At 59.7% G+C, this 40786-nt stretch carries 29 protein-coding genes, 1 tRNA gene and 1 pseudogene; 19 read left to right on the top strand and 12 right to left on the bottom strand.

Annotation, left to right across the window (positions count from 1 at the left end; all coding sequences use genetic code 11):
• The 3 genes from VGB22_00965 to VGB22_00955 form a co-directional block, all read right to left on the bottom strand.
• Positions 1-2579, bottom strand: a 2579-nt coding sequence (locus VGB22_00965; GenBank protein HEX9749846.1) for a dockerin type I repeat-containing protein, incomplete at its 3' end; no start/stop codon positions are given.
• A 305-nt stretch (positions 2580-2884) separates the two neighbouring features.
• On the bottom strand, positions 2885-3904 hold the full coding sequence (locus VGB22_00960; GenBank protein HEX9749845.1) for a fatty acid desaturase: 1020 nt from the start codon (positions 3902-3904) through the stop codon (positions 2885-2887).
• A gap of 78 nt (positions 3905-3982) precedes the next feature.
• Positions 3983-5365 carry a DEAD/DEAH box helicase gene (locus tag VGB22_00955; protein ID HEX9749844.1) on the bottom strand — a complete coding sequence of 461 codons (1383 nt, stop codon included), beginning with the start codon at positions 5363-5365 and terminating at the stop codon, positions 3983-3985.
• A 770-nt stretch (positions 5366-6135) separates the two neighbouring features.
• Here VGB22_00955 and VGB22_00950 point away from each other — a divergent pair.
• The 6 genes from VGB22_00950 to VGB22_00925 all read left to right on the top strand — a co-directional run bounded on the left by VGB22_00950 (position 6136) and on the right by VGB22_00925 (position 15172).
• A complete protein-coding gene (locus VGB22_00950) occupies positions 6136-6423 on the top strand; it encodes a hypothetical protein (GenBank protein HEX9749843.1) in 288 nt (95 codons plus the stop codon).
• 661 nt (positions 6424-7084) lie between these two features.
• Positions 7085-8206 (top strand): efflux RND transporter periplasmic adaptor subunit, encoded by a 1122-nt coding sequence (locus tag VGB22_00945; GenBank protein ID HEX9749842.1) that lies wholly within the window; start codon positions 7085-7087, stop codon positions 8204-8206.
• Positions 8203-11340: a CusA/CzcA family heavy metal efflux RND transporter gene (locus VGB22_00940; protein HEX9749841.1), complete on the top strand. Its 3138-nt coding sequence runs from the start codon at positions 8203-8205 to the stop codon at positions 11338-11340. Before VGB22_00945 ends, VGB22_00940 begins: the two co-directional genes overlap by 4 nt.
• A gap of 17 nt (positions 11341-11357) precedes the next feature.
• A complete protein-coding gene (locus tag VGB22_00935) occupies positions 11358-12938 on the top strand; it encodes a hypothetical protein (GenBank protein HEX9749840.1) in 1581 nt (526 codons plus the stop codon).
• Positions 12939-13022: 84 nt separating this feature from the next.
• Complete coding sequence (locus VGB22_00930) at positions 13023-14315, top strand: aminoacetone oxidase family FAD-binding enzyme (protein HEX9749839.1); 1293 nt, start codon at positions 13023-13025, stop codon at positions 14313-14315.
• A gap of 80 nt (positions 14316-14395) precedes the next feature.
• Positions 14396-15172 carry a GH25 family lysozyme gene (locus tag VGB22_00925; protein ID HEX9749838.1) on the top strand — a complete coding sequence of 259 codons (777 nt, stop codon included), beginning with the start codon at positions 14396-14398 and terminating at the stop codon, positions 15170-15172.
• A 42-nt stretch (positions 15173-15214) separates the two neighbouring features.
• On the opposite strand, the gene VGB22_00920 is transcribed toward VGB22_00925, so the two are convergent.
• On the bottom strand, positions 15215-15712 hold the full coding sequence (locus VGB22_00920) for a YajQ family cyclic di-GMP-binding protein (protein HEX9749837.1): 498 nt from the start codon (positions 15710-15712) through the stop codon (positions 15215-15217).
• A gap of 21 nt (positions 15713-15733) precedes the next feature.
• Positions 15734-16510: a dienelactone hydrolase family protein gene (locus tag VGB22_00915; GenBank protein HEX9749836.1), complete on the bottom strand. Its 777-nt coding sequence runs from the start codon at positions 16508-16510 to the stop codon at positions 15734-15736.
• A 238-nt stretch (positions 16511-16748) separates the two neighbouring features.
• Between VGB22_00915 and VGB22_00910 the strand changes: the two genes are divergently transcribed.
• Together VGB22_00910 and VGB22_00905 are read left to right on the top strand one after the other, a co-directional pair.
• Entirely contained in the window at positions 16749-17873 is a 1125-nt protein-coding gene (locus tag VGB22_00910) for a hypothetical protein (GenBank protein HEX9749835.1), read from the top strand.
• Positions 17874-18007: 134 nt separating this feature from the next.
• Positions 18008-18355, top strand: coding sequence for a hypothetical protein (locus VGB22_00905; GenBank protein HEX9749834.1), 348 nt, complete (start codon positions 18008-18010; stop codon positions 18353-18355).
• On the opposite strand, the gene VGB22_00900 is transcribed toward VGB22_00905, so the two are convergent.
• Positions 18356-19876 carry a fused MFS/spermidine synthase gene (locus tag VGB22_00900; protein ID HEX9749833.1) on the bottom strand — a complete coding sequence of 507 codons (1521 nt, stop codon included), beginning with the start codon at positions 19874-19876 and terminating at the stop codon, positions 18356-18358.
• A gap of 85 nt (positions 19877-19961) precedes the next feature.
• On the bottom strand, positions 19962-20546 hold the full coding sequence (locus tag VGB22_00895) for a carbonic anhydrase (GenBank protein ID HEX9749832.1): 585 nt from the start codon (positions 20544-20546) through the stop codon (positions 19962-19964).
• Positions 20547-21598: 1052 nt separating this feature from the next.
• Between VGB22_00895 and VGB22_00890 the strand changes: the two are divergent.
• Both VGB22_00890 and VGB22_00885 read left to right on the top strand, forming a co-directional pair.
• A pseudogene (locus VGB22_00890) lies at positions 21599-22114 on the top strand (DUF6607 family protein).
• 53 nt (positions 22115-22167) lie between these two features.
• Positions 22168-22767 carry a DNA-3-methyladenine glycosylase I gene (locus VGB22_00885; protein HEX9749831.1) on the top strand — a complete coding sequence of 200 codons (600 nt, stop codon included), beginning with the start codon at positions 22168-22170 and terminating at the stop codon, positions 22765-22767.
• A 10-nt stretch (positions 22768-22777) separates the two neighbouring features.
• Here VGB22_00885 and VGB22_00880 read toward each other — a convergent pair whose 3' ends face one another.
• Positions 22778-23479, bottom strand: coding sequence for a hypothetical protein (locus tag VGB22_00880; protein HEX9749830.1), 702 nt, complete (start codon positions 23477-23479; stop codon positions 22778-22780).
• Between the two features lie 275 nt (positions 23480-23754).
• On the opposite strand from VGB22_00880, the gene ruvX reads away from it, so the two are divergent.
• The 4 genes from ruvX to VGB22_00860 all read left to right on the top strand — a co-directional run bounded on the left by ruvX (position 23755) and on the right by VGB22_00860 (position 27323).
• Positions 23755-24246, top strand: a complete 492-nt coding sequence (gene ruvX / locus VGB22_00875; GenBank protein HEX9749829.1) for a Holliday junction resolvase RuvX — start codon at positions 23755-23757, stop codon at positions 24244-24246.
• Positions 24236-24382 carry a hypothetical protein gene (locus tag VGB22_00870; GenBank protein ID HEX9749828.1) on the top strand — a complete coding sequence of 49 codons (147 nt, stop codon included), beginning with the start codon at positions 24236-24238 and terminating at the stop codon, positions 24380-24382. The genes ruvX and VGB22_00870 overlap by 11 nt, the downstream gene beginning before the upstream one ends.
• A gap of 3 nt (positions 24383-24385) precedes the next feature.
• Entirely contained in the window at positions 24386-25420 is a 1035-nt protein-coding gene (gene mltG / locus VGB22_00865; protein HEX9749827.1) for an endolytic transglycosylase MltG, read from the top strand.
• Positions 25421-25616: 196 nt separating this feature from the next.
• Positions 25617-27323 (top strand): Ig-like domain-containing protein, encoded by a 1707-nt coding sequence (locus VGB22_00860; protein ID HEX9749826.1) that lies wholly within the window; start codon positions 25617-25619, stop codon positions 27321-27323.
• Between the two features lie 38 nt (positions 27324-27361).
• On the opposite strand, the gene VGB22_00855 is transcribed toward VGB22_00860, so the two are convergent.
• On the bottom strand, positions 27362-27925 hold the full coding sequence (locus VGB22_00855) for a pyridoxamine 5'-phosphate oxidase family protein (protein ID HEX9749825.1): 564 nt from the start codon (positions 27923-27925) through the stop codon (positions 27362-27364).
• Between the two features lie 451 nt (positions 27926-28376).
• Between VGB22_00855 and VGB22_00850 the strand changes: the two genes are divergently transcribed.
• From VGB22_00850 to VGB22_00830, 5 genes are all read left to right on the top strand, one after another.
• A complete protein-coding gene (locus VGB22_00850) occupies positions 28377-31883 on the top strand; it encodes a right-handed parallel beta-helix repeat-containing protein (protein ID HEX9749824.1) in 3507 nt (1168 codons plus the stop codon).
• A 132-nt stretch (positions 31884-32015) separates the two neighbouring features.
• Complete coding sequence (gene murQ / locus VGB22_00845) at positions 32016-32951, top strand: N-acetylmuramic acid 6-phosphate etherase (protein HEX9749823.1); 936 nt, start codon at positions 32016-32018, stop codon at positions 32949-32951.
• 81 nt (positions 32952-33032) lie between these two features.
• Positions 33033-33278, top strand: a complete 246-nt coding sequence (locus VGB22_00840) for a DUF2007 domain-containing protein (protein ID HEX9749822.1) — start codon at positions 33033-33035, stop codon at positions 33276-33278.
• Positions 33279-33308: 30 nt separating this feature from the next.
• The gene (locus tag VGB22_00835) at positions 33309-33497 is read left to right on the top strand and encodes a zinc ribbon domain-containing protein (protein HEX9749821.1); all 189 of its coding nucleotides are present in this window, start codon (positions 33309-33311) and stop codon (positions 33495-33497) included.
• Between the two features lie 124 nt (positions 33498-33621).
• Positions 33622-33694: transfer RNA gene (locus VGB22_00830), tRNA-Asn, on the top strand.
• A 281-nt stretch (positions 33695-33975) separates the two neighbouring features.
• On the opposite strand, the gene VGB22_00825 is transcribed toward VGB22_00830, so the two are convergent.
• The 3 genes from VGB22_00825 to VGB22_00815 all read right to left on the bottom strand — a co-directional run.
• A complete protein-coding gene (locus VGB22_00825; protein HEX9749820.1) occupies positions 33976-38790 on the bottom strand; it encodes an SBBP repeat-containing protein in 4815 nt (1604 codons plus the stop codon).
• Between the two features lie 703 nt (positions 38791-39493).
• Entirely contained in the window at positions 39494-40651 is a 1158-nt protein-coding gene (locus VGB22_00820) for a recombinase family protein (protein HEX9749819.1), read from the bottom strand.
• 26 nt (positions 40652-40677) lie between these two features.
• The coding region (locus VGB22_00815; GenBank protein ID HEX9749818.1) for an IS3 family transposase at positions 40678-40786 on the bottom strand (109 nt) is incomplete at its 5' end.

The raw sequence follows: 40786 nt of genomic DNA, 5'->3' as shown, positions 1-40786 counted from the left end.
CCCGCATACGGACTCAGCTTCGCCTCGATGGTCGGACTGACCGCGCCGCTGATCACCCGGATCAGGTAGGTCAGATCCGCCACCGTCAGGGACACCCCGTCCCCGTTGACATCTCCCGCCTGCACCTGTAATGCCCGCAGCGCGGCATCTTCGGAGAATACCTCCACGCCATTGATCAGATAATTGACCAGCAGGATCGCATCGCCGACCTCATAGGAGAGACCGTTCTGGTTGATGTCACCCCGTGATCCCGCCGGCTCCACGATCCGCATCTGGGCACTGGCCAACCGGACACCGGGCAGCACACTGCCGGACAGCGACGCTTCACAGTTTTCATAGTCCGACTCCGCCATCACGAAGGTCATGTCTCCCGACCGGCTGCTGATGGTGTTGTCGGTACAGCCATCCAGACACGCCTGCCAGTAGACACTCTGACCCGCCAGTTGACGGTTGGGGGTCACATTGACCGTCACATTGGCCAACACCCCCACCGGACGGTACGCCGACGACGGGGGATGCATCGCACCATTGGCCAAATCCGCCATGGCGATCAGACGGATCACGCCGGTCTCCAAACGGTAGGTGAAGTACTCCCAGTCCGCCAAGGCGGATCCCCGTTCGACCTGGGCGATGCTGAAGACGTTGTCATCATAGGCGAAGGCCAGCTCGAAGGAGCCGACATCCGACTGCGCGGAGTCCAAACGAATCGGAATGGTTGACCGTCCGCCGACCGCGACATCCACCGGCGATGAGACGTCCCCCGCCGCCACGAAGAAGGGGCAATCGGGACGCAGCACCGTCACCACCCGCTCGCAGAACGCCTCGTTGCCGCAGGCATCGGTGGCCGTGTACGTGTACGTGATCGGAACCGAAACATCGGTGCACCCCACACCGCCGACACTGGAGCGGAAGCAGGTGACGACCACGTCGCACCCGCCGGTGACGGTCGCATCATTCGGATCACACGGGGGCAAGTCGGCAAAGCGTTGGACAATGATATTCGACAGGCAGGAGATCGTTACCGATGAGCTGCCGCCGATCGTGATAATCTGATCGCAGGAGGCCATGCTGCCGCACTCGGACGTAGCGACGTAGGTGCGGGTCACCGTGCCCCCGCACGGGTCGCCGACGAGAGGGCCGTCGCTGCACGTAACTGTTACCGAGCCGCAGTTGGTCGTCACCGTCGCGTCGTTGGGATCGCATGGCGGCAACTCGGCCAAACAGCCGACATTGAAATCGTCCGGACACGTGATTGTCGGAATGTCGCCCAGCACGGTGATGATCTGATCACACGACGCTACCCCGCCGCACTCGTAGGTCGCGGTGTATGTGCGCGTGATTGTACCGGAGCATGGTCCGCCGACCAGCGGGCCATCGCTGCAGGTGATGGTCACACTGCCGCAATTGGCGGTCGCGGTCGCATCGTTGGGATTGCACGGCGGGACATCTTCGAGACAGGCGACATCGAAGTCGGCGGGGCATGAGATCGCGGGCACATCGCCGGTCACCGTGATGATCTGATCACACGAGGTCTGATTGCCGCAGTCGTCGGTCGCCGTAAAAGTCCGCGTGATGGTGCCCGAGCAGGTGCCACCGACCAGGGGGCCATCGCTGCAGGTCACCGTCACACCGCCACAGTCATCGGTGGCGGTGGCATCGCCGGGATCGCAGGCGGGCACATCGGCGAGACAATCGACGCTGAAGTCGTCGGGGCAGACGATCGTCGGGGGATCGTCGGAGACCGTAATAAGCTGCACGCAAGTCTCCGTGTTGCCGCAGGCATCGGTGGCGGTATAGGTCCTCGTGATCGTGCCGGAACAACCGCCTCCCGGCGGCGGACTGTCATTGCAGGTGATGGTGACCGCGCTGCAGTTGTCGGTCGCGGTCGCATCACCCGGATCACACGGTGGGACATTGGCGAAACAGCCGGCGTCGAAGTCGGCCGGACAGACCGTGAAGACCGGCGGCGTATCGTCGATGACGGTATGAGTGCGCACGCATTGAGATGAGTTGCCGCAGTCGTCGGTAAACGAGAAAACATCCGTGAAGATCAAGGGATCGCCGGGACATCCGGAGCCGCCATTGTCGCTGCGCGAGCTGGAAATCGAAACCGACGGATCGCATTGATCGATCGGACCGACTCCGCCGAGTGCCAGCGGCTGGACTTGTGAGACGCACTGATAGTTCGCATTCGTGCCGCACGTGCCGCCGTACGAGGGCGGTGTGGTGTCTTCGACGAAGATGGTCTGAACGCAACTGGCCATATCGCCGCTGGTGGCGGTCGCCGTCCAGGTGCGCGCGATGGTTTTCTCGGCCGGACATCCGCCCGGCGTCTCCGCATCGCTGTAAGTCAAGGTCACCGTGCCGCAATCAGGATTCGATGTATAGGTCGCCGTCCCGGTGAATGACGGATTGTTCGATTGATGACACTGGATGGTCTTATCGGCCGGACAGTTGATCGTCAGCACACAGACCGTTGCCTCGTTGCTGGAAAGAGTCGACGGCTGGTGGCGCTGTGAGGACTGCTCGGCTGCGTGTCCGACATTTGTCAGCGAAACGACAAGTGCGACGATGGACACACAACATCGACACCAGATGCGGCTGTTCATAATTTCCTCCCCTTGCTATTGACTTGTCGCTATTGGCCCAAGCCGGGCCATGGGCGAGACCATGTAGACGTACTGCACAAGCGAGTTACGCAGAGGAAAAAGACGAAGTCAATAGCCAGTTAAGCAGGGCAGCGAAGCCACGGCCGCACGGCAGATGCCGGTGATGTCTGATCGGATCGATCCCTTAAGCTCAAATCCGGCGAACATAACACCAAACCCGGCAGCGACTTATCCACCAGAGAGCGTGCCGCCGGTACCGGCATCGCCTGGCATGACTATCGCACTGCTTCAGTCGTTTCGGTGGGCCGGACTCTTGGGATCGGAGACTGGGATGGTCGGACGCGCGCTTCACGAAAACCGACCATTTGGCCGGAATCCTCGTCCCAGAGTTTCAGGCGTACGCAGCGCAAGCCGTCGGCCATCGTGAGCCGTGTCACATTCTGCAACTGCGAGTGCGCCTGGAGACAATCATGCAGTCGATAGTTCGGTATGCGGCTGTTGAGATGATGGACGTGATGAACGCCGATATTCCCCGAAAACCAGTTGATGATCTTCGGCAGATCGTAGAAGGAACTGCCCCGCAATCCCGCATCGTGATAACCCCAGGAGGGCTGCCGGCGCCAGTACGTGTCCTCGAATTGGTGCTGAATATAGAACAGCCATATGCCCGCAGTGCCCGACAGCATCGTGATGGGCAACTGAACTTTCAGGAATGCCATGCCGCCGACAGCCCACCACATGAGGGCGATGAGTCCGCCGATACAAAGATTCGTCAAAATGACGCTGCGCCATTCACGCTTCCATGACAGCGGCAGGTCGAGCGGGAATCGATGCTTCAAAACGAAAAGGTAGAACGGGCCGATGACGAACAGCACCAGCGGATTGCGATAGAGCCGGTAGCCCAGCCGCCGGACGCGAGACAGCGACCGGTATTCACGAACGGTCAGCGTGGTAATGTCACCGAAATCGCGCCGGTCCAGATTACCGGAGGTGGCGTGGTGAATCGCGTGTGTCCTTCGCCAGTACCCGTAGGGGGTGAGCGTCAGGACACCCAGTATGAAACCGAGTCCATTGTTGACCCGCTGGTTTTTGAAGAACGATCCATGGCCGCAATCATGTTGAATGATGAACAGCCGCACCAGAAACCCCGCCGCCGGGACCGCCAGAACGAGTGTGATCCAATACGAAACCCGAAGACTTTGCAGCATCAGAAACCACACGGCCGCAAACGGAATCGCCGTATTCAGCAATTGGAAGAGACTGTCACGGAGCTCGGGCCGGAACTCGAGGTGCATTGTGCTGACTCTCTCGGCACCGTTCGTTGTAACAGTCAAGAGCCGAATCCTCTCTACAGCGACATCGATCCGCACGGATCAGCGTCGATAAGGCGACCTTCGTGATCCGCTTTTCGCGGCTCGTTTGATCCGCCGTCCATGCTCAACGTTCAGTCCGCTCGTCAAGTTCGCTGACACCTCAAACCGTGCGGCCGACTCCAACGGTTCGCCAATCACACAGGCAGGCGTCAGGCGGTGTGCCGTCGACGGCCTCGACCTCCCGCCGGGGGCGGAGTGTCTCCGAGCCGGCGTGGCCCGTCCGGATCGAGTCCCACCGTCCGCAACGGGTCGCGGAGCGGCGTAATCGAATCCAGCCATCGTCAGACGCGGCAGCCGTCGTCCCAGCGCCTGTTCAATCGCGCGCAGATCGGCCTCCTCGCTTTCAGACACAAACGTAAACGCATCGCCGGTACGGGAAGCCCGCGCGGTGCGTCCCACACGATGGATGTAACTGTCCGGCATATTAGGAACATCAAAATTCACGACGTGGGACAGGGAATCCACATCGATTCCCCGTGCCGCGATGTCGGTGGCAACCATCACCTGAAACCGTCCCGATTTGAACCCCGCCAGGGCCTCGGTGCGTTGACTCTGGCTGCGGTTACCGTGGATGCGCTCGCATTTTACCCCCCGTTGGCGCAAGTAGGTCGCGAGCCGATTGGCACGGTGCTTCGTCCGCATGAAGACCAAGGCGTTCTTGATCCCATTGCGGCGCAGTAGTTCCACCAGGAGCGCGGGCTTTAAGTCCTGGCGGGCCGGATAGACTGCGTGATTGATCCCGGATGCCGCCTCCGGCTTGCGATCGACATTGACCCGGACCGGATGCTGGAGGATTTGCTGCGACAACAGCACGATTTCCGGAGGAAGTGTCGCCGAGAAACAGAGCGTCTGACGCCGGTCGGGCAGATGTTTGAGTATCCGACGGACATCGGGGAGAAAACCCATGTCGAGCATGCGGTCGGCCTCATCGAGAACGAGGAACTCCAGGGCATTCAGTCGCGCGTAAGGATACTGGAAATGATCGAGCAACCGTCCCGGCGTTGCCACGATCACGTCGACTCCGCGGCGAAACGCCTGTTCCTGAGGACCGATGGCGACCCCACCGAAGACTGCCGCGCAGGTGATGTTGGTCCGTTTGGCCAGCGACTTGATGTGGTCGACGATCTGTGCGGCCAATTCACGCGTCGGCGTGAGAACCAAGGCGCGGGTCGCTCCGCGTTGGCCGCCCAGCAAACTCTGCAGAATCGGCAGCGCAAACGCAGCGGTCTTTCCGGATCCGGTGGTCGCGCAGGCCAGGATGTCATGCCCCGCCAGCGCCGGCGGAATCGCATCCCTCTGAATCGGAGTCGGTTGAGTGAAGTGCAGGCCCGTTACGCCGCGTATGAGGTCGGGGTGCAGGGCAAACTTTGAGAAGTCATTCACGATACGGTCTTCCTGTCTGGCCAATGCCATTTAGGGGGATAAGGTGTCTGAAGCTGTAAGCAGGAGTGCGGAAAGCTCAGAAACACCAGCGGCCCCCGTCGCCGGTGCCGAGTCATTATACGAAAGAAACGCAGGGAATCCTCGAATTATCTCGCGCGAACGACGACAGGGGTGTTTAACTCGAAGCAGCGTTCTTCGGAGCGCCTCCCGACATCGTCGGCAGTGCGATGTCCTTACGCTGGAGCCGCTTACGAGCCGATGCGTAACGACAACTGGATCGTTCGCTCCCGTCATCGAATGAGCCGGTCCCTTGTTGATGCCCTTGAGTAAAGAGCGTCCGGATGGGATTCTTCCCATGGTTGTAGGTTTGGCACGAGGATGAGTGTATAATGGAGGGTCAACAAAGGAGCGTCTCACCCGTCCCAATGGCCAATTCTATCCAGCCTTCGCGTACAAGAAAACCGAGAGTGTATCATGGTTCAGGCCAGGTCATCCGTCTGCGGTGCGATGTCTGCGGCGTGGTGATCGGAGAAGCGCGTGCCAGAGAATCCGTAGTCACCGCGACCCACCTGCGTGGATGGTGCAACGAGCACCTGCCGGGTGTCCGGAGCGCCGTAGTCGCCGCCCACCAGTAGGCCGGCGCCGCTACGCCCGGATGTCTCATCGGCTCATGATTCCGAAGACTCGGTGTTATTCGCGTCCTTTGGGAACCCCGATGTGCCGATAATTGTCTTATCGGCATATAGTCGCCCGACGATACGTCCATGGTCATGAGACTATCCGATACAATGTCCGGCCGGTTGGTCGGCCTGCTGATACTGGTGGCGCTGTTTGCGGGATACGCCACGTGTGTCATCTGTGACGCAGAAGACTGTTGCGACGAAGCGCGTTGCGATGAAATCTGCGCCTGCCATTGCGCCTGTTCTTTTTGTGTCGTGCCGCTGCTCGATGTACGGGTCAACTCATTGATGTGTCTCGGTGAGATCGCCGAGTCATCCTCTGATGTCTCGGTCCAATGCGACCCCCAGGGTCTGTTCCGACCGCCTCGCTCTTCCTAACCCGGCTGCCCATTCTTAAAAAGAGTCAATCCGCGCCACCGATGTTTGGCCGCGCGAATGAATTCTTTGATTCCGGACGAATTCGTCCGAGAGAGGATCATTTCAGATGCGCAAGAATGTCATTGTCTACACCACCCTGCTGGCAGTCGGCGCCTTGATCGGCTGGTTTGCCGGACAGAGGTCGCCATCCTCACAGATACAATCGGAACGTGTGGCCACAGCCGTCTGCGCTGTGCATGGCATAGACGTCGATCTGTGCACCCGGTGCAATTCGGCTCTGATACCCAGGTTCACAGAGAGCGGCGACTGGTGTGTTGAGCACAATGTCCCGGAGTCCCAATGCGAGCTCTGCAACCCGGGGCTCGCACGCGCGGCATCAGCCGTCTGTCCGCATGGATTAAGCGCGAACATCTGCGCACGGTGCCACCCGGAACTCATCGCGTCGTTTAAGGAGAGCGGCGACTGGTGCGCCGGGCACGATGTCCCGGAATCCCAGTGTGAGCTTTGCAATCCTGGATTGGTTCGTGCTGCCGTCATAGACGATGGCCACGGACATTCCCAGGGTGGAAGTGAACACTCGCAAATTGATGGTCAAGGTCCGGCCCAGACGGCTTCGGGGCCGGGCTCGACGTCTGAGGACTCACGCTTTCCGGGTTTGTCGGTGATCTTTGAGAAGAATCAGCCGTTGTGCCCGACTGATGGGTCGGTCATTCAGTTCGCCTCGATTCAAACCGCCGACCGCGCGGGAATTCGTGCGATGCCGGTCACGATCGGACTGGGAGGGCATCGATTCGAGGCGCCGGCCGAGACGGTCTTTGATCAGACGCGCACGACGATGATCTCCTCGACCATTCCCGTGACTATTCGCCGCTGGCGCGTCGAGCCGGGCACTCCTGTGGATGCCGATGCGCCGTTGGCGGATGTCGAATCGCCGCAGATGGCATCGCTGCAGGGCGCGTATCTGAAAGGATGGAGCGACTGGCGTGTGCATGCCCGCGAACGCGAACGCGCCGAAGCATTGCTCGCGCGTGGACTGATCGACTCGGCCGGATACGAACGCACGATGGCCGATGCAGTTGCTGCCGAGGGGCACTGCGTGGAACTGGCCAGCCAATTGCGGCTTGCCGGGTTGGCCGAGAGTGATCTGCTGGCGCTTCGTGAACGCGGCGCCGTCTCGTCGCAGTTTACGCTCCGATCAGTCGTCGGTGGGGCGCTGCTGGAACGACCTGCCGCATTGGGCACATTGATCGAGCCGGGCGTGACGATGGCAGTCGTCGGTGACCCCGCCGCAATCTGGGTTGAAGCCGATGTGCGCGATCGCGACCTCTCACGCGTGGAGGTGGGCCAAACCGTCAACTTCCTCTCCGACGCGGGCAATTCCGATCCGGTCGTCGGTACCGTCATTTGGATTTCCCAGTACCTCGATCCCCACACCCGCACCGGCATCGTCCGGGTGAAGCCGACTCGCGCCACGACGCACGTTCGCGCGCACCAGTTCGGCCGGCTGCAACTTCCCGACGGGACTCTGCAGTCGGCGATTCTTGTCCCCCATGACGCGGTGCAGTGGGAAGGCTGCTGCAATGTCGTCTTCGTGCAGGAGTCGCCCGAGCGATTTCGCCCGCGCAAAGTACGGCTGGAGACCGGCGAAAGCGGCCACTATCGCGTGCTTGACGGTCTGCGGCCCGGCGAGTCGGTTGTCGTGGAGGGCAGCTACCTGTTAAAGACGGAACTGCAGAAGGGAAGCATCGGGGCCGGCTGTTGCGGACTGGAGGCGGCATCGTGAAGGGGCCGTCTCATCCGGCACCCGCAGACGACAGCGACTCACTCCTCGGACGATGGATTGGCTTCACCATCCAATACCGAGGATTGATGCTCTTCGCGGCCGCCCTCTTGGTCGTCGTCGGCGTCATCGCGTTGACACGCCTGCCGTTTGACGCCTTTCCCGACACGACGCCGGTCATGGTGCAGGTGAATGTCACGGCATCGGGCTGGACTCCGGAGGACATCGAGCGGCAGATCACGTATCCCATCGAACGCGAATTGGCCGGGCTTTCGGGACTATCGGAGGTGCGCTCGATCTCGAAATTCGGCCTGGCGCAGGTGACGCTGCTCTTCGATGACGATATCGATCTCTATCTGGCCCGTCAGCAGACAACTGAGAGACTGGTCGGCGTAACGCTGCCCGATGGAATCGAAGCGCCGGTCCTCGGTCCGATCTCAACCGGACTGGGCGAAGTCTTCCATTATGTGTTGATCGCCGAATCTGCCGATCCGACCTATGCTCGCACGGTGCAGGACTGGATCGTCAAGCCGCAACTGCAGTCGGTGCCCGGCGTGGCCGAGATCAACGGCTGGGGCGGATACCAGCGACAGTACCACGTACTCGTCGATCCGAATCGCTTGGTGCGCTACGGCATCACGTTGACGCACGTCATCGACGTGCTGCGGGAGAACATCGGCAATGTCGCCGGGGGGCAGATGGTGCGCGGCGGCGAACGGACGCTGGTGCGCGGGGTCGGAATCGTTTCCACGCGCGAGGACATCGATGAGTTGGTCGTCGCCACGGTCGAAGGCGCGCCCATCCACGTGCACGACATCGGCGAGGTGGTGATCGGCCACGAGATCCGTCGCGGTGCGACGACCTACAACGGTCAGGGCGAGGTCGTCCTGGGGCTGGGATTCATGCTCGTCGGCGAAAACTCAGCCGACGTAACCCGACGTCTCGATGAACGCCTCGAAGAGATCAAACGGACTCTGCCGGAGGGTGTCGAAGCGCGAACAGTATACCGCCGCACCGACCTGGTCGATCAGGTGCTGCACACGGTTCGCGAGAATCTCTTCTTTGGCGCGCTGCTGGTCGTCGCCATTCTCTTCATCTTTCTTGGTAACCTCCGTTCCGGGCTGATTGTGGCGTCGGCGATCCCACTGTCGATGCTGTTCGCCTTCGACATGATGACGCGGCTGGGGATCGCCGGCAGCCTGATGAGTCTGGGGGCCATCGATTTCGGGCTCGCGGTCGACAATACGGTCATTCAGGTGGAAAACAGCATACGGCGGTTGGCGGAGCACGCAGGGTCGCCGTCACGGCTGGATATCATCCGTCGCGCGATCATGGAAGTTCGCAAGCCGACGCTCTTCGGCGAACTGATCATCATTGTGGTGTATCTGCCCATCCTGACGCTCGAGGGGATCGAGGGGAAACTGTTTCGCCCGATGGCGATCACGGTCGTGCTGGTGCTCTTCGGCTCGATGTTGTTGTCCTTTTCCGTCATTCCCGCGATGATCGCAACATTTCTCCGGGATAATGTCGGCCGTCGTGAACCGCGCGTCGTCGAATGGCTTAAACGAGCGTATCGCGCCCCGCTGGATTGGACTCTGCGTCACGCGCGCGCGGCCATCGCCATGGCGCTGATACTCGTCGTGGGCGGCGTCTTGCTCTTTGGCCAGCTCGGCTCTGAATTTGTTCCGCGCCTGTCCGAGGGCACGATCGCGATCAATCTGGTGCGGCTGGCCGGAGTCTCATTGGAGCAGTCTGTCGAATACGGCACGCGCGTCGAGCAGATCCTCCTGGATGCATTTCCCGATGAAATCGACCACGCGTGGACACGCACGGGCACGGCGGAATTGGCCACCGATCCGATGGGATTGGAGGTCAGCGATGTTTTCATCACGCTGAAGCCGCGCAACGAGTGGCGCCGGTCACGATCGCAAGCGGAATTGGTTGAACTGATCGATCAGGAGCTCTCCGATCTGCCGGGGATGAATCTCGTGTTCACGCAGCCGATCGAAATGCGCATCAACGAGATGATTGCCGGTATTCGCGGCGATATCGGCATCAAGGTCTTCGGTGATGATCTCTCCGTCCTCGTACAGAAGGCCGAAGAGATTGCGGCTCTGGTGCAGACTCTCGACGGCGCGGCCGACGTCACAGTCGAGCAAATCACCGGGCAGCCGCAATTCGACATCGCCCTGGACCGTGATAAGCTGGCTCGTTATGGGCTGGCGGCGCGCGAGGCGCTCGATCATGTCGAGAGCTTTGGCGGGATTCATGTGGGGGAAGTTTATGAAGGGCAGCGCCGCTTCGATCTCGAAGTGCGCATGATGGAATCGTACCGCCGTGTCACCGAGGACATCGCCCGTCTGCCGATCCGGTCGGAAACCGGCGCCATCGTCACGCTCGACCAGATCACGCGGCCGGAACTCCACAATGGTCCGTCGACGATTACGCGTGAGTGGAGCAAGCGCCGGATCGTCGTGCAGTGCAATGTACGGGGCCGGGATGTCGGCTCCTTTGTCGAGGAATTGCGCGAACGTATCGACGGAACTGTCGAATTTCAGCCAGGGTATTTCGTGCGTTATGGCGGGCAGTTCGAGAATCTGCAGCGGGCCCGTACGCGGCTGGCCATAGTGGTGCCGTTGGCGCTGACGCTCATCTTCGCGCTGCTGTACTGGACATACCGTTCGTTCCGCGACGCCATCCTCATCTTCACGGGGGTGCCATTGGCGGTCTTTGGGGGCGTGTGCTCGCTCTTTGTGCGCGGGATGCCGTTTTCGATCTCAGCCGGCGTCGGGTTTATCGCGCTCTCCGGCATCGCGGTGCTCAATGGTTTGGTGCTGGTGTCATCGATCAAAGGGCACCTGACCGACGGGCTGATGCTGACCGATGCCGTGCGCGACAGCGCCATCGGGCGACTGCGGCCGGTGCTGATGACGGCGTTGGTCGCATCCTTCGGCTTCATCCCGATGGCGCTGTCGCATAGCGTCGGCGCTGAGGTCCAGCGCCCGCTGGCCACGGTCGTCATTGGCGGGATCCTGACCTCGACGGCGCTGACGTTGTTCGTTCTTCCGGCATTGTACGCGCTGTTTGGGGCGAAACGTCAGCCAATCAGTGAAAGTGTCCGAGTCGACGGTGTATAACGTCTTCGGATAGTCTGATGCGGGCACTCCGATGTTTGCTCACTGCGGTTACGATGGCGTTGTCGGCGGGTGTTGTCGATGCGGCGTCCTCCGACACCGACACACTCCTTCTGCGGGCGTATGTCGATGCTGTCATCGCGGGCGATTGGGACAATGCAGAGCGTCTCTGGCATCCGGATGCCGTGGCGCGATCGCGGCGGCTCGGAATTCGGCTTGAGGAAGTCCCACTCAAGTTCGACTGTTCTTCACCGCTTTTTCTGCATCTCGACAGCATACGATCCGGTGCGGTGACGGTTTCAGTGCAGCAGCATCCGGAAGATTCGGGGCGGAATGTCCTGCGATTGATCGTCTCATTTGCCGGTCAGTCGATGAGTGCTGCCTACGGTGTGGTCGATTCCGACGGTCCGCGTCGGCTGGCGCCGGTGTTGTTCACGGAGACCGGCGATTGGCATGTGCGTGACACGCGCTACCTTCGGATCCGGTGCCGCGACACCACCCGCATCAACGGCTACGCCCTGGACCGGATGGACCGATTTGTCGACTCCGTCCTGACGTACTTCGGCGCCGCCGACGCACGTCGGCGAATACTCGAACGGGAGAAGATCGAGTACGTGCTGACCGACCGTGAGGGAATGCTGCGTATGACCGGATATGACATTTCCGGGCTGACCGATCTCCCGCTCGATGCGATCGTCACCAAGCACCTGTGCCACACTCACGAGTTGGTTCACGTTCTCGTCAATTTCGTGCTGGAAAGCGTCCCGTTGTACACGCTGCCATGGATGCAGGAGGGATTGGCGGTCGCCCTGGGCGGGCGATGGGAGAAAGCGCCCGAGGTCGTACTTCAGGTCGGGGCGTTTCTCCTGGAATCGGGATTGATCAGCATTGATGAGATTCTCTCGTACGATGGTTTTCACGAGGGGGAAGGCACTTCGGACTTGTCGTACGCCCTCAGCGGATTGCTTGTACGGTGTCTGATGGACTCACTCGGCCCGGAGCGGTCACTTGACTTGTATCGTGATTTGTCCGGTCCGAAAGCGGCATTGCGCGCCCTGCCGCCGTTTGAAATCAAACGCCGAATCAGCACACACGACGGGATCGACATGTCATCTGCGTCGATCCCGTGCACGGCCACGCGCGAACTTGTACGCGGGAGCGGATTGCACCCGTGCAATGAACCGATCGCTGCGAAAATAATTCATGAAAGTCGGGCGGGCGGAATGACCGGAACGGTTTCCGAAGACGACTCGATGTTCGTATTTGAGATTCGGTCCGATACAGGAACGCCCGATGGTACGTTTCTCGTTGGGTCGACCGCCGGGGACGGTTACGATGGATATCGCAGCGCACTCTTCGAGCGGCAACATCGCGATGTGCCGTACGGCGGTGAAGTGTTGGGCATCGTATTTGACGATCAGGAAGTCGGATTGTATGACTATCGAACCGACATGCTGCTGTCCAAGTTTGCCGCCGGATTCTCGTTTGGCAAACGTATTTGGGATCCCGACGAACACACGGTACGTTTCGGGCTCGACAAGACGGTGGTTTCCATAAACATTGCGGCAGAGCCGTGCCGCATGATTCAGCGTCCGCACTGATCCAATGTCACCCTCCCGCATGGCGGAAGCCCCGCATCATCGCTGTTTCGCCGGACACTCGAACATCGCATTGTAGTCGCCGTGATGCGCCGGGAATCATGCGATATCGCGATCATCGGCGCGGGTGCCGCAGGGTTGGCAGCCGCCGTCTTTGCGGGCGCACGCGCGCGCAAGCCGGATGCACGCATCATTCTGATCGAAAGCGCGCGCAGACCGGGTGCCAAGATCTTAGTCAGCGGCGGCGGCCGCTGCAATGTCACCAACGATGTCGTCACCGCCGACGACTTCTGGGGCGGCTCGCGTCACACGATCGCCAAAGTGCTTCAAGCATTCAGCAACGAAGACACGGTGGCGTGGTTTCATCGTATGGGCGTCCCGCTCAAGCTGGAGTCCACCGGCAAATACTTCCCGACATCCGACCAGGCGCAGACCGTGTTGTCGGCGTTGCTGGCACAGGTAGCGCCGGCCGGCGTCGATCTGACATCCGGGGAGCGCGTGACGGATGTGCGGCTCGACGGCGACGGTTTTCTCGTGCAATGCAAATCGATCGCTGGGCAAACGTCGATGTGCCGCGCGCGTCGCGTCATCGTCGCGACCGGCGGGCTGTCGCTGCCGAAGTCGGGCAGCGACGGCGCCGGGCTTTCGATCATGCAGCGCCTCGGACACACGATCATTCCGACAACGCCGGCCCTCACGCCGCTGGTTTTGCGATCCGGGGCGAGTGTCGGAGGACGATTCTCCGAGTTTCGCGGGATTACAATGGACGCCCGACTGCGGTTGTGCCGTGGTCGCCGCACCCAGCCGATCATTGAATTGACCGGTTCATTGGTCTTCACGCACTTTGGAGTCTCCGGGCCGGTCGCGATGAATCTCTCTCGCCACTGGCTGCGGGCACGAATGGCTGACCGGCACACATCACTGCGCGTGGTCTTCGGAGTCCCCACACTGGCGACCATCGAGCAAGCCGATCAATGGCTGCTCAAACAGGCACGAGCTCATCCCCGACGGTCCGTCGAAACTGCACTATCGGAGTTGCTGCCGGATCGCATCGCGCAGGCGATCGTCGCCGAATTCAACGAGCAGTCCACGCTCTCGCAGTTGCCGTCACAGACACGACGCCAGCTCGCCCTCCAACTTGTGGAGCTGGAGCTGGATGTGGTCGATACCCGCGGCTATTCCCACGCCGAGGCGACGGCCGGGGGCGTCGACTTGCGCGAAATCGAATGGCGGACCATGGAATCGCGCAAGATGCGCGGCCTGCATCTGTGCGGAGAGATACTCGACGTCGACGGGCGAATCGGCGGCTTCAACTTCCAGTGGGCATGGTCGACCGGATTCCTGGCGGGTCGCGGCGCAGCCGAAGCTCTCGGGCGCTAGTTGGCATGATTTAATTGACACCGGCACTCGGTCGATAGACCAATTGGAGTAACCCTGACCACAGGTCAATGGGAGACAACATGCCGATGCCATCACGTCTGCCGTATCTCGCGATAGCCCCCGTGGCAGTGCTCGTGACACTCGGGTTCTATTTCGCTTTTGAACGCGAAGGCGTATACAAGAACGCCAAGAGTCCTGAGACTGAGGGCCCGGGAACTCAGTTGTCGATCGACCAGCGGCTGCACAAGGGCATTGACGTGTCGTTCCACAGCGGATCGGTCGATTGGACCGCCGTCGCCGCTCAGGAATTCACGTTCGCGTTCCTGAAAGCAACCGAGGGCGATGATCTGCGTGATCCGTCGTTTGGCTCCCACTGGTCAGAGGTGAAGTCCGCCGGGATGGCGCGTGGCGCGTATCACTTCTATGTGACCGAAGACGATCCCGATACGCAGGCGCAATTGTTTATCGGCGTGGTCGAGTTAGAGCCCGGAGATTTGGCTCCGGTGGTGGATATCGAATTGATCGGCCACCATACGCAGCCGGGACTGAAGGCACGGCTGAAACGGTGGCTCGATGTCGTGGAGAGTCACTACGGAGTCAAACCGATCATCTACACCAGCCCCAAGTTTTGGAACGAACATCTTGGTCCGGAATTCGGCGATTACCCGCTGTGGATCGCCGAGTATGAAGTCGATGAGCCGAAAGTTCCGAGCGGATGGTCAACCTGGCATCTGTGGCAATGCGTCGGTGACACGTCCGTGCCGGGAGTCGAAAAGGGGGCCGACATCACACGACTCAACCATGAAGCGATCCGATTCTCGGAGTTGATTGTGCCGCCGTCGGGTCGGGATTTGTAGGGAGACCACGGGCCAAACGACGGACGCGGGCAGGCGGCTCGGTCACCGATAATTGTCGAAGCTCAGATGGAATGACAAGTCCGCGCCGCGCAACGCCTCGATCACCGATTGCAAGTCATCCTTCTTTGAACCGGCCACCCGTACCTGCGCATCCTGAATCGACGTCTTCACTTTCAGCTTTAACTCTTTGATGATCTTGACGATCTCTTTGCACTGCTCGGTACTCAGGCCGGATTGAACTTTGATCCTTTGCGTCACGGTCCCCGAGAAGGTCGCCTCGATGTCGCCATAGACCAATCCCTTCAATGGTACCTCGCGCTTGGCGAGCCGTCCGAGCAGAATCTCCAGCACGTTTCGGCGCCTCATATCGTCATCGCCGACGACCGTGATCTCGCGTTCTTTGCGATTGAGCGCGATGCTGCTCTTGCTCCCCTTAAAGTCAAACCGCTGGCTCATCTCGCGCGTTGCCTGATTAACGGCATTGAGCACTTCTTCCATGTCGATCTTTGAGACAACATCGAATGAATAATCTTGTGCCATCGGCAATAATCCCTCCGCGGGCTACTTGAACAGGTCGACGAAGAATCTCTTCATCGCATCCCACGAGCGTTTGTCCGCCGCTTCGTTGTACGCCGCGCCTTTGGCTTTGTCGTCGCCTGCCATCGGCTGCGTGAAGGCGTGAACCGCATCCTCGTAGGCCACATATTCGTACTTTACGCCGGCGTCCGTCATCTCCTTGATGAAGGCCGCCACCGATTCGGGTGAGACATGCGGATCATCAGCGCCATTGAGAATCAACACGCGCCCCTTGATGTTCTGGGCGTCATCGGGATTGGACGCATCCAGACCGGTATGAAATCCGACCACGCCGGCGACATCTTTGCCCGACCGCGCCAATTCCAGACAAACCCACCCGCCAAAACAGTAGCCGATCGCGGCAGTTTTGGCTGGGTCGACACGTTCGTGTTGCGTCAGCCAATCGAACGCCGCGCCCACGTGCCGACGGGTCAGCGACGGATCGCCCTTGAACTGTCCGGCCTGTGCCCCGGCCGACTGCGGCGAATCAGGACGCACGCCCTGGCCGTAGAGGTCCGCGGCGAACGCAACATACCCAAGTTGCGCCAGTTGTTCGCAGCGGGATTTCTCATAGTCGGTCAACCCCATCCACTGATGAACGACCAGCACACCGGGACGCTGACCGGCGGTCGAATCGTCGTAGGCGAGATACCCCTCGCAGGTGCGGTCGCCGGACCGATACTCGATCGTTTGAGTGACAACCTTGCCAGATGCGGTCGAGATGAAGGCAAGGGATAACATTAGCGCCAGCGCAGATTTCATCTCAGTTCCTCCTCGGGTTCAAATACGACAGAAGGCGCCGCCGGCGCAATGGCCGAGGATCGATTTGTCTTTCCCATGGTGGATGTGCTCCGCGCCCGGACCGGGGCCGGTCGGCGCCCGACGCAGAATTCGGCTTGACAGGGGCTGACAAATCATGTTCTCGTTTCTGCAAATAACCGACCTTCCCACGGAGGGGAGGTCCCTCACCATCCCAACCGCTTCACCTTAGGAGGCCTGAATGAGAGACTCATTCAGACGTCTTCGTCACAACAGGGGAGTCCTCATCGGTGTGGCGATCGCCGTCGCCGCAGGAATCTGGGGATGTTCCGTCGTCGACGAATCCGCGACCGGTCCCACGGCGTTTTCCGATGACGCTCTGGGACGCATCAGTCCCCAGTTGCAATCGGTCATGGCCGTGCAGGAGGCCCACACAAAGCGCTTGATGGCGGAGCCGGATGTGATCGGCACAGCCACGACGCTTGATGCCAAGGGTCAACCGGCGGTCATGCTGCTGGTGACATCCCAGAAGGCGGCCGATGCGGCGCCCAGGACTCTCGATGGCGTCCCAGTCGAGATCGTCTTAACCGACCCGATCGTTGCCATGAAGGGCCCCGGGGGCGGGGGTGGCGGCGTCAGTCATACCGCGAAACAAACACCCCCCATCCAGCTCGGGACCTCGGGTGGCTGGCGCTATGACCTCGCCAACGGGTACTGTTGCGGCGGCACCCTCGGGTCGCTGATCCAGGTCGGCGGGCAAAAGCGGATTCTCAGCAACTACCACGTCTTCGAAGCTGACATTGTTAACGGCGGCAATGGGCGGACGGCTCAGACCGGCGATTTCATCATCCAGCCCGGCCTGATCGATGTCGGTTGCAACGCGAACAATTCCCAGAATGTCGCCACGCTGGTCAAGTCCAGTTCACTGCCCGGCAGCAATGTTGACGCCTCGAGCGCCACGATTATCAGCGGCATGGTGAGCGAGAACGGTGCGATTCTCGAGGTCGGCACGCTCTCGTCGTCGACAGTCGGGGCCTTCGTCAACCAGGCGGTTAAGAAGAGCGGACGCACGACCGGCTTGAGCCGCAGCAAGGTCAACGGTCTGAACGCGACCGTGAGCGTCGCCTATGATAATGAGTGCGCCGGCGGAACCGCTTTCACCAAGACGTTCACCGGTCAGATTCTGGTATCGAACAGAGCCGGACGATTTTTGTCCGGCGGCGACTCCGGGTCGCTGATGGTCGAAGACGTCACAACCAATCCGAGGGCCGTGGGCCTGCTCTACGCGGGCAGCAACACAATTGCCGTGGCCAATCCGATCGGGCAGGTGTTGTCGTTCTTCGGCGCCACGATGGTCGGGAACTAACTGGCCCGTTGCTTCGGCTTCACGAACCGCAATAGGAGTCCCGTCCGCCGACTGCGAGTCGAGGGCGGGACTCTCTCTTTGAATTCCCGAAACTGGGATCGGCCAAAGTGCATATGATCCCTCAGGATGGCCACATGCCCAGCCCCATGAGTCCAGTCCGGTTCGGACATCAGATCGGTCGGGCCGCGCTGAGTGCTTTGGTGCTGGCCGCCTGCGTGGGGTGCGCACCACAATCCCAGAAGGGGGACGCCGTGGCACAAAAGGACATCAATGCCGTGATGGATGCCCATGTCGACGAATTGATGTCCATCGTGGGTGTTACGGGTGTCGCAATCGGAGAACTCGACGACGGAACTCCGTGCATTTTGGTTTTAGTATTTGAGCAAACCGACGAACTCGAGCGCAAGATTCCCCGAGAACTGGAAGGGCACCCGGTCCGGCTACTCGAGAGCGGGGAAATCAAGCCGATGGACGAAGAGTGATTACCACGCGAGTCCGCGTTCGCTGAAGACCGTGTGCAACTGGCGTCGCGCCACGAGATTCACCCGCTCCGCCCATACATCGATCGGGTTTAACTCATCGGTCAACACTTGCACTCCGATCGTATCCACCTCAAAACGGTTGTCCCAGGCGTGCGCGCGATCGTAGTCCGCGGAAAACCGATCCATGGGAATCGGCGGCTCATCCCTCAATACGATAGACCTGTCCGATGCCAGTAAGATCAGATTCCCGATCTGGTCCGGTGGCTCGGCGATCGGCAGGACGGTGACATGCGCGAAGCGGCGCTGCGCTGTGGCGGACAAAGAACGAACGATGACATCGTCCCAGCCCACCGCTTCAACATTCATCGCCAGGACACCGTCGGCCGACAGGCGCGACTTGACCAGCGCGAATGCCTCCTCCGTGACCAGGTGGAATGGGATCGAGCTGCTGCCGAAGGCATCCATCACAATCAGATTGTACGCGCCATCGTGCGTGATCAGGTATTGCCGCGCGTCCATCACAAAGACGCGCGCCTCGTCCGATTTCAAACCAAAGTGCGCGTAAGCGGTTTCGACCACGCCACGATCGATTTCGACCGCATCGATTCGCCAACCCCCACGATGGAATGACTTGACGACGGACCCGCCACCCAGTCCGACCAGGAGCATCTCTCCGGGCTCTGCGAACATCCACTGGGCGAGGTCGAGCACCTTTACGTAGGGAAAGCGCGATTCCCATGTGCGTGGATCGACGATCGTGTGTGTCCCCCCGTCGATCAGCATGTAGCGCGTATCATCGCGTTCGACAACTCGGATTTCAGCGTAATGAGTCTGCCTGACATCAAGCAATCCCCATTCCGGGTTAACAGTGACCGATGGCGATGCGCGAACGATGACGACGGCGCCGCCGCCAAAGACAAGTGCCGCGACGACAATTGCCTTCGCGCCGCTGCGCAATGCCATGCCGATGGCCGACGTGACGACCAGCGCCAGGCCGATCAACAAGAGAAGACGCGATACGCCCATGTTGGGGATCAGGAAAAACCCGGTCGCGATCGCCGCAACCACGCTGGCGACGGTAGAGATCGCATAGAGATTACCGGCCGTCGTTCCGACGACATCCAGACTGGCGGCCTTCAATCGGATGGCATACGGACTGACCATCCCCAACAACACCAATGGCGGGAAGAACAGGGCGGTGGCGGTGATGAGCACCGCCATGCGCAGACCGACGCTCTCCGTTGCGGCCAATACCGGCATCCGCATCCACGGGATCAACGCGATCCACACGCCGGCCAGACCGATGACAGCGGCGAATCGCCGCAGATTCGGACCACGGTCGGCCCACCGTCCGCCGATCGCGTACCCGACGCTGAGCGCCGCGAGCGTGACTGAGATCAACGCCGACCAGAGGTAGAGACTGGCTCCGTAAAACGGCGCGATGACTTTCGTCCCCAGAATCTCAACAGCCAGAACCGATGCGCCGCTGACGATCACCGCGAGGTAAACATAGAAGCTCATGAGCCCAAATCTACACCGTGATCACTCGGGCGCCAACAGGATCAGGGGCCGGGGTCGGCCGGATGCGAGGGCCCGTCTCTGCCACCTATCCGCGCTCGGCGCCCGCCTCTGTCGCCGCCTCGACCTCGATCAATCCGCCGGTCCGGACGTCAAAGATGTACCCATAGATTGCGATCGACCTGGGCACGAGCGGGTGATTGCGGATGCGCAGCACATCCTCGACCACGCTCGTCTGCTGATCGGAGATCGTCAGCCATTTGATGAAGCGGCCGTCCGGCGCACCCGGCCCTTTACCGATGTCTTTCCAGCCGCCATTGCTGATCGTGGCCGTCTCCAGACTTCTGGAGAGCAGATCGGAGATCACATCGTCGGTGAATGTCTCCATGCCGCAATCGGAATGGTGAACCACAAACCACTCGCGCGTTCCCAGCAGCTTGTAAGAGATGACCAGCGACCGAATCGCGTCGTCGCTGGCGCGCCCGCCGGCGTTGCGAATGACATGCGCATCGCCCTCGGCCAATCCCGCAAACTTGGCCGGATCCAAGCGCGCGTCCATGCATGTCAAAACGGCAAACCGCCGTCCCGGGGGCATGGGCAGGTCGCGCTTGCTCCCGAATGTTTCTTTGTACGACTGATTGGCTCGAAGGACCTGTTCGACCGTGGTGCTCATGATGCCTCCTGTTGCCTTGATGCGTTTTAGATACAAAAAAAGAACCCCTCCTTGCGGAAGGGCTCTCGCTTCATGTCGCTGTCAGGTGTGGCTTAATCCAGATTCTGAATGAGCATTCCCTTCCGTCGTGAGAAAACGCGACAACAGCAACAACCCATCACAGAGTACGTCACGGCAGAATGCCGGTGCATGTCGGGATGAGGTCTCATCTCCATAATCCTAAGGCACTTCCTATGCTTATTCTCGCATCTTTCAGAGGTTTTGTCAATAGCCGCCGGTGTGGGTGTTCTTCGCTTACGCGCGCCCATGCGCGGGCGCGTTCTGCGCAACGCTGCTTCTGACTGCGAATTCGGACTTGACTCGGTCCAGCGAGACATGTACCAAGTACCCCGCCGAGAGTTAGGCGCGCCTAACTTCGCGGTGTAAGTGGTTACCGCTTGAACGGCAACAGCTTGAATTCCTCGGAAGGTGCCCCATGCGTTTATCCAATTCAGAAGCTGTCCAATGCGATAGCATGACTCAGGAGCAGGCAAAGGCGAACTCCCTGATCAAGTATGTTTCATGTTTGGCAGCCGCCTGTCTTCTGATGATGCCGCGTATCGTATCCGCGCAGGAAGTCGAACCCAACGCTCTTACAGACGATTTCGAACGGGACCGTCTGGCGATCCTCGCGATGGCGGGAGAATATGAAGTCAGCTTTTCATTCGAAGAAACGGTCGCGCTGCAAGCCGGCTACCTGGTGCACGAACCGCATCGTTCGCGTGGGCGTGAACTGGTTTGGGTGATCGAAGACCGGGGCGACTTCGTCAGCTTGCAGCATCTGCTCGTTATCGACACGACCGAGTCCGGCGATGCACCGATCAGCATGCGGGACGAATGGGATGACCGCGTCGTGAAGCATTGGCGGCAGGACTGGACGTATCAAGACACGGCATTGTTGGCCTACGCGGGCTTCCAGAGTTGGGGCATCAGGCGCTGTCTTCGGCGCTGGTCAGCGGCACGTGGACTCAGGCCGTTTATCAGGTCAATGATTTGCCGCGTTCGAGTCATTCGGGCGCTGGATGCACATTGCCAATCGTTCCTCCTGGGAGTCGGGTGTGACGTGGCGGCCCTTGCCGCGACGGGAACGCGCGCGCCAGGAGGAGTACGATGTCCTCTGCGGAGTGAATCGTCACACGATTACGCCCGACGGCTGTGTCCATGAACAGGATAACTACAAGCTGGACTTACACGGCTACGGCACGACGGCATCGGTGCTCGTGCACGAGCGCGGATCAAATACATACCGACGCCTCCGCGACGATTCCCTGCTGGCGGCGCGGGAGTATTGGCGGCGCACCGCGCCATTCTGGGCGGGCGTGCGAGCAGCATGGGCTGAGACGACCTCCCGTCATTCATCCTTCACGTTTGCCGAGGGCGTGAGCGCAAAGGACATTTGGGACACGTTGTTCGAGTGGGCTGAGGAGTACGGAAACAAGCCGGATGGCGGGGATTACGCAATTCGGCAGGCACGGGCCTATATCGATTCGGCCCTGATGGCTCACCCGGGACTGCGCGCCGAGTACTGACCGCCCGTTGGAAAGTGATGGTACGAGGGAACGGACCGTCGTACCCATCCCCCATGCCGGATCCGGCCAATTATGCCGACCGACGTCGCCGCTGCCCGTGGGCGGGAAACGATCCGCTCTATGTGTCGTATCACGACACCGAGTGGGGCGTCCCGATCCACGATGACCGCCTGCTGTTTGAGTTTCTGATTCTTGAGGGGATGCAAGCGGGGCTCAGTTGGCTGACGATTCTCCGCAAGCGCGGCAACTTCCGGAAAGCGTTCAATGGTTTCGATGCGGGCAGAGTCGCACGGTACGACCCACGCAGGATCGAACGGCTTCTGACCGATCCCGGCATCATACGCAATCGCGCCAAAGTCGAAGCCGCCGTCGGCAACGCGCGGGCGTTTCTGAGCGTTGTCGACGAATTCGGCAGTTTCGATTCATACATCTGGCGTTTCACCCAGGGCCAAGCGATCGTCAATCGCTGGAAGGAACTCTCCGACCTTCCCGCGGAAACCGCCGAGTCGCAGGCGATGAGCAAGGACTTGAGATCGCGTGGATTCCGATTCGTCGGTCCGACCATCTGCTACGCGCACATGCAGGCGACCGGAATGGTCAACGACCACCTGGTCCGGTGTTTTCGTCACAGAGAAGTCCGCGCACTGCGATAGGCCGCGCGAGTTACTTCCCGTGTTTCTTCATCATGTCAAGGATCGTTTGCAGCGATGTCGTGACATTGGAGAGCGCTGAAGAGTAGCGGCGGATCAACTCGGTGTACTGCCAGCGCATGGCAAAAGCCTTCGGCGGAAACTCCAGGACTTCCATCAGCACCTGGACACGGATCTCGTCGATATATCGTACGACATCGTAGGGAAAGTCGCCGACATCGAGATGGCTGGCATCGCCGCGGCTGATACGGTCACGCAACATCTCGACTTTTTCCAACACAACGGTCCCGAAACACCACGGCGTCATGATCACGCCCAGATTGTGCCCGTCGGAATAAAACGAGCGGATCGTGCGCATCAGCAGATCGAGGATGATACGCCGTGCGCGGCAGAACGCCAGCGTCTCGGCGTGCGTCGCCGGGATGGCATCGATCCTGACGGCCGCCTCATTGAGCAGTTGGGCGCAACGGTCCGCGATTAACTCCAGGAAGTTGTAGTGGTCTTCGAAATACACCTTCAGGTTTTCGGAAATGGTCATGATGTAATAGCCGCGCCCGTCTTTCCTGATCTTCGGTTCCGACTGGTTGTCCAGACGATGCGGCGGAAACCCGCGCTGGAGATTTCCCAGCGCCGGGGCAGCGGGAGAATCAGCATGCGTGCCCAGTGTCTCCGGATCCTGTTCCGAGGCCTCACGATGACGGTCGGTGGTTGTCATGATTGAGGCAAGTGCAACCCCAGTGCCGTCTTGGGTTCATACGACGGCAGCGGCCCGATTTATGTCGGACATTCGCAACATTCCAAGTTCGCTTACCCCTTGATGTTCGGGCACGTCAGATTGCAATCGTCATGAGCGCGGCCGAAACTTGGCCCAATGGCACTTCGTGCATGCAGCGCGGTCACCAGACTCTGCAAACCGATGCAGTGTAGTCGGTCTCAGGCGGCGTGATTTGCCTGTGCCCGCAGACGATTCGAAGCGTTAGGTTATAGTTGATGTGCGCGACCGCTTCATGGCCGAATGATCCGAGCGGCAGGGTCCTGGCGGTCGACTATGGCCGACGACGGGTCGGGTTGGCGATTTCCGATCCGACCGGCACAATCGCCAGCGGGCTGGAGACGCTGATCGTTCGCGATGCCGACCACGCAGTGCGTCTTATCGCCGAGGGGCGGCGTCAGTGGGAGTATGATCGCATTGTCGTCGGGCTGCCGCTTCTGACGTCCGGTGATCACGGGCCGATGACCGACGAGGTCGAGCGATTCGTCGAGCGACTGCAACGCGCCGCCGGCGTTCCGGTCGAAACACTCGATGAACGATTCTCCTCTGAAGAGGCGCAACGCATCCTTCATTCGACCGGAAAGCGAATCAAGGGTAACAAAGGCACGATCGACCGCATCGCGGCCGAGCTGCTCCTGCGTCACTACCTCGACCGCTCGGCGCCATCCCACGGTGAGCTCGACGATGAGTTTGATGAGGATGACACTTAAAGAACGGATCGGCGACTGGCTGCGTGCAATAGTTGCGGTCGCGCTCGTGGTCGTCCTGTTTCTTCCTTCGTTGGTGATCCGTCTCGCCGACCGCTTGACTTTACGCGCCGCCCGCAAACGCGCCGGGTTGGAGTGAGCGATGATCCACTGGCACATCCCATTATTGTGGCGCTTCGTTGCCGCGACCGTTGTCTTGCTCTGCGTTGCCGTCGGCGCATTTACGTTTTGGGCAACCCGGCCAATCGATCTGCATGAGTCGATCGTCATCGATGTGGCTGTCGGCGCCGGAGCGCGGCAGATTGCGCTGCAGTTGGATTCCGTCGGAATCCTCAGGTCGCGCCTCGCGTTTGTGGCGATGGCCCGCCTCCGCGGTTTGGACCGTCGGCTCAAGCCGGGCCGCTACAAGTTTTCCGAATCGGCATCGATCAACTCGATTCTCAATGATCTGGCCGCAGGTCGCTCCGAGATCGTCACCGTCACGATACCGGAGGGATGGACGCTCGCGCAGATTGCGGAGCACTTGTCGGTGAAGATGGAGTTTGAATCGAAAGTGTTTCTCACACTTGCTGATGACCCCGATCTCCTGCATCGCTTAAACATCCCGACCACGTCACTCGAAGGGTATGTGCTGCCCGAGACATATTCGTTTGCGTGGGGAGTTGAACCGACGACCGTACTGGCGACAATGATCGATCACATGTCGGCTATATTCGCCGACTCTGTACTTGTTCAGATGAACGTACTGGGCATGACACGCCATGACATCCTGACACTGGCATCGATGGTCGAAGCGGAGACCGCCTCTCACCCGGAGCGCGCGCGGATCGCGGCCGTGTTTCACAATCGGCTCCGACGCGGGATGCTGTTGCAATGCGATCCCACCGTTATCTACGCGATGGGCGGCCTGGCACCGGGGCAGACGCTGCTCACGCGCGATCTGGAGATCGACTCGCCGTACAACACCTACCGTCACACCGGCCTGCCGCCGGGGCCGATCGGCAATCCGGGGAAGGCGTCGGTCCTCGCCGCACTGTATCCCGACTCGACCGACGAATTGTATTTCGTCGCTGACGGCGGCGGCGGGCATGTCTTTTCCCGCACGCTCGACGAGCACAATACTTCACGCGCGCGCATCAAACGGGAACAACGACGGCCCGCAGGGACCGACGATTGAGACCGTGACGGATTATCGGCCAAGGCGCGACGCCCTCGCCCATCGGTTTTGGCTTGGAAAACCCTCTCCTCGGTGTTTAAATTCCTCAGAGAGTTCAGTTACCGACCCTGGTCACTCGTTTCCGGGTGTCCGGCCAAAGAGTTGACTTACAATCAAAGCACCCGCGCAGTGGGTCGAACAGATTATGGGAGGATGTATGCGCCATCGTCTTGGATTCCGGAGCACGACGCTGTCGCTGACGGCAGTATTGCTCATGCACACGACCACATGGGCGGACCCGCAGTCCTTTCACCGGATTGGATTTAACGAAATCCACACAAACGCTGATGGGACCAGGCAATACGTTGAGTTGATCGCCAAATTAAGCGGCCAGACCAACCTGTCGCCGGTGCGGATTACAGCGTTTGATGCGACTGGGACCACCGAGACGCTGGTGCACGACTTTACCGCATCGTTTCCAGCTCTCGGGCTCAACGAGACGGTCCTGCTGGCGACCGCGGCGGTGGCTGCCGACATGATCAACCCGCCCGACTTCATTATTCCCGACAATTCGATTCCCATCACGGATGGACGGCTGGTATTTCGGCTGGATCCGCCCGGTACTGATTATGTCGATGCGGTCGCATACGGCAACTACACCGGCAGCAACACCGGGTTCGGGACGCCCGCGCTGGCATTGCCGAGCAACGGCTGCCAGTCGCTGGTGCGCACGCGCATCGTCTTCCCGCCGCAGATCAGCGACAATTCAACTGACTATGCCATCGGCACGCCATCGCCGCAGCCCAATGGCGATCCGGCCGAAACGATCGACTGCCCGCCGCAGGCCCCGATCCTGGAGCCCATTGACGACGCGGTCGTCAATGAAGGCCAGACGCTTCTGATCGCAGCCGTCGCCGACGACGCCAACGGCGACCCGATGGAGTTGTCCGCCGAAAATCTACCGCTGGGCGCATCGTTTAATAGCCCCGGTGACGGAACCGGCAGCTTCATGTGGACACCCGGATTTACACAATCGGGTGTTTACAATGTCCTGGTCATCGCCTCCGATGGTGCCTTGGCCGACTCCCAAGGGGTTGAGATCACGGTCACCGAAGTCACCGACCCGCCGGAGGCACGCGACTCAACCGCGTCCGGCGTCGAAGATGTCCCCCTTGCGGCCAATCTGCAGGCGCTCGATCCCGATGGTGATCCGCTGACCTATTCCATCGTTGCCGGTCCGTTTCATGGCGAAGTGCAATCGCTGCTCCCTACGATGGGAAACTTCACCTATGCGCCGGACCCCGACTTCTTCGGCGACGACTCGCTGTACTTCGCGGTGACCGACGGGATCGCGCCGCCCGACACCGGGGTATGGCGCGTGTTGGTGGCGCCGGTCAACGATCCGCCGGTGGCCGACGATGCCTTCATGTTCACTCTTGTCAATACGCAGTTCGGAACGCCCCCGATGCCGGTGACCGATGTCGACGACGTCAGTTGGACAATCGCACACACGGCTGGCCCGCTCCACGGTTCGATCGATAATTTCGACGCGGGCACAGGGGCATTCGACTACACACCCGATACTGACTACCTCGGTCTCGATACCATTCTCTACCAGGCCAATGACGGCGAAGACCTGTCCAACATTGCCATGATTCTCATCAACATCGCGGCTTCGTGCGCGTGCGACTGCCACGGCGACCCGGTTTGCGACAGTGTCGTGAACGTGTTCGACGTCGTCAAAGGAGTCGATGTCGCGTTCCGCGCGGGAGCGCCGGTACCAGATCCGAACCCGGCGTGTCCGCGTCAGACAACCGATGTGACGTGCGACAACGTGACCAACGTCTTCGACGTGGTGAAACTGGTCGATGTGGCCTTTCGCGCCGCCGACCCGGCGACGGTGTACTGCGACCCGTGCGCGTAGATGGATGGCCCGGACCTTGGGGAATGCTTGAACTGTGATTAGATCGACCCCGCCGCAAACTCAAACGCTCCCGGGAAATCCGTCGGCGCGACCTTGCGCTTGGCGCTCCATGATTCGATGGCGATGCGGTACACGCTGATCTCTTCAATCTCCTGCTGCGTGATCGGGCGGTAATCTGTGCCCGGCCGCAGGTGCGGGAAGTACTTCTCGATCAACATCAGCATCTTCGCGCGGGCCAATTCCGTGTCGGTGACAATCGTCCCGCGTCCGAAGATCATGACGCTGTCGTACTCGACGCTCAGTTCGCGCGCCGTGTCAGCCGGAAGCAGACGCCCCATCGCGCTGACACAGAAACACACGCGTTCATCGGCATCGACATTGGTACGCAATCGTCCCGATCCGGCGGTGTGCATGTAGATCGAGTGCGTCGACTCGTCGTAGACAAACGTGTTGATATTGAGGTACGGCTGACCGTCATGCACCGTCGCCGTGATCCCCTGTGGCGAGCGCGCGAGAAACTTCCTGATCCACGCGTCGTCCTCGACCGCGCGGTCCTGCCGACGCATCGCCGTGCGGGGGTCGTTTTCCGGTGTAATCGCCATGCCGTGTCCTGTGTCAGCCCCTGCCCCGGGCGAAAGATAGTGACAGCCATCGCCTTCGGCAATCAACGGCCGCTTGCCAAGGTCGCAAGGCCGGGTAGATTGCTGATAGAGCGGACTTGCAGGCACGATTATGGGGCGGATGACGCGACGGCTGGCAATGTTGGCCCTGTACGGGTTTGCAATTCTACTGCCCGGTCGCGGAGGCGCGGCAACCTACCACGTTTCGCCGTTGGGATCGAATACGCCGCCGTACGAGACATACGCTACTGCCGCCCATCGCGTGATCGACGCTGCGCGTTTGGCCATCAGTGACCAGGACACGATCCTGGTGCACGCAGGGACGTACTCAGTCGATACGACATTGATCATTCAACGCGGTGTGACTTGGCTCGGCGTGCATCGCGACTCAGCCCTGATCGACTGGACGGACGAGAGCTATGGCTCAAGCATCATGGCTAGACTCGTCGGTAAAAATGAGGTGGCTGGGATGAGCCTGAGATTCCCATTCAGTCATCACAACTTGAATGGGTACGCTCTGTACGGCCATAATTTCCCCGAGTTCGACACGGTGACCGTGCGGGATTGTAGGATCAATGGGTTTGCCGTTGTGCTGGGGGGAAACACCCGGGCATTTGTGTATGACAATGAGTTCTTTCACCAGCGAGCGCGGGGAGTTCGCGCTCATAGCACGTACGCGTGGATTCATGACAATCTATTTGTCGGAGAAACTACCAGCGCCGAGGAGGGCCTTCTCGTCTCTGATGCCGGAACCGTCCTTATCGAACGAAATGTGTTTGACAACACTCGACCTGGGGGTGGTCGCCCACATGCGGCGATTTACGTCAATTTCGTGAACTCGGTCACAATCCGCAATAACCTCATCCGGCAAGTCAAGCACCCGATCCTCTGGTACTACGCATCAGGCGTGGTGGAGAACAACACGATCATCGACGGTGACCGTGGGGCACTGCTCTCAACCGTCTTGCAGCGCTATTTTGAGACGCTGTCGATGTGCAACAATCTGTTCCTTAATAACCGTGCTGCCTTCCAGTTCGGTTTGTCCTGTGACGGCTGTGACTCCACGGGATGGATTACGTATGCCTACAATGCATTCTGGCTACCGGTCGACTCGTTCTACTACATCTACCCCGGCGATCCGCCCGAACGGATCAAGATATTCCCTTATGAAAACACGAATCTGTACCCGATGCTGACGACGGATTCGCTCTTCCAGCTGCAATACAGCAGCCCCCTGATCGACGCCGGCGACCCCTCGATCCTGGATGCCGACGGCTCCCGCTCCGACATCGGCTGGACCGGCGGGCCGCAGGGATACACATATAGCTACCCGGATCTCGCGCCACTCGCGCCGGAATCACTGCGCACTGTCGGTCAGAACGTGGTCGCGCACGTTCAATGGAGCGCCAGGCCGGAGACCGATCTGGCCGGATACCGAATTTATCGCGGGGAGAGCCCCGGATTCTGGGATGAGACGACACTCCCCCTGAAGGAGGTCGCCGCCGCCGACACCGCGATTTGGGATACCAATCAGGCAACCCCGGAGGTCGTCTACTATGTCGTCACGGCGTTCGACAGCGCCGGCCAGGAGAGCGGTCCCTCGGCCGTGATTGCCTACGACACTGACCCCCACCCGCCTGTTTGGGAGCTTGTACCCGATCAGGAGGTGGTAGCGGGTGACACGCTGACCCTATCCGTGATGGCGACGGACGCCGATGACGATCCGCTGACGCTGTCGATCCTCGATCCGCCGGCCCACGCCACCTTCACCGATCTGAGAAGTGGGCAGGGATCACTGGTTTTCTCACCGGACGAGTCGCAAGTCGGGGAGGTCACGATCTTATTGGTCGCATCGGATGGAGCCTTCGAGGATACGTTGATCATTCGAATCCAGATCGGCCCGCGCGTGAGACCGCGGACGATTCATGTTTCGCCGTTGGGTTCGAACACCCCTCCATATGCGACTTACCAGACAGCCGCCCATCGTGTGATCGACGCGGCTCGATTGGCGACCTCCGTCGGCGATACCATTCTAATTCATGCCGGATACTACGGAATCGATTCGACGATCCTTATTGCACCTGGTGTTTCTCTCCACGGCGTTGGACGGGATTCAGTCACTCTGGACTGGACTGGCCCGTACGAGTTCCCCGAGCAAATCATCGAGATTCGTGGCAGCCTTGACCATGCGGTCTCTGGGCTGGAGTTTCGGTTTTCAAGAGGAAGCACTGTAATGCACATTAACGGCGTTTTCGGCTACTATGCCGGTACCATAAGTGTATCTGAATGCCGGTTTGTCGAGTGCAATGCTTCCTTTGGAAGCTCGGGGACAAGTCACATTCATGACAACGAGTTCATCCATGGTGCGGGAGACGGGATCATCTGCGGCAATGGTCACTCCTGGATTCATGACAATACATTTGCTGGAGGCTTTTCCGGGCGGGGAATCTCGGTTTACCGCGCGGGAACCATTCTCATCGAGCACAACGTAAGCGATAACACGTTACTGGGTGACGCTCGTCCGCGAGCAGGAATTGAAGTCGGGTTCGCCAATCAGGTCACTATTCGCAATAACCTCATCCGACAGGCTCAACATCCCGTCATTTGGTACTATGCGACTGGATCTCTCGAAAACAATACATTCATCGACTGCGATCATGGCCCGCAGCGGTCCGAAGTGCTTCAGCGGTACTTTGAAACGATCACGATCCGCAACAATATCTTCTTAGATAGTCCAGCTCTCTTCCGATTCGGTCTTTCGTGCGACGGCTGTGACTCCACGGGATGGATTACGTATGCCTACAATGCCTTCTGGCCGCCCGTCGACTCGTTCTACTACATCTATCCCGGCGATCCGCCCGAACGGATCAAGATCTTCCCTTATGAAAACACGAATCTGTACCCGATGCTGACGACGGATTCGCTCTTCCAGCTGCAATACGGTAGCCCGCTCATCGACGCGGGTGACCCGTCCGTGCTCGACGTCGACGGCTCGCGCTCCGACATCGGCTGGACGGGTGGGCCGGGTGGCAACACCTACCACTACACTGATTTTCCGCCCCTCGCTCCCGGCTCGATCAGCGTGACGGGTGCAGGTCCAGCGGTCACCGTTTGTTGGAGTCGTCGTTACGAGGGTGACTTGCGTGAGTATAAGGTTAGTCGTGGAACGCATTCGGGCTTTTGGCCAATGGACGTGGAACAGCAGGAAACTGTGCCGTTCGATGACACTTGCTGGACGGATATACTGCCGCCCGACCGAGATTCTGCGTTTTATGTCGTGGTGGCAGCCGACTCGATGGGGAACACCAGCAACCCATCGCCCGAGGGACAGTATGTTGTCGCAGATCATCCCGCGAATCGCGCTCCGGTGCTTGAACCAACCGGTGGCCGGACGATCACTCTCGGCGATTCGCTCGAATTGGAAGTCCGGGCCAGCGATCCGGACGATGACAGCATCGTATTGCGACTCGGCGATTCTCTTGATAACGCTGTGCTCGTAGACCACGGCGATGGCGTAGCGACATTTTCGTTTGCCCCGGACGAAGAGCAGGTCGGGTATCACTCTGTCCGGTTTATCGCCGAGGACACGTCATTGGCTGATACCGAAATCGTCGAGATTGAAGTGAAAGCGATGCCGTCTGTCCCCAGGTCTTCGCGGATTGTCGCTGTGTTTCCCAATCCCGTCAGATCGCTCGCCACGATCCGAGTCGACATTGGCGTGATCGGATCGGAACAGGCCATTCCAGTCGAGTTGATCGTCCACGACATACATGGGCGAACGGTTGCCAGGGCGTATCGGGGCGTCCTTTCCGGCGGCACACACGATGTCGTGTGGAGTGCTGCTGACGTGGAAGAACTGGCTTCCGGTATCTACCTCCTGCGGCTTGTCGTGAATGGCCAGACCAAGGGGACGCCGTATAAGATCGCGGTAATCAATTGATTCATCCCTCACGATGCCACGACGCAGCGGCGCTATACCTGGGCGACCCCGTGTGGTCGACCTTCGAGTTCTGATGCACGGCTCCCATCTTCCACAGTTGACAGCCCCTCGTTTCCCATCGACTTTCTGGACATGAAGCGACACGCAAAGGACCATACGCTATACGAACAATTGACCGAATTGACCACCGAGTCGCAGGACAAACGTTATCGACGGCTGGACCGCGAACCGCTGCGCACGGTGCTCAAGCGCATCAACGATGCCGATCGCACAGTCGCCACTGCCATCGCGCGCTGTCTGCCGCAGATCGAAAAGGCGACACAAGTGGTCATCGATGCTTGGTTTGGGGGCGGACGCCTGTTCTACGCGGGCGCGGGCACATCCGGACGGCTCGGTGTGCTCGATGCCTCCGAGCTGCCGCCGACATTCGGATTGGATCACAAGCGCGCGGTGGGGTTGATTGCCGGCGGGCATCGCACATTGATCCGTTCGCGCGAAGGGGTCGAGGACAAAGCGGCCGATGGCGCCGCCGATGTCAGGCGACATCGCGTCGGCAAACAAGATTGCCTGATCGCCATCGCGGCGTCACGACGCACGCCGTACACTCTGGGCGCATTGCGCGAGGCCAAACGTCGCGGCGCACGCACGATCTTCCTCGTCGCCAATCCGATACCGGTCGCCACGAGCTCGGAAAGCGCCGATGTTGTCGTTGCAGTCGTAGTCGGCCCCGAGGTGATCGCGGGATCAACGCGGATGAAAGCAGGTACGGCGCAAAAGCTCGTGCTCAACATGATCACAACAGCGGCCATGATTCAACTGGGCAAAACGTATCAGAATTGGATGGTCGACCTGACAGCGACCTCTGCGAAACTGCGCGAACGCTCCAAGCGTATCCTTTGTGTGACTGCCGGTCTGGACTATGACCAGTCGAGCGAGTTCTTGCGTCGGGCGCGCGGTTCAGTCAAGCGCGCGCTGGTCATGGCCAAGCTGAACTGCTCCGCCCGCGATGCGGACACCGTATTGAAGCGAGCGAACGGCTCCGTTTATCGCGCACTCGGAGAACCCTGAGTTCGGATATCCGGTATCAGGTTTGTGTGATGACGCAATCCGGCACACCATGAGTCACGCTTGGTCAACAGGGAGACGGCAATGAAAGAATCCGGATCGAATGCGGACTTTGTCCTGCTTCATTCCTACCCAACGACCATGCACGCACAGATGGTGGTCGAGGCGCTCAAGCAGGAGGGCATACCGTCGCTGCTGCACTCCAATGAAATGTTCGGCAGCGGTACCGGCCTTGGCACGCTGGAACCGACGCGCGTCGATGTGCATGTTCCCCCGGAGATGCTCGAAGCGGCGCGCGATATCGCCGACATGACCATCGATCACCTGTAGGCGGCTCCGACCCGGCTGCACATAATCCCCATGACCGGCAAACGTGAGTGCCCATCCTGCGCCGCGATGGTTCCCGTCGACTCGACTGTCTGCTTCGTGTGCGGATATGAGTTCGCCGGACGCCATGGCAAGTTGTCGTGGCGCACACTCGTGGCGCTCGTGCTGCTGGCGGTGTTCCTGATACCGCTGATCCGATTCGTCTCGTCGTTGTTGAAGTAGACAGGACCTATGTCCGCATATGGGAAAGGACCCGTCAGCTCCGATCAGGGACGGAACCGTTCGGTTTTCGGCTTGATTTCGTCGTACAGACGGCTAAATTCTGTGGCTCGGCGCTTTGCCTCATTCCCCGGTAGCTCAGTCGGTAGAGCAGGCGGCTGTTAACCGCCTTGTCGCTGGTTCGAGTCCGGCCCGGGGAGCTATTGCTGCCCGCTTCAAACTTCCGACAATTCCGACGTCAGCAAACTGTACCTGCCGTCAGAGAAGCGCCGACGTAACCCGCGGACGTGTCGGGGGTTGGCGGTCACCGCTCGCGGCGCTCACGTCGATGCCCGGCACCTGAAGCCGCTGAGGTCACGAGCACGGGCGACAATCGGGACGAACTCCGCCCATTCATCTTGGATTCCGTGACCCAAGACAAAGCCCGTGGGGCCGTCACCGACCCCACGGGCTTTGCAATTGTAGCTGTACAGCTACTTGATCATCCGCACGGATCGCAGAACGCCGTCGCCGGGTTGGCTGCGCGAAACGCCACATCGACGAACTTGACGACGTCAAAGACGTTCGTGACGTTGTCGCAATTGACGTCGGTCCGTTGCTTCGGGCATCCCGGATCGGTGGTCGGAGCTGCGCTACGGAAGGCAACGTCAACGGCCTTGACCACGTCGAAGACATTCACGACGGCACCGTTGTTTGCGGGATCTGCGAACTTCGTGCATACGCACGGGGCAATCAGTGCTTCAATCGAGTTCATCGCCCCCATGAATTCTGTCGAGTCAGATTCGGAGTCATCAAACCCGATGGCCGCACCCGCTTTGATAACCCATCCGAAAACGTCTCCGGGGGCAGCCGTACCTGCTGGACGCCCCAGAGTCGGATTTGCGGACTGGGGATTCGATCGACGAAGCTCCGGAGCAGGCCCAAAGCGCGGATCAAAGGTCTCAACAGCGCGCGGAGGAGTTTGTCCCGCAGGACACGCCTGACCTGTGTAGGCTCTGATTGCAGGGTAAGGCTCTAAGAGCAAGAACTCGCCGAAGTTCGGGAAATAAATCGACGGGCTAGTCAATTCGATTCCACGAAGCACATTCAGATCTGTCCCTTCATCCCCGAACTGCAGCACGATCGGCCTCTGACCGACTGTTTCCTCAGGATCGTTTAGGCTCCAGAGACAACCCGGACAACCTTCAAGACCGAAGTATTCCCAGTTGTGCATTGAGGTTTTTCTTCCCTCAAATAACTCCCAAGGGGCGTGCGGAGTTTGTGGGATTCCAAAAGTCTGTATGAGAAGCTCATCGATTCCAAGCTGCTCATCGCTAAGTGGAGGAAAGTCGCTGTCTACTATGACGATGTTCGTATCGGGTCCGGTGGCGACACCGACCTGAACCCCAAGATAATCATCCCAGGCATCGTCCTGGAGATACGGCGCGCTGTACATGTTGATGATCTGTGGATCGAATCCAATCCCGGTTCGCAGAATGGCCGTGGTGCTGTCGTACCCCGGCAAGCTCTTGACCGAATCACGCCAGTCCGGATGGACGAGTATCTCCATGTACGCGAGCATCGAAGTGGTGTCGTTATACGGCCCAGGAGGGAGACACGGTTCGCACATGTCGTCGACGCCATTGCTGTCGATGTCAGATTCTCGGCAGAAAGTCCCGGCGCCATGGAAAGTACCGCCAAGCGCTGCGCAACTGTCCTGTGTCACCCACTTGCAATCGCCACCCGGGTCACAGCAAGCCCCACGCTCCTCTTCCGGATCGCCGAAGACAACCCAGTCTTCGGTTTCCCCATAGTCATAGCCGCCCGCCTCACCGCTACCGTCCCAATCGCCGCCGGGAAATGCGAAACTGATCTGCTCGGAACCGACCGTGAACCGGGTCCAAAAGGGCAAGGCCGCCCAGTTCACAACCGGGCCGCCCACTACGGCGATCGGCACCGGGAAGAATGGTTCAGTAATGAGGGTCTGAACCTGACCGGGCATATACTGCAGCGGTTCATCGGTTAATGTCCATTCCAAGGCGCCGTCGCCATAGACCCCACTCTGGTTCAAATCGACAACTACGTTGGCGTATGCGGGCACATCAGGCGTTGTTGGTCCAATCTCGGCTTGGAATACCCAGATGCCCCACGCCTGCCCCGCCACCGCCGGATTCGGACCAAATGCTGCGGCGGCGAACTCCTCGCAATTACCGCCGGGTGCGACGATGATCCCGCTGTTGCATAGGGCCGCGAGACCGGGATTGGCTCCCAGACACAGGACAAGGGGTCCGTCATCTTCATCACAGGGCGGCGGAGGAGGGGCGAGCACGCCAGTGATCCAGTCGCAGCAGGGTTGGTGTGCTTCGGACTCTGTGGAAGCTGGACCGGTTCCACGGCCTCCGAGTGAAATCCAACTCTCTGCCCCGGCAAGGGTGTTGAAGTGGTACGGGGCTTCCCTTCCGGCAGCCGCATTCGCGGTCAACCAGTTTGTCGGGTATATGGAAGCCGGAGCATCACACGTGGTGGACAACTGGCAGGCGTCGATTCCGTCGGGGGCGTCACCATAATCAGCCACAGGTGGGGTCGCATCAGTAACGGTGACAGTCCCCTTCGTGAAACCGGGCTGCCACGCGGTGCCGTTGGCGGCCACCGAACTGAATGGACTCCCGCCGCTACACTCCACGAAGAGCAGGTGATTCTGTGGCGTGACACACGCAGTATCGATTTCAAACGTGCCGGGTGTTCCGCCAGTTGTAAAGGACAGCTCAATGGAAGGCGTTCCCGCGGGGTCATTGCCGATACCGAGACAGGAGTCGATGAACGTATACTGAGTGTTTCCCTCCCAAAAAACTGCATCAGAACTGGAGTAAAACTCGAGCCCAGGTGTGATCTCGCCCGACTTCCAAGTGCTGGATACCGGACCACTGCAGCAGTTGACCACTTCTGGGGTACCATAGTAACGCAGCGTGGTAAAATGGTCTAATCCGCTCAGCTTAACTCGTCCACCGGATCTGACTGTCAACGTGAATGAGGAGGCCGGATAGGCACCTCCCGACACGGATCGCATCTCCAGCGGGAGAACAATTGCATTCAGGGCGACTGAATTGTTGATGTAGATGCCGATCTTGCAATTGTCCTGATTGGTCATGAATGTCTTTGATTCTACAAGCACAGACCCGCCCCCAGCCGGCGGCGGAGTCGGTGGTGTCGGGGGTGTGCAGGCTCCGGGATTTGGATTGCAGAACGCCACCGACGCGTCGGCATTGCGGAAGGCGACATTTAGCAGGTCGGCGATATCAAGGGCATTGACGACACCATTGCAATCGACATCCTCTCGCTTAATCGTGCATGGTGGATCAAGTGTGGGGGGTTCGCTACCGAATGCGACGTCTCCGGCCAGCACAACATCAAGCACATCCGTGACTCCGTCACAGTTGGGATCGGCGAAACATGGGCACGGGCAGGGGAGTTCTCCGATCTTCGCAACAAAGGCATCCCAAGCTCCGCCGATTGACCCATCGTATGGGCTGGCCGTGGGAAAGTTGGAGGATGATGTCCGTCCCGTCAGATAGACATCTCCGGCATCATCCACCGCGACCCCATCGCCAAAGTCCTGGCCACTGCCACCCAGGTACGTGCCATAAACCAGCCCGTCTCCGGCGCTGTTCAACTCCGCCACAAATGCGTCATCAATCCCACCTCCGTGATTGGCCTGGTGTGGATCCACCGTTGGGAAGTTGGTCGATTGGGTTCGGCCGACAATGTGTGCATGGCCACTCCCATCGACAGCGATATCGTCTCCAAAGTCCTGCCCATTCCCACCGAGGTAGGTGCTGTACTCCAACCCGTCCCCGTCGCTGTTCAACTTTGTAACGAACGCATCATATCCGCCGCCGCCGTACGAGGCTTGGTATGCATTGACCATCGGATAGTCGGTCGAAGTTGTCCAGCCGGTGACGTAGGCGTTCCCATCGCCGTCCACCGCGACCAAGCAGCGTTCCCCGTCTGATCCCGTGCCTCCAAGGTAGGTACCGTAAATCAGTCCATTCCCAAGACTGTTGAGTTTGACGACAAAGGCGTCGGTACCATTGAGTGTACCGTCGTACGGATTAACCGTTGGGAAGTCGGAGGAGTTCGTCTTGCCCACGACATACGCGTTGCCGTCTCCATCGACGGCAATGCCCCAGCCCTCCTCCGACGACAGGTTTCCACCAAGATAGGTGCTATACTCCAGCCCGTTACCGAAGGCGTTTAGCTTGGTCACAAAGACATCCGTGAGTCCCCGGTCGGACTGGTAGGCATTCACTGTGGGGAAATTGGTCGAGGTTGTCCATCCCGTGACGTATGCGTTTCCACCTCCATCGACAGCAATCCCACCGACGGCCAGGTCGTCGGCGCCGCCGCCCAGATATGTGCTGTACTCCAATCCATCCCCGGCGCTGTTCAGCTTTGTCACAAAGGCATCGTAGGTGCCGCCCGCGTGCATTGCCTGATAGGAGTTGAGGGTCGGGAAGTTTGTCGATTGCGTGTAGCCCGTGATGTAGGCATTTCCGGAGCCGTCCACGGCGATCCCGTAGCTGAAATCGTCGGACCCGCCGCCGATGTACGTACTGTACACGAGTCCACTACCGGCGGCGTTGACCTTTGCAATGAACACATCACCACTGCCGTTGTGCGTGCCGTCGTAGGAGCTGACGGTCGGAAAATCAGATGAGAACGTGACGCCCATGACGTACGCGCTCCCGGAGCCATCGACCGCGATCTCGTAGCCGTACTCGTCCGAACCCCCTCCCAGATACGTGCTGTAAGTCAATGTCGGATCGATAACTAACGCCAGCGCCGGATTGTAGGAGTCATCTAGTCGAAAGCCGAACGAATTCTCGGAAATCAACGTGTATCTTCCGGACAATTCGACGCACCGGTCTTCGTCGAATTGGTAGAGCCGCGGGGTATGCTCCGTCACTGTGCCCCAGCTTGTCTCGACTACCAAATTGCCAAGGCCGTCGATGGAGAGCGACGTGGCACCATCGTAGCGAACCTCGATCTGTGATGCATCGGCTCCGGGAGAAACAATGAAGTCATACTCCAAGCCCGCACTGTTTCCATAATACTTCAGGTCGATTCCGGAGTAGATCCCGTTGAAAACCACCGTGTCATAATTGGGGACCCCAGTCCGCCATTCCAGAGGGTCACTTCCAATCAGATAGTTGGTGTGGTACTGTTGCAGTCCGGCGCCGGCGAGCGAGGGCGACGGATTAGCGTGGATGAAGGTGACCCCAATGGTGAGACACTCGACTTCGCGATTACTCGATGCCATCGGCTCTGTCGAGATTCGCGATCTCGGGCGCAGGAAGTCGTAGTAAACACCATCACCGGTAATCCATACGGTTGCACGTCGAGTATGAGCCTGGAATCTCACACGGGGATCGAATTGGCCGCAATTCTCCGTAAAGGGCAAGGGCATTGCCGTCACGGCGATTTCTGCAGGGATGGGTGTAGCACCTGCGGTTTCCGAGTGCATTGGATCGGGCTCAACTCTCAAAGGCAGGACGGTCAGCAATGCTGTGAGGGCAATCGGCAGTGTAATTGTCGCAAGCGAATCACCGGATTCGTTCCCTCTTCCTGGCGATAGCGTTGGGAATCGTTCTGGGATTGTCATTTCCATTCTCCTAAGGTTGAGCATCTGATCAGAGTGCTATCCGTAATGCGGTTTAGATTCTCGCTACTTCGATGATTGCAGTTACGGAGGACTCATGACAAAGGGCGCACGTAGCATTAGGACATCGGTCTTTGCAGTACGTGACGGCGAATCCTGAATGTTGATCTGCAAGATCCGCCGCGGCACGGCGCCATTGTGGCACGCCGTCACGCCAATGCGCGCGCATCGCTGATACGCCTGCATCAACCACTTCACCTAACGAACCTACTTGCTGCCCGCCGGAATCCTCTTTAGTTGTCTCGTATAAACTCAGGAATGACAGCGGGTATATCGCAGCGAACACAAATGAGAGCAAGAAATATTATGAGGCGTCCCGTGATCGAAAGCCTATCTCTATGGCATTCTGTGACTTCCCAACCCAGATCACGCCGCTGAGTGCGTGAACCAGCTGTTCCCGTTCCGCGCAACACATCACCCCCCACACCGCCTCAAACTCTTCGAGTGCGGCGGTCACGCCGGCGAGGTCGATGGATTGATCGCGGAGTGTTGACGTCTGAGTGTCGATCTCCTGCAGTCGCAGGTCAACATCACCGGCCTGTCGCTCGACCACCGCCAGCCGCTCTGTCAGCGACGGCGACGGATTCGGGGTGCCCGCAATCGCACTGACCAACCGCTTGATCTCCTCACCCTTCTGCTGCCGCTGCTTGACCAGACGATTGCGTTCTGATTCCAATCGAGCAAGTTGCTCCTGACGCTGACGGATCGACTCCTCGAACACCTCCCGGATCAGATCGGGATCGCGCGCCAGCCTGCGTATCTGCTCGACCACGAAGTCCTCGATCTCTTGAGCTGCAAGTGACCGAGTCGTACACGCATCCGGTCCCTGCTTCTGGTAGGTCGTGCAGGTGTAGTAGCGGTACAGCCGGTTGCCCTTCTTGGTGTACGTGTGCGCCATGGCGGCGCCGCACTGACCGCACTTCAGGATGCCCTTGAGCAACGCCCCGTGCTTGTTGCGGACCGTGCCGCCCGATCCGTTGCCGTTCTCCCGGATCAACTCCTGTACCTGCTCGAAGATGGCGGGATCGACAATCCCCTCATGCTCAGCGTCGATGATCTGACCTTGGTGCCTGGTCTTGCCGATGTAGGTGACGTTGGTGAGGATGCGTTGCAGCTTGGATTTGTCCCACAGCGCTCCGGGGTGGTGCGATCCCGCCTTGGTCTGATAGCTCTTGGTGGTCCATCCCCGGCGGTTGATCTCACAGACAACCTGCAGCATCGACTGCTTCTCCAGATACAGATCGAAGACCTCCCGGACCTGCTCGGCCTCATCGGGATTGATGATCAGCCGCTTGCGTTCGTGGTCGATGTCGTACCCCAACACCGGAGGACCGCCGCACCACTTACCCTTCCTCCTTGCCGCACACATCTTGTCGGAGGTCCGCTCAGCGATGATTTCCCGTTCGAACTGGGCGAATGACATGAGCACATTGAGCATCAACCGTCCCGCCGAGGTGGTGATGATCCCCCGTTTTCGTTGACACTCGTTTAGATAGATTCCAGCAACAAGCGTTCCTCAAATTCAACCGGACTGAGATCGTCCAGGCTGGTGTGCATGCGTTCGCGGTTGTACCAGCCCTCGATCCACTGCACGATG

It is taken from the genome of Candidatus Zixiibacteriota bacterium (assembly GCA_036397555.1).
Taxonomy (GTDB): Bacteria; Zixibacteria; MSB-5A5; order WJJR01; family WJJR01; genus DATKYL01.
This window is presented reverse-complemented; position numbering and strand designations above follow the sequence as displayed.

Coding starts and splice junctions, on each gene's coding strand:
- VGB22_00960 (HEX9749845.1), bottom strand. CDS start 3,904: ATGCACCTCGAGTTCCGGCCCGAGCTCCGTGACAGTCTCTTCCAATTG.
- VGB22_00950 (HEX9749843.1), top strand. CDS start 6,136: ATGAGACTATCCGATACAATGTCCGGCCGGTTGGTCGGCCTGCTGATA.
- VGB22_00935 (HEX9749840.1), top strand. CDS start 11,358: ATGCGGGCACTCCGATGTTTGCTCACTGCGGTTACGATGGCGTTGTCG.
- VGB22_00930 (HEX9749839.1), top strand. CDS start 13,023: ATGCGCCGGGAATCATGCGATATCGCGATCATCGGCGCGGGTGCCGCA.
- VGB22_00925 (HEX9749838.1), top strand. CDS start 14,396: ATGCCGATGCCATCACGTCTGCCGTATCTCGCGATAGCCCCCGTGGCA.
- VGB22_00920 (HEX9749837.1), bottom strand. CDS start 15,712: ATGGCACAAGATTATTCATTCGATGTTGTCTCAAAGATCGACATGGAA.
- VGB22_00915 (HEX9749836.1), bottom strand. CDS start 16,510: ATGAAATCTGCGCTGGCGCTAATGTTATCCCTTGCCTTCATCTCGACC.
- VGB22_00910 (HEX9749835.1), top strand. CDS start 16,749: ATGAGAGACTCATTCAGACGTCTTCGTCACAACAGGGGAGTCCTCATC.
- VGB22_00905 (HEX9749834.1), top strand. CDS start 18,008: ATGCCCAGCCCCATGAGTCCAGTCCGGTTCGGACATCAGATCGGTCGG.
- VGB22_00900 (HEX9749833.1), bottom strand. CDS start 19,876: ATGAGCTTCTATGTTTACCTCGCGGTGATCGTCAGCGGCGCATCGGTT.
- VGB22_00895 (HEX9749832.1), bottom strand. CDS start 20,546: ATGAGCACCACGGTCGAACAGGTCCTTCGAGCCAATCAGTCGTACAAA.
- VGB22_00885 (HEX9749831.1), top strand. CDS start 22,168: ATGCCGGATCCGGCCAATTATGCCGACCGACGTCGCCGCTGCCCGTGG.
- VGB22_00880 (HEX9749830.1), bottom strand. CDS start 23,479: ATGACAACCACCGACCGTCATCGTGAGGCCTCGGAACAGGATCCGGAG.
- ruvX (HEX9749829.1), top strand. CDS start 23,755: ATGTGCGCGACCGCTTCATGGCCGAATGATCCGAGCGGCAGGGTCCTG.
- VGB22_00870 (HEX9749828.1), top strand. CDS start 24,236: ATGACACTTAAAGAACGGATCGGCGACTGGCTGCGTGCAATAGTTGCG.
- mltG (HEX9749827.1), top strand. CDS start 24,386: ATGATCCACTGGCACATCCCATTATTGTGGCGCTTCGTTGCCGCGACC.
- VGB22_00860 (HEX9749826.1), top strand. CDS start 25,617: ATGCGCCATCGTCTTGGATTCCGGAGCACGACGCTGTCGCTGACGGCA.
- VGB22_00855 (HEX9749825.1), bottom strand. CDS start 27,925: ATGGCGATTACACCGGAAAACGACCCCCGCACGGCGATGCGTCGGCAG.
- VGB22_00850 (HEX9749824.1), top strand. CDS start 28,377: ATGGCTAGACTCGTCGGTAAAAATGAGGTGGCTGGGATGAGCCTGAGA.
- murQ (HEX9749823.1), top strand. CDS start 32,016: ATGAAGCGACACGCAAAGGACCATACGCTATACGAACAATTGACCGAA.
- VGB22_00840 (HEX9749822.1), top strand. CDS start 33,033: ATGAAAGAATCCGGATCGAATGCGGACTTTGTCCTGCTTCATTCCTAC.
- VGB22_00835 (HEX9749821.1), top strand. CDS start 33,309: ATGACCGGCAAACGTGAGTGCCCATCCTGCGCCGCGATGGTTCCCGTC.
- VGB22_00825 (HEX9749820.1), bottom strand. CDS start 38,790: ATGGCATCGAGTAATCGCGAAGTCGAGTGTCTCACCATTGGGGTCACC.